This window comes from Patescibacteria group bacterium, assembly GCA_041662965.1.
In the GTDB taxonomy this organism is placed as follows: Bacteria; Patescibacteriota; Patescibacteriia; order Patescibacteriales; family GWC2-42-12; genus JACPHD01.
The window spans coordinates 1-42,347 of the sequence record JBAZRI010000009.1 but is presented as its reverse complement, the minus strand read 5'-3'; the positions used below and the strand labels follow the sequence as shown (position 1 = coordinate 42,347).

The window sequence follows — 42,347 nt, the reverse complement described above, 5'->3', positions numbered from 1 at the left end:
TAATCTCCTGGCTTATCTTTTTGGCCATATTTTTGGCAGGCTTTTAGTTTATTAATTCTATCCTCTTTATTTTAAACCATTACCGCTTTATGTGGAATATCGTGTCCGAATTTCGGGGTGCATGCCAGCTTGCCGCCGAAAGTTGTAAAAGAATATTACCAAATGAAAAACAGCAAGTCGCCTTAATATATCATTTACAATTTACAGATTCAATAACGAGGAATATCTATAATAGATTTTTTATTTTTCAATATGGCATCGGTACTGATAAATTTCAATCTCTTATAGGGGCTGATTATCAAAAAATCAGGGATAGAATAATAAAAAAATTAGAATTAGATAAAAGTGATGATTTGTTATTAAATTTTATTAAGAATAAAAAATAGAAGAAGTTTATTGGCTGTATGGTTTGATGAAGGAAATAGTAGTAATAGAAAAAATTTAATAATATTGACTTTCGTATTTTGTTCGTGTATAATATTTATATATGAATAATAAAGATTTTTGGGATATTACTAATAAACCACAAACAAAAACTAAATTAAAAATTTTGGAGGATTATTTGCATGCTTGGGCCAAGATATTGGCCAAACAGAGTTGGTGCCGTGAAATGTATTTTGTCGACTGTTTTGCCGGTCGAGGGAAATATCATAATGAGGGTAAGGAGGATTCCGTATTGGGCTCGCCGTTAGTAGCCTTAGAATTGGCGAAATTGGTTAAAGAGAAATATAATAAAGATATAAAGTGTATTTTTATTGAGGAAGATAAAAAAATATTTTCAGAATTGGAAAAATTTGTTAAGCCGTATATAGACGAGGGTCTTAATGTTGAAATATTTAATGATGACATTAATAAAAAAATAGATGACGTTTTGACGATTATTGCCGGCAGAGCTCCTGTATTCTTTTTTATTGATCCGGATGGAATAAGTATTTCCAGAGCTATGCTTGAAAAAGCGTTTAATATCCCAAATATTGCAAAGGAATTTTTAATAAATTATATCTGCAAAGGCGTAGAAAGGTGCTACGCTTTTGGAAAAAAATGTGATGAAGAATTACCGATTGACATAAAAAAGAAAGCGATTGGTAATCTAAGAAGAATCCAGGAATTTTTCGGAGATGATTGGAAAAATTTATCAAGTGAAGAAAAAGAAAATTTAAAACTTTATTTGAATATAGTAGCTGATCACAATGATAAGGTGATAGAAAAATATCAACTTGGAGCTAAAACTATTGATATTTGCTACAATAAAGGGAGAAATAAATATTATCTCATTTTTCTTTCTAGAAATACTGGTGCTAAAGGAATAATTGATGATATTTATAAAAAAATTAAGCTGGACGGGACATTGTTCCAAAGTTTATCTAAAAAAGAGAAAGATAAAATGTTCCAAGGCACATTCGATATTTAGTAAATTTTTTGCTATAATATAATTATAAAAAATCACCATGCAAAAAATTCAAAGAAAATCTTTATTATATAAAAGCAGCGTAGAATACGCTGATTATTGCATTAATCACGCGGAAGGATGTTCTCATGGCTGTCGGTTCCCTTGCTATGCCATGAATATGAAAAAAAGGTGCGGAGTTATCAAGGATTATAAAGATTGGATAAAACCAAAAATCGTTAGCAATGCTTTAGAAATATTAGATAAAGAAATACCCAGGCTGAAAAATAAAATAAAAGTGGTTCACCTTTGTTTTACTACTGATCCTTTTATGTTTAATCAGCCGGAAATTTCTAGCCTAACTTTAAAAATAATTGAAAAATTGAATAGCAACGGCATACGATGCACGGTTTTAACCAAAGGGATATTTCCGAAAGAATTAGCTGATAAGAAAAAATATAGTATTAACAACGAATATGCCATAACCCTAGTTTCATTGGATAAAAAATTTAAAGATACCTTTGAGCCCGGAGCGGCGCCTTACAATAAAAGAATTGAATCATTAAAATATTTGCACGAAAAAGGCCTAAAAACTTGGGTTAGCATGGAGCCATATCCGACGCCAAATTTAGTGCCGCAAAGCTTGGAACAAATTTTAAATAAGCTGGATTTTGTTGATAAGATAGTCTTTGGAAAGTTAAATTACAATGTAAAAGTTTCAGAATACCAGGATAATAAAGAATTTTATAATGATTGCGCTAATACTGTAGTTGATTTTTGTGATGAGAGAAATATTGAATATCATATTAAATATGGCACAGCCAAAAAGGATAATAAGGTAACGGAAAAAATATTTAAAAAAGTTGACATTAAAGAAGATTTGGATTATTGTGTTATAGCACAGCCAGCCTTTAATATTTAGCATTAGCTTCTAATAACAAAAAGAATTTGCCGCCAAACCGCACGAACGTGCGGAGCGGGCTTTCGCCCGCGGAAAAACTTGAAATCGCCTAAAGTCGGGCTTTGCCCGCAAAGGAATTTTGGCTTTTAAAAGCGGGGACTGGGGGCGCTTTTAAAAGCTGGCTTAAAACCTTTTTTTGAATTCTGTCCGAACTTCAATATAAAATCTGTGCCAGTAAATTTGATAAAGAAACATATTTTTACTAACAATCAGAAAAGGAGGTAAAGATGGGACCTTTAAATCAAATGAGAAAGTCGGAATATTATTGGGGGGCGTGGTCCAAGGAAACTGTGCAGTTAAATTCTTTTTGTAATTATTTATTGTTGACGATAAATAGAAAAGGATGGTTTGAAAAGGATAAAAAATTACCGCCCGGAGTGATAATTTCTAAAGAGAAGCTTCCGGATGGCAATACTCCGATTTTTTTTAGAATGAACTCAAGAGGAGGTGATTATTTTTTTATTGAATTCGGGCATAAACAGCATAATGTAAGGCATAATGCAAGTTTAATTTCCGAATTTATTTATTGTTCCCCGTGCGTAATTATAGCGGATCGCAAGCATATCTGGCTTGAGCCTGATCCGCCTAAAATAATATCCTATGCGGGCAATGAATGGGTAAAGGACGCGCCTAACTTTAGGGAATGGATAATAAAGTCTGGCAATCGAGGATTTGAGTTCGGGCATATGCTCGCGCCGGTAGATGGCTTAATCGGCGAGGCTATAAGCATTATGGAAAAAGCCGTTTGGAGGTGTGCCTCACAAGTAAAAAACTGGATTTAAATAATTTTATTCCAAGTTAAGGTACAATATGGCTTTTAGCGTATTGTGCCTTTTTTATTTAATCTTAGCTTAATTTTTATGTTATTATAATAAAACTCCTTATTTTATTGGCTTTTTTTTGATTATGGTGTATAATGTTCAATAGATATCGGGCTTATTAACAATTTTAAATATTCTCTCGCTTAACGAGAGGTAAAAGAAAAATTATGTCAAAAATGACCAAGTCTCAAATCATGGATGCCATGGCGGCTGAAGCCGGCATGAGCAAGAAAGACACCACCAGCTTTATGGAAAAGTTGGCCATCTTAGCCTTAAAAGAGGTTAAGAAGAACGGCGAGTTCGTCATTCCTGGCTTAGGCAAATTAGTTAAGATCAACCGCGCCGCTAGAATGGGCAGAAACCCGGCCACCGGCGAATCCATTCAGATTAAAGCTAAAACCGTTGTTAAATTCAAAGTCGCCAAAGCGGCCAAAGAAGCAGTGCTATAAAAATAATATCCCCCTTAACAAGGGGGATAAAGGGGGTTTAAGAACTCGGAAGATATGGCAAAAACATAAAATCCCCCTAGCCCCCTTTGTTAAAGGGGGTAAATAAAAACACCTTCTTTTAATAGAAGGTGTTTTTATTATTTATATTGTTTTTTTATCTTTTAGCTCCGGAATAAGCAATGGCTCTTACAATATCCCAAGCGGTTGCGCTAACCGGTGCATAGCCGTAAATTGCCTTAAAGCTTTTAATGGCGGCTTTTTCACTATTAGTGTTTCTATTAGCCGGCCTTAAGCCGTAGGCAATTACGGTAACTGCGGCATCATCGTTGGCATTAGCGCGGTTAGGCGAACGTTTATATATTTTTTTAAAAGCTTCTGTTGAGGCATTCTCTGATTTGTTATCTCTGGCCGTAGGCCATCTGCCATTGGCGATTTTTATGACATCAGACCATTCTTCCGCTGTAGCCGGCAGTTTGCCGAAAGTGGATTTATAAGAATTAATCACGCCGGCGCGTTCACCTTCGCCAAGTTTAACCGTGGTGTAAGTACCGTAAGCGATAAAGTTGCTTAAGGCGTTTTGTTTTTCCGCAGTTATGCCTTTAGCGCCCTTAATCAAGTCTTTAACATATTTTTTAACGGCTACATCTTCTTTAGCTAAATCGCGCTTAAAGCCGAATTTACCTAAGAAGCTATTAATATCTGATTTAATTATTTCAGCAGCTTCAGCCGCCATGGCCACGATTTTTTGCGCGGCAGTAGCGGTTAGTTCGGAGGCGGTTGTGGTTTTAGCGGGTGACTCTGCGGGGGACTCTAAAGCAGCGGCCGGCGTTTCTTCGGCTGCGGTATCGGCCGGAGTTTGATTACTGTTGCCAGATGGCATAATGCCACCACCACTGCTAGCCGCTACACAGGTTCCGCCGCTATTAGTATAGCCGGAATTACAGGTTAAAGTACAACCGGCGCCGGAAACTGTTCCGTTAGCTACAGTACTGCAAGTGGTGGCCGTGGCCGCGTCGGAAGCAGTTGATTCGCCGCTTGAGTTTGAGGCGCTTACTTTATAATAATAAGCGGTTCCGCCGGAAAGGCCGGTGCTGGAGTATGTCGTGCCGGTGCCGGAAGCCAAATAAGGAAAACTGCCGCTGGCGGATGTGTCTTTATAGATTAAATAGCTAGTGGCGCCGCTAACCGCGGTCCAAGATAAATCAATCGTGGTGTTGCCGCTTTTGGCCGCAGTTAGGCCGGTTGGCGTTTCCGGCGCGTTATCGGCAGTCGGGACAATCGGCGCGAAATCGGTTAAGTGGTCAACTTTAGCGGTTAAGGTATTGTTGGTAGTGTCAAGCGTGGCCGCTACCGGATCCCAGGTATTAGAAGAAGTGTTCCAAAATGCCAGCTGTAAATTATTTTCCGAGCCGGCCGGGATATCCGAATCGCTGTAAGTAATGGAAATTTCAATTGAATTGCTTAAGCTGGTAACCGCGGTGCCGTTAGAGTCGGTAACTAAAATCCTTTTAGTTGAGGTGCCGATCGGAGAAGCATTTAAGGTGGACGGAGGGATAATTGACGGTTTAGCCACGGTCATGGAAACATTGGAGCTGCCAGTGCCTAAAGCGTTGGGCGGAATGTTCACGGAGACATCGGACTGGGAAACGACTCCGCCGGTAGTCGGCGTCATACTGTTCATTTCTGGCGCGTTATAACTGCAGCCGCTAATTGCGGTTAAAGAAATATTTACCGTGCCCGCGCCTGTTTGGGCTGTGCCGCTGGAAGGAGTTTTGCATGGCGCGTCGGCATAAACCGTCCAACTGCCGGAATCAACGGCTAATGAATAAGTGCCGTCGCCGCTTAATTCTGAACCCATCCAGCCGGTGTTATTAGCTCTTACCGCCCAGACAAAACCTTCGCTTAGAGCTTCGCCGCCGGAAGTTACCGTGCCGGAAATAGTATCCGAAGAGGCGGTTAAAGTTAAATTTTGGGTAGTATCAACGGCAACCGCGGATAAAGTTACCGGCGCGCTGGTATAGCCGGTTAAATTCGCGCCTACCATATAATTATAGCCGGAAGGAATTTTCATTGAATAAGCGCCGGTGGTAGCGTCGGCCGTGGTGGTAAATTTTCCCGGGCCGTCGGTTCTTGACGCCCAAACCGTGGCGTTCGCTCTGGTAACGCCGCTTAAAGTTATTATTTCCGGTAAAGCAATGGTAATTTCGGAAGTCGCATCGGCTACAATGGTAGTGGTGGTAGCGTCAATATTAGCGGCTAGCGAAGTTAGATTGCCGAAAGCCGGCGTGCCAACGTCAAGGCGATAATCGCCGGCCGGCAAATTAAATTTTGTGACTAAGTCCGCATTGCTGGTAGTTGCCGTCCAGGTATCTGAACCATTGCCTTTACCGGTCGTTGGGTTGAAAGCCCAGGCAAAAATTTTGTCCAAGCCATAGGTATTGCCTCCGGTAATTTTAATTTGCAGATATCCCTGCGCTTGTGGCGTGAAATCTTTGCCGGTGACATTACCTGATACATCAACATTGGTTAAGCTACCGATGAAACCCATGCTTTCCGACCAGGCGTCAATCGTATAGCCGGTTCCGGCCGGCACTCTTAAAGTATAGGTGCCGTCGCTTCTGGTCATAGTGCTGTTTTGGCCGCTGGAACCGAAAGCATGCATATGCACGCCTTCATAATTGGTCGCTCCGGTATGTACCTGTCCTTTAATAGTCTTAAAATTTCCCGCGGAAATGGTAAAATCTTTGCCAGTGGCATTAGCTCCTAAGAGCACGCTTATATCCGTAATAGCGCCTAAGGGGCCATAACCTGGGGCAAAAGCTTCTACCCGGTAGGTGCCTACCGGCACATATAGCGTATAAACGCCGGAGGTATTGGTTAAGGTTTGGTTAAAACTGCCGTTTGAGCCTTGCGCCATTACCGAAGCTCCATTAATATGGAAACCTTCAGGGTCATGTATCGTGCCGGTAATGTAGGTAGTGGCTTGCTGAACCACCACGGTTTTATTAACCGTAGTATCAGTGCTTAAAATATTGACCGGATATTCTTTAAATCCGCCCGGCATCATCAATTGGATAGAAAAAGCGCCGGTCGGAACTTTGAGTTGATAGACTTTTACGCCGTTGACTAAAGTAGTACTGCAGACGCCTTGCCCGCCCGGCCCTTTCATGTCAGAGCCGGACCGCCGGATGCCTAAGCAAGGCATAGGCGGAGTGGTTTCGTCAATGACCGAATTATCAGAGCTGCGCCTTAAAGTTACGTTTAATGTTTTGTCGGCGACCGCGAAAGCGACCGGACTAAGCGTAGTAATGGCGGTGCCGGCTGATATAAAAACCGGATCAACCGCCGGCGTCCAATATTGGGTGCCGCCGCTGGAAATGGTTCCATTGTTGGCTTCAATGGCAATCTGCCAGGTATCGCCTGATTTAACCGGCAATTTAAAATAGCCGGTGCCGGTAGCGCTCAAGCCTTCAGTTAGATAGTCTGGACCGTTAAAAACCGGTGAAAATGATTGAACCGCGCCCGTATAGCCTCTGACGGAAATTTGTTCGGTGCCGTTTTCTATTCCTCCGGTAATTGTGCCGCGGATTTCCGCATCCGGCACTTCAAAGGTTGGGGTGACCGTAATGGTTTCAGCGCCGGTAGCATTTATTTGCAACTGGGAGGGCGGAATGTAGTTGGCAAAAAACTCGGAATTAGTACTAGAGAAAGGCATGACGAATAATATATAAGTGGCGCTGATTAAATTGCTATAAGTAAAAGTGCCGTTATCAGCTACTTTTACCGTTCCGGCGAAAAATTGCAGATCAGGGCAACCCATACCGACTTGCAGTTGCCTGGCTTCCGCTTGAGTAACTGTTTCTAAATCACCGTTAGCGCGTCTGACTTTTACCGTGCCGGTAACGGTATTATCGCCGCCGATCTGGATAGTTTCAACCGGCGGCGGCGAGTTATCGCCCATGGCCGGTTCGCCCCAATATGACCCGTCAACCAGGCCGCCGCCGGCAATGGTAGTATATACTTTAAAGCCTTGATAAGCTCCTTTAGTCGGATTGGTAATATTTCCGACTGTAAAAGTTACCGTGGAAGTGGCGGCCGGGTCAATCTCGCCGCCGCTTACGGTTAAAATTATTTGGTTAGTGCCATTAGCATTTGAAACTGCTATGGCGTCGGCAGCGATCTGCGCCGTACCGCCTTCAACAATCGTTTGCAATGAAGTCGTGGCGCCAGTTAAAGGTGAAGCATAGCCAACTGCTGGAAAATTAAAATGTATTTTATCGCCGACATTTAAAGTGGTGCTGGCGGTAAAAGTAACAGAATATTGCACCATGGTCGCGCTAGAGGAGAAACTCGTAGGAGTAATGGTCCAATCAGTAATCGCTCCGCCTCGTCTGGTTATGGTAGCGGCTCCGGTTGCGGCTGAATCCAAATCACTGGCGCAGCCGCCGGTATCACCATTGCCCGGAACACCCGGAACGGCTAAAACGCAAGTTCTGACCGACCAATTTTTACTTCCCATATCCGACGTGCCTATCATAGGATTGGTCAAGCCTTTTATGTCTATAATAAAATTATTGGCCGCGGTGGTTTGCGTGCTAGTGGCCACAAGAATTATTTTTCTTTGATTACCGTTGCGCCACATTTGCTGGCTACTGGTAGCAAACTGTAAAGCGTCTCCGCCTAAGGCCGTGCTAGAGGCGGTGACAAGACTAAAATCCCACATGGTTTGACCAATAGACGGAAAAGTAATTTCCACGGCATGCGTTAAAGCGGTTAGGGCGGTTACGTTGTTGATTGTAAATCGCCAGGTAGCATCAGCCTGACCGACCAAATTATCAACATTGTCGGTTTTAGGGGCTACGGTAACCGAAGTTAAAGCTTCGGCCCGTGCCGGATTGGCGGATAAAATTATAGCGCCAAAGCCAAATACGAATAGCATGATTGTTAAAAAGATGAAATATTTTTTCATAGTCGTTTGCTGCGCTCGTTTGCGGCGTAGCAGTTAATTTAAAAATAAAAAAATCGGCCAATTAAATTGGCCGATAAAATATATATAAAAATTTTATTATTTTTTGATATTAAAAAATTTTTCAGCTTAGGCTGTAAATAGAAAATAAAACATAACATAATATGGGGATAAGTTAGTTGTTTTATTATTTTTATTATAGCACAAAGTTGTCCGCAGAACAATTATTTCCACTTATCCACATACTGGCCCAGGCCGGATTGATTTAGCTTATTTTTGAGCTTGGTTTTAGTATTTAAGAAGATAATCAGAGATAATAGGTCAATTGAATAGCGGTTGCCGATTATCTTATATTTGACCTTATTATACTGTATGGCGCGGCGGATGGTTTTAGTCTGTACTCCGCCAATCTTAGCTGCTTCGGAAACGGAAAGCCAGATGGGAGTATTGATCTCATTATTTAAATTAGGTTGAATATTGTTATTTTTGGATTTTTTTTCGTCCATTTTTAGTATTTAAGTCTACAAGAATGTAGACTAAAGTCTATAAATTAGGCTTAAAAACATATAAATTTAACTATAATAAGACTTTAGTCTACACTAATGTAGACTAAAGTTTTATAGTTTATATTTGATTTTTGTTCAAAGTCCACGTTAGCCTAGACTAAAATAAGTTATTCATATTTTTGCATATTATTTTTAAGAATGCAAGAGGGGGCGTCGTCCTGGAGTTTAGCAATTTTATTTTGTCATCCTCGGGCTTGACCCGGGGATCCAGGATTTAATGGTACAGGCATCTTATTTTGCCATCATCTCAGTAAACCTGACTTCCTACGGGTTTAACCCTGCCTGCCGGCAGGCAGGCTGGATTCCGGCTCGTAGGCCGGAATGACAAATAGGAGGGGAGTTTAGCTTTTTATTTGCCTTTTACTTGCCTCTATGTTATTATACTGAATAATTACATTCTCTAGCTGGACGGAATCCCGCAATGAGAAAAAATTGCTAAAATTAGTCATTAATTTTCGTTTTTTACGATTATTTTTTTGTTTAGTTTTTTATATAGATATTTAACTGTAACAATACTTAATATTATCCGTATAATTAAATGAAAATAGGCAAAATAGAAGAAAAATTGCTATTATACAAAATCAAAAAAAACGACAAAGAGGCCTTTGTTAAAGCTTATGATTTATATGTAGATCAGCTTTACCGGTTTATTTATTTTAAAGTAGGCAGCCGGGAAGAAGCCGAAGATTTATGTTCAGCTGTTTTTTTGAAAACCTGGAATTATATCTTAGAGAATACTCTAAAAGACCATAAAACTTTAAAGGCTCTGCTCTATAAAATCGCCAGAAATTTAATCATTGACCATTACCGAAAAAATAAAGACAGAGAAAATATCAGCCTTGACGGCGATAGCGGAATTGAAGTTATTGACGAGAAGCAAAGCGCCTCTCGCGCCATGGAATTAAAAACCGACCTTTTGGTTTTAGAAACTAAATTGCCGGAATTAAAAGACGAATATCGCGAGGTAATAATTTTGCGCTTCGTTAATGAACTTTCAATCAAAGAAATCGCCGAGATTTTAGATAAGTCAAAAGGCAATACTCGCGTTCTGATCTTCCGCGCGCTAAAAGCTTTGAAAGAACTTTTAGAGAATGATGAAAAAATGAATAAATGACAATCTACAATCGTATGAACGACAAAGATCTGCTCAAAAAATTAAATAATTTAAAAACCATTAAACCCGATGATAATTTTAAAAAGAATTATCGGGAGCTTTTATATGCGCAAATTTCCGCCGGAGCGACTGTTAATAAATCAGAATCAAATTTAAGAATAATTTGGGAGAGCATTATGCCGGGCAAAGTTTTTATTAATATGGTTAAACCGGTCTGGATAACGTCTTTAGCCAGCGTCTTAATTTTAGTAATCGGCGTGGGCGGAGTTTATGCCTCAAAAAATTCCAAACCCGGCGATTCATTATATATCGCCAAGATCATCAGCGAGAAGGCCCAGTTCGTTATGACTTTTAATGAAAAAGATAAAGCTAAATTAGGTTTGGAGTTTGCCACCAACCGCGCTAAAGAAATAACTCAAGTTTTAGAAGAGTCTAAGGAGTCGGAAGATAAGAAGGGCGCGAAAGTAGAACAATTATCGCAAGATTTTAAAAAAGAAATCAGCCAAGTTAAAAACAGATTAACCACTATTAAAAAAGCTGAAAACAAAAATAATCAGAATAAAGAAGAAGAGCCGGAAGTCTTCGGCGCTAATTTAGGCAAGGACGATCAAAGAATGGAAATTTCCGAACCGGTAAAACCGGCGGCTAAACAAGAAATTTTACCGGAGGTTAAACTTGAGTTGGCGGCGCCGGTTATCGCCACGACGACTGAAGGAAGTTTAAACAGCCCGGATAAGGCCTTAGAAGAAGCGGAAAAGATGCTTGATGAAAAAAATTATGACGGCGCGATAGATAAAATAGAAGAAGCCAAACAAATAATTAATCAAGAATCTGAAAATCTTGAACCTGTTAAAGGCGAGGTTAAAGGCGTGAGCGAAACGGCAACGAGCACGAATTAATTATAAAAGTCCCCCTTAAAAAGGGGGATTAAGGGGGTTTAAAGATTCGGAAGATGTGGTAAAACTTAAAATCCCCCAACCCCCTTTGTTAAAGGGGGCAAAACTAAGCCTAGCGCGAATTAGATTGCTCGCCATAATGGCGAACAGTCTAATCCGCATTAAGCGGATTGCGATAAAGTTTAAAAGGTCGATCTATTTCGATAGAGGCTTTATCAAATTAATTAATCAACTTGCTTTTTAAATTTAGAAGGGACTGTCACCAAATGCCGTATTCGGCTTAAATTTCCAAATTTCGGTAAATTTTTATCTAAAATTTTCTCGCCGATATCTAAAATATCGCCTCAAAAATTTTATAAAAAATTTCCACGAAATTGTGAAAATTTATTTCCGAAAGAGCATTTGGCGACAGTCCCTAAGCTCCGCGATTGATCATCGCTAGCTACCAAGCAAATCAGCAAGCTAACCCCCCACACTTATGTTAATAAGTCGGGAGGTGAATTATCCATGCAATTTGCCAACCCCGCGCGCTTATTACTATAAGCGTGGGGGAGGCGGGATTCCGGTTGATTTGCTTGCCTCGCCGTAGCTTTTTACTCAGTAAAAAGCGTAGGCGGGATTAAAATTAATTTAAAAAGCGAGCAAGGACCCCAGTTAAATTTTTAAATTTAACGGGGTAAACAAAATTTCTATGGAAAGATTTAAGAAAATCTTTGCCGCTGGCGTAATTTTCGTCACCGTTTTATCAATGAGCGTAGTCATGGTCCCAGAGACCAAGGCCGCGGCTTCTGCCGGTGACTTAATCAAGATGGCCGGACTTTCGTCCGTCTATTACTTGGCTGCTGACGGTAAAAGATATGTTTTCCCTAATGAGTCAACTTATTTTTCTTGGTACAGTGATTTCTCCGGAGTTGTGACTATTCCTCAACTTGAGTTAGAGTCATATCCTCTAGGTAAGAATGTTACTGTTAGACCAGGCACTAAATTAGTTAAAATTACCACTAATCCGAAAGTTTACGCTGTTGTCGCCGGAGGCTCTTTAGTGGGCATCCCTGACGAAGCTACGGCCGTAACTTTATACGGAGCAAATTGGAATAAGAGAATTATTGACGTGTCTGACGCTTTCTTTACTAACTACAATACCCTTACCAGCGTAGTTAGCGCGACCTCTTATCCACAAGGCAGTTTAGTGAAGTTCGGCACTGAAGCTGATGTTTATTTCATCAATGCCGATACTACTGGCTCAAAAATCGCCAGTGAAGCGGCTTTTCTAGCCAACAGATTTAAATGGGCTGATGTTATCACCGCCACTATCGCTAAACCGGTTATTGGCGCTGATATCACGGGCGCTGTCGGAACTTTGACTGACACTTCGTCAGGCGCGGGCGGAACTATCGGAGCCGGCACGGGTTTAACCGTTGCTTTAGCTTCAGACACCGCGGCCGCTTCCTCAATTCCGGCCGGTTCTCCTACTAATTTCTTAAAGATTAATTTAACCGCTTCTAACGATGGCGCGGTAAGCGTTAATTCTATTAAGTTAAGAGCTTATGAATTAGGTATAGCTACCTATATTGATAGCGTTACTTTTTATGACAATGGCATAAAAGTAGGAACTTCCAGAGATGTAAATTCCGATAAAGAAGCTACCTTTAATTTCTCCACGCCGATTGTCGTAGCCGCCGGAACCACTAAGTCATTATTGGTTAGGGCGACTATACAGGCTAGCCAAACCGGAAATTTTGCTCTAGGTATTGCTGCTGCTTCTGACGTTACTACTAACGGAGCTTCGGTAAGCGGTTCTTTCCCGGTTAGAGGTAATCTTCAATCCATTGTAAGCGGAACCAATATTGGTACAATTACAATGACAGAAAATGGCGCGTCTAATACAACCAATGACTTCGGCGAAGACAATGTTCTATTAGCCAGCTTTAATTTAGCCGCGGCTAACGAACCGGTTATCTTCGGATCCATGAGAATGAAGACAGGCGGCACTAATGATGACGGAATTGTTGGTAACATGAGAGTATTGGTTGACGGCGACGAAGTTGTCAAAGGCGTTGCATTAGTTGATAAGTTCGCTAATTTTGATATGAAGAACACGGTTATCGCTAAAAACGACACTATCACCGTTGAAGTCTACGGAGATCTTGGCATTGGTAATGCTGCCAATACTATTAATCTTTATTTTGACGATGCTAACGACTTAGTTTTCACCGGTCAAGATTATGGTTATGGAATTCAAGTTGCCGCCGCAGGATTCGCCGGCTTAGATGCAGCTCTTGATGGTATTGTGGTTACCTTAGCCGCCGGAGATGTTACTATTGATATGGATAAAACCGCCACTCCGTCTAAAGACGTTAGGGCTGGTGATACCTCTGTTGTTTTAGCTACTATCAAGATGCTTTCATCCGGGGAAAATGCCACTATCGCCGATATTAGTAATACTTCCGACACAGCTGCAAGCAGAGATTTCTATATTACAGGAACCGGACTTTTGTTTGATGAAATTGATAATCTTTCATTAAAAGATGTCAGTTCCGGAGCTGTTTACGATATTACAACCGCTTCCGGTACAGCCGCTCAAGGAGCTAACACCATCCTTCTGTCTATGACTGATGACATCGGCTTAGTTAAGGGAGTTACTAAAACCTTCCAGCTAAGAGCTGATTTAGCCGGAGCAAACGATACTAATACAATTGATAGTACTGACACCTTGCAAGTTGTTTTAGAAGACGGAGCGTTTAATATTACCGGAGATGTTTCAGACGATGACTTAAGTGATAATATAACCCCAACGTCAGTATCAAGCTCTATCACTACCGTAAAAGCGGCTTCTTTAATCTGGCAAACGGTTCCTTTAACCAACAAGACAATCGTGCCGGGTGCTAAAGACCTTGTTATTTACGCCGCTGGCCTTGAAGCCGGAGCGTCTTCAGCCGTTACCTTAACTTCAATTAAGATTTCGGCCACCTCAACTTCACCTACCGCGTTTGATGATAACAACATTTCCCAGCTGAAGCTTTATATTGACGGCAAATTAGTTAAGACGGTTGCCGGCGGTATCGTAGAAGGCACAGGCTCGGCTGCGGGTTATATTAACTTTACTTCTTTAGACGCGACCAACAGGGTAATTCCTGCCGGAAAAACCGTTGTCTTAGAAGTTAAAGCCGATTTCTCCGCCAGCTTTAGTCCGGTCGGTTATATTCAATTGACCGTTACCGGCACCGCGGCTGACATAGTCGCGAAAGATATAGACAACAATAATGTGGACGAAAGCGTAGCTAATGCTAACACTATTTCCAGAACCGTTATCATTACTACTATCGGCACATTGAAAGTTGAATTAACCACTACGACCGACTTGAAAACTAACGCCAATACTATTGTTTTGGCCGGTGGAAAAGTAACTTCCGGCGATAAATATCTCGCCAAGTTAACCATGACTACCACTAATGAACCGATTAAGGTTAAAACATTAGTCTTAGGCAATTCAGGCACGGCTACGGCCAATGATATTTATACGGTAGATTTGTATGATAAAAACGAAGTATTAATAGCTTCAAAATCCGTCAGCTCTGCCGGTTACGCGAATTTCAGCGACTTGAATTTAACCTTGTCCGCGGATAACGCCCATGAATTCTATGTCGGCGTTACCATGAAGGGCATAAATGTTGAAAATGATCCTACCAGCACCGCTACTTTCGCCAGAACCGCCATCTTTACTTTGGCTTCAAGCACCCAGCTTACAGCTTTAGGGCTGGCCGCTAATAAAGCGGTTACTGCCATAGGCGTAGATTCAGGTTCTGATGTTGATAACGTTGAAGCCGCCACCGCTACAGTAGCCGCCGGTGAATACGCGAACTGGGGTTTAGCTACCTCAACCACCGCGACTGTTACCGGCTCTCTCTTAACTTCCATTACTAACCCGATGTCTAACACAACCTTGTCTGACGGCAATGATCAGACTATCGGCAAATACACCTTTATCTTTAATAATGGAAATAACAGAGTAAGCTCTACTAACGTTGAGTTAAAAGCGGCGTTAATAGAGTTGAAATTAACCATCGCCACATCAAGCGGAACAACCGTATCCGACATCCAGGCTTATATTGAAGGCGATAACGCTAATAAGACAAATGCAGTCCAGGCCATTGCCGGAGTAGCCACGATTAATCTGGCGGATTTGCCTGATGTTTCAGAGCTCGTTGACGGAACAGTTACCTTGATTATTGAAGGAAATATTGCAGGTACTACCAGCGCTGATTTTGTTCAAACCAAAATCAACAGCTTGGCTACCGACTTCACTTACAATGGTAACAACCGCAGCGGCGCTAACAACACGACAATCGTCCTATTGCCTTATACCGAGGTATTAGGCGCGAAATTATCTAACTAATTTAAACTAGCTAATAGTTTAATCAGAGATAATTCTAAACGCCCCTCCCGCTTCCGCGGGAGGGGCTTTAGTTTGCAAAAAATAGTTTTAATGGTAAAATATTGGTATTAATCATAATCTGAAATCATATGAAAAAAGTATCAATATTTTTATTAGGGTTATTGTTTTTAGTCGTCGGCGCAGCGCGGGCCGAAGAGCTGTCAACTCGGCTTAAAGGCCGGATTTTATTGCAGGTTGAGTCTAACGGCGAGGCCTGGTATGTTAATCCGGACACGGAAAAACGGTTTTATCTCGGCCGTCCGGCTGACGCTTTTAGCGTTATGCGCGAGCAAGGGCTAGGCATATCCAATAAAGATTTTGCTTCATTCTCCGGAGTTGCTCCTAAACGGCTGGCCGGAAAAATTCTTTTAAAGGTTGAAAGCAAGGGCGAAGCCTATTATATTAATCCGCTTGATTTAAAAATGCATTATCTCGGCCGTCCGGCCGATGCTTTTAGCGTTATGAGAAATTTGGGGCTCGGAATAACTAATAGCAATTTAGCTTTAATCGCGGTTGATGAAAAATCAAGCCCGGTTATTACCGCTCCTAAAAGCGAAGAAGTAATTATCGCGCCCGAGCCGGAAATAACCGCGACCACTACCGAAGAGGTGATTATTGAAACTCCGGCAGAAACCGCGACCGGAACGGAAGAAATGATTGTTGAAACTCCGGCCGAAACCGCGACGACTTCCTGCGTTTGGCTGGTTGAATATTTTGATAATAAAAGCCTTCTGGGAACTCCGGTCGCGACCGGCAGTGTTAACGCCATAGATTTTGACTGGGGGAGCGCCGGGCCGGAGCAGTTTTCTTTCTTTGACAGATTTTCTATCCGCTATACGGCTAATTGTGATTTTTTAGCCGGCAATTATGAATTCAGGACGGTTTTTGACGATGGCCTCAAAGTCTATCTTGATAATGAAAATTTTATGCAGTCATGGGCTGATAATGACAGAGAGATGACCTTTAATAGAGAACGCAATATAGAAGCCGGCAGCCATGAAGTAAAGGTTGAATATTATGAAGCCTCCAGAAACGCTAAAGTAAAAGTTTCTTGGGTGAAAATAAATTAAAATAAAATTATGCCTTTAAAAACTTATTTTATAATTCTAAAAACCGGAGTCTATTTAAGCTTTATTTCGGTTTTTTTGGTTTTTTCCAACCTGCTTTTTCCTTTCATAACTTCTAAACAGATTTATTTTAATATTCTGGTGGAAATTTTAATTATTTTCTGGCTGGCGCTCGTAATAAAATATCCGGCCGTTCGGCCGAAAAAATCTTGGATTAGTTTCGGTTTAGCCGCTTTTTTTAGCGCTCTGCTTATTTCTTCAATTTTCGGCGTTGATTTTAATTTAAGCTTTTGGGGGGACATTGAAAGGATGCTGGGTTGGTTTCATATTTTTCATTTTTTCTTGTTTTATCTTATTGTAATTACGGTTTTCCGCCGCTGGACCGATTGGCGCAATCTATATGTAATTTCCGTAATCGCGGCTACCATAGTCTGCCTGTACAGCCTTCTAAAAATTCCTTATTCAACTATCGGTAATACGGCCTACGTCTCCGGCTACGCCATTTTTAATATTTATTTCGCCTTGATTTTATTTTTCCGCCGCGGCGGCGAAGAGCGTTCCGGGCGGGAAGATTGGCTTTTAAAAGCTTTGTATTTAATACCGGTTTTTATAATGCTCTTAGTCATGAAAGCGACTAACACCAGAGGGGCTTACGTTGGGTTAGGCGCGAGCTTTATTTTGTTTTTTGTTTTAACCGCCGCTTACGGCCTAAGTAAAAAAGCAAAAATTTACGGCCTGGGCGCGGCCGCGGCTATTATAATTTTTATTTCTTTAATATTTTCATTTCCGCAAAGCAGTTTTGTAAGTAATACGCCGATTTTAAGGACTATAACGCAAATTTCCTCTAAAGCCGCGACTTTTCAAACCAGATTGATTTCCTGGAAAGCGGCCTTAAAAGATTTTCCCAGCCATCCGATTTTAGGCACGGGCTATGGCAATTTCGCCATAACTTTTGATAAATATTTTGATCCAGTGTTTTACAGCTATACCTCTTCGGAAACCTATTTTGATCGGGCGCATAATAATTTAGTGGACCTGGCGTCAACCGGAGGGCTCTTAAGCCTGTTAACGTATTTTTCTATTCTCGGGGCCGTATTTTATTATTTGTTAAAAGGCAAGCGGCAGGGTAGAATTTCCACCAATGAATTTATTCTGCTGATTTGTTTGTTCACGGCTTATTTTATCCAAAATTTAGCCGTGTTTGATTCTTTAGTCACTTATATTTCTTTAATGATGGCCTTAGGCTATGTTTATTGGCTGGCTAACGGCGACGAAGAAGAAGAGCTTTATTATCAAGAAGGTTTGACTAATAAGGAATTGGCGGTTTTAGCCGGCGCCGGCATAATTCTTCTGTCCGTGCTTTACCAATGCAATCTTAAGGTTTTATACATGCTTGACGGCACGATCAGCGGGCAGATGAAATTATCTCAAGGCGATATTGCCGGCGCGGCGGATGAATATAAAAAAGCTTTAAGCTATAATACGCCTTTAGACCGCGATAGCCGCGCCAGTTTAATTAACGCGATTAATGGCCGCCAGGAGGCGCTGGCGGCGCTGGGCGGGCAGCCGGCTAAGGAAATAGCCGATTATGTCGTAAGCTTGGCCGAGGCTAACGTGGCCCTAAATCCGGCGGATAGCATGATGCAGATGCAATTGGCGCAAACTTTAAGCACGGCCGCTTTTATTTATCAGGATGATAAAAGCAAACTGAATTTTTATTCTGACCGCGCTTTTAAGGCGATTGACGAATCCATAAAAAGCAGTCCGGGGCGCGTAACCATTTATTTTTCCAAAGCCCAGATGTACATAATCAGAAACGATAAAGATAAGGCCATAGAAACTTTAAAATACGCCATCAGCTTGAATGAAAAATATCCGGAATCATATTGCTATCTGGCTAAAGTCGGCATCTATTTTAAAGAAGAAGCCGTGGGCTACGAGGCTTTGGATAAATGCCTTGACCTTGGCGGCGCCGGCTACTTAAGCCCGGTTGATTTCATAAAAGCGGCGCTTAACCATTATATGGAAAAAAAGGATGAGCCGCGCCTAATGGTCTTGTATGAAAGATGGACCGGCTTGGAGCCGGCTAACGCGCAAGCCTGGGTTAACCTGTCGCTATTTTACGCCCAAGCCGGAAAAAAAGATAAAGCTATCAGCGCGGCCGAAAAGGCCGGCGAGCTTGATCCGTCGCTTAGGCCGGCGGCTGAGGAGTTCATCAGGAAGCTGCGGGCAGAATAAATTTAGAAAAATAGTATAAAAAGCCGCCATTGACAAAACGGCGGTTTTTTAGTAGAATAGAAAGTTAATTTGTGCTGTAAAAAAATAAAAATAAAACAATAAAATCAGGGAGGGGAAAATGGTGGAAAAGGGGGAGCAAAAATACAAAAAATATACTCATTCAGACATTGGATTATTGACGGCGCAAGAGGCAGTTGAGTTATTAAAAAATCCGGAAATGCGCCTAGAAACTACTTTCGCTAAGCAAGCTTTGTTATGTCATTTAGCTTCTTTAGATTTTAAAGGTGACGTTGATAATAAAAGAATTATTAACGAATTCGTCAAATTTGTCAAAAAAAATGGTAATAAAGAAGATAAAATGACAGTATCTTTTTTAGAAGGAAGGAGGAAATGGAGAGTTTAAAGAATTTTTTCTAACAACCCCCGGTTCTGGTAATTATAGGACCGGGTTTTTTTATTCTAAATAAACTTTTTTCGTTTCCGCGATCATTTTTTCCAAGCTAAAGTCGGCTTGGGCTTTTGCTTGCGCTTGCTGGCCTAAAATTTTAGCCAAGGTTTTATCAATGATTAATTTTTTCAAGGCATTGGCCAGTTGTTCCGCGTTAGCCGGTAGAACAATCAAACCGTCGGCTTGTTTTAAGTCTGTCGCGGGATCCATGATCATTTCCGGTATGCCGCCGACCCTAGTCGCTACAATCGGCAAACCGGCGGCCATAGCTTCTAAAATAGAGTAGGGCAGGCCTTCTTTGACCGAAGAGCAGGCATAGATGTCAAAAGCCGGCAATAATTTGGCCGCCTCGCTGATTTGCCCGGCTAAAATAAAATTATTTTCCAGATTATATTTTTTAATCAATTTTTCTAAATTTTTTCTTTCCGCGCCGTCGCCGATGATTAAAAAAGCAGCCGGTATTCTATCGCGGCTTTGCGGATTGTTAATCAAAATATTGGCGGCTTCAATTAAATATTCAAAGCCTTTGGTTTTGTATAAATTGCCGATAGAACCGATAAGTAAATCGGAAGTCGGATTGCCCCCTTTATTAAAGGGGATTTTTTTTCGCGCCTCCTCTTTGGAATAAAAATTTATCGGCGCCAGGCCGTTATGGATAGCAATTAATTTTTCCGCCGGCGTGATATTATATTTTAGGGCAGTTTGCTTATCATATTCGGAAACGCAGATTATTTTATTTTTAAATTTGGCCGTAAATTTTTCCGCGTATAAATAAATTTTTTTCAGCCAAGCCGGCAAAGGCTCGTTAAACACCCAGCCGTGAACCGTGTAAATGACTTTTGTTTTAGCGCGTAAAGAAGCCAGGGAGCCTAAAACAGAAATTTTTGAGCTGTTGAGATGGATTATGTCCGGTTGATAACTTTTTATTAATTTAATTATTTGCCATAAGGCTAAAAGGTCGTTAATCGGCGAAAGATTGCGTTTTAGATTGGGGATAATAAAACATTTAATATTGTTTTCTTGTAAAATTTTAGCTAATGTTCCATTATTTACCTGTTCGCCTAAGGCCACGGCTACCTGAAAATCATCTTTTAAATTATTGGCCAAATCAAACACATAGCGCTGGGCGCCGCCCCATTCCGATTGAGTGATGAAATAAAGGATTTTTGGCATAAATTAGGGTCAATTTATGTCATTGCGAGGAATGAAGCGTAGCGAAATGACGAAGCAATCTCTGGTTAAAATCCGACTACGTGAGATTGCTTCCCTGCCTGCCGGCAGGCAGGGCTCCCTCCGGTCGCTCGCAATGACAAAGCTTATTTTAGGGTTGACTTTAGGCTTATTTTATTTAATAATAACTTATAGTTGAGTAATAATCAACCCTTGACTAAGTAGCTAAAACTTAGCATTTTTAAGTTTAATCAAATCTATGAAAATTTTGTATTTTGGCGCCGGTTATGTGGGTTCCTGCTCGGCCGCGGTAAACGCTGACAGCGGGCATGAGGTTTTAATTTATGATATTAACCAAGAGCTGATTAATAATCTATCGTCTTTGGATAAGGACCGGATAGAGTTAAGCTTATTTGAGAAAGGCTTAGGCGATTTGATTATTAGAAATAAGGAAAGAATTAAATTTACTTCTGCTTTGGCCGATGTGGAAAAATCAGTTGACGCGGCCGAAGCGGTTTTTATGTGCTTGCCGACGCCGGAAAAAGACGGTAGCGGAGAGACTGATTTGTCTTTTTATGAAGCCGCGGCCGAAACTTTAGGCAAAATTTTAGCTAAAAGGAATAATGGCGCGCAAAGCCAGTATGTTTTATTGATTAATAAAAGCACGGTGCCGATTGATATGGTTGACCGCACTAAAGAAATCATGGAAAATCTTGGAGTTAAAAATTTTGGTGTTGGCTCCAATCCTGAATTTTTAATTGAAGGCAAAGCCGTGGAAGGCTCGCTCCGGCCGGAGCGCGTAGTCGTCGGAGCTTGGGCGGAAAAAGATTTTAAAATTTTCAGCGATATCTATGGCCGCTTTAAAGAAGCTTCTAATATCGGCTATTTTGAAGTAAGCCCTATGGAAGCCGCGGCCGGAAAATTGCTTGCCAACTATATTTTATTTAACCGCTTGGCCAATTGCTTTGATGTGGCCGGGCGGGTGTGCGAAAAGTTTGCCGGCCTGCATTTTGAAAATATCCGTAAAATTATAATAGCTGATAGCCGGATCGGCAGCTGGGGATTTTACGACAGCCTGTTCGCCGGCGGCAGCTGCCTGATTAAAGACGCCCGCTCGCTGTCTTATCAATTAAAAAGCCGCGGCGCCAATGCCGATGTGGTAGACGGCGTTTTAGCGGCCAACCAAAGGCAGTTAGATAATTTTTTAGCCAGAGCCGAAGCGGAATTGGCTTTTAGCTGGACGGGAAAAACTGTCGGCCTTTTAGGTTTGGCCTTTAAGCAGGAAACGAACGACACCCGCTACTCGGCGTCTTTAAGCGTAACGGAATTTTTATTTAATAAGAAGGCGGCGCTGGTTAAGGCTTATGATCCGGTCGCCGGCGGTAATTACTTAAAATATTTTTCCAACAATAAGGACAGCGGTAAAATCAGGCTGGCCGGTTCCGTGGCTGAAGCGATCGCCGGAACGGATATTTTAATAATCGCCACCGACTGGCAGCAATTCAGGGAAGCGGAAGAATTAATCAAAGAAAATTTGCCTAAAGGCGCGATTATTATGGATGGGCGCAGGATGCTAGCGCAAAAATATGAAGAATTGGCTAAGGCCGGCTATAATATTATCGCGGTCGGTTCGCCTTTAATAAAAGCGAGAAAATTATAAATTTAGCCCAAGTAAAAATATATTAAATTTATGCAAAAAATTGGTTTTATCGGCCAAGGCTGGATCGGAAAAAATTATGCTGATGATTTTGAAGCGCGCGGCTACGAAACGGTCCGCTACGGCCTTGAGCCGGAATACGCGGCCAATAAAGAAAAAATAAAAGATTGCGAGATTGTTTTTATCGCCGTACCAACGCCAACCACGCCCGAAGGCTTTAATTGCGATATTTTGCGCCAGGCCATAAAGCTAGTCGGAGCCGATAAAATAGCGGTTATAAAATCAACTGTATTGCCGGGAACGACAGAAGAAATTCAAAAAGAAAATCCTGGTATTTTTGTTTTACATTCTCCGGAATTTTTGTCGCGGGCCACGGCCGTCCACGACGCGGCTCATCCGGACAGAAATATTATCGGCCTGCCGCTTGAGTCTGACGAATACAGGCGGAAAGCCGAATTAGTCATGTCGGTTCTGCCCGCAGCGCCGTTTAAAATGATTTGCGCGGCTAAAGAAGCGGAAATGATTAAATATGTTAGAAATTGCCAGGGCTATTTTCGGGTGATTTTCGCCAATTTGGCTTATGATTTGACTAAATCTTTAGGCGCTGATTGGCAAAAAGTTGAAGAGGCGATGTCGGCCGATCCGGTAAACGGCGGCTATTATTACCGGCCGATTGATCGTAGCGGGCGGGGCGCCGGCGGACCCTGCTATATTAAAGATTTCGCGGCTTTCGCCGGATTATACAAAGAAAAAGTCGGAGATGATAGCGGCGTCGGAATAATTGAATTAATCCAAAAGAAAAATATTGAATTATTGGTCAAGAGCAAAAAGGATTTGGATTTATTGGAAAGTATTTTCGGAGAAGAAATTATTAAAAAATAAAACATATGCCAAAAATATTATTAACCGGCGGGGCGGGCTATATCGGCTCGCATCTAGCGGTCGAGCTTTTAGAAAATAATTATGAAGTGATAATTATTGATAATTTATCTAATTCCACCCCGGAAACGATAGATAGAATTAAAAAAATAACCGGTAAGCGCCCGGAATTTTATAAAATTGATTTATGCGATTTAAATAAATTAAAAAAATTTTTCGCCGGGCAAAATAAAATCGACGCCGTAGTTCATCTGGCCGGTTTTAAGGCGGTCGGCGAGTCGGTTAAAAAGCCTTTGGCTTATTATAGAAACAATCTGCTGTCTTTGGAAAATTTGCTTGTTTGTGTTTTAGAGAAAAAAATAAAAAATTTAATTTTTTCTTCCTCGGCCGCGGTCTACGGCGAGCCGGAAAAACTGCCCTTAAAAGAAACCTCGCCGATAAAACGGCCGTCTAATCCTTACGGCAATACCAAAAAAATAGCCGAAGAGATACTAAAAGATGTCGCCGGCGCCGACGATAAATTCAATTGCATCGCTTTAAGATACTTTAACGCCGCTGGTGCCCATGATTCGGGCTTAATCGGCGAATTGCCTAAAGGCGCTCCGGAGAATTTAGTTCCTTTTATAACGCAAACCGGCGCCGGCGTCAGGGGTGAATTAAAAGTTTTTGGCGATGACTATAATACGGCTGACGGCACTTGCGTCCGCGATTATATCCATGTCGTTGATTTGGCCAAAGCGCATCTAAAAGCGCTGGAAAGACTGATCGCCGGAAAAAATAAAAGCAATTTTGAAATATTTAATATCGGCACCGGCAAAGGCGCCTCGGTTAGGGAAGCGATAAAAGCTTTTGAAAAAGCCAGTGGGAAAAAATTAAAATATAAAATAGTCGGGCGGCGCCCGGGCGATCCGGCGGCGATTTTTACCGATACGAATTTAGCCAAAAAGGAATTAGGCTGGCGGGCGGAAAAAAGTTTTGACGAGATACTGGCCAGCGCCTGGCAATGGGAAAAAAATTTAAGAGGAATAAAATAATAAATAAATAAGCATATTTATGAAAGTATTAGTAACCGGCGCCGCCGGGTTTATCGGTTCTCATTTGGCGGAAAAACTGGCGGATCTCGGCCATGAAGTCATCGGAGTGGATTCGCTGGTGGATTATTATTCCGTTGATTTGAAAAAAATAAACATAAAAAACATTATCGCCAAGGGCGTAAAATTTTACGAGATTGATCTGCTTGACGATGAGCTCGGCGAGGTAATTAAGGGCGTTGAAATAGTCTATCACGCGGCCGCGCAGCCTGGTATTTCCGATCAGATCCCGCTAGGCGCGTATTCCAGAAATAATATTTTAGCCACTGATAAATTGCTGAAGGCGGCGGCCAATCTGCCCGCGCTCAAACTTTTCATTTACTTTTCAACCTCGTCGGTTTACGGTAAAATAGCTACTTTAACCGAACAGGCCGTCCCGGATCCGCAATCATATTACGCGATTACTAAATTAGCCGGAGAGCAATTGGCTTTGTTGTATTATAAATCTTCCGGCCTGCCGGCCTGCTCGGTCCGTTTATTCTCAACTTATGGGCCGAGGGAGCGGCCAGAGAAGCTGATTATCAGATTAATTATGAGTGTTTTTACCGGCCAGGCTGTGCCGATTTATGAAGGCAGCCTAGACCATTCCCGCTCCTATACTTATATCAGCGATATCATCGACGGGTTGATTTTATTTTTAGATAAGGCGGACATCTGCCGGGGCGGTATTTTTAATCTGGGCTCGGACCAGGAAGCTAAAACCGCGGAGGTGATTGAAATAATTGAAAAAATCGCCGGGAAAAACGCCAATAAGATCATCTTGCCGGCGCGCGGAGGCGATCAGTTGCGGACCAAAGCCAATATAGAAAAAATAAAAAATCTTTTATCATATCAGCCGAGAGTCAGCTTAAGGCAGGGCTTGGAAAAAACTTTCGCCTGGTATAAAGAATATTATAAAAAGTAGTATGGATAAAAAAAAATTACTGATTATTTCCGGCTGTTTTCCTCCGGATTCGGGCGGGCCGGCTTCGCTTTTGCCTAATTTAATTCCCATTTTAATGGAGCATGGCTACGAGGTAACGGTTTTGACTTATGGCGATCAAATTGATAATTTGCCTTATAAAGTCGTGAGAATCTCCAGAAAAACCAACAAAATTTTAACCATCATAAGATTGGTTTGGGCCGCGCTTAGATTAGCGAAAAACAGCGATAAAATTTACAGCCTGGATGTTTACTGGCCGGGCTTTGCCGCCATGATAGCCGGCAAAATTTTAAGGCGCAAGCAAATCGCGCGCTTTACCGGCGATTCGGCCTGGGAAACCGCCAATAACCAAGGTTTAACCGATAAAGATATTTTTGAATTTCAAAAAGATTATATAAATTTTCGCAACCAGGTTGTAAAATTTTTTCGCAATGCTATTTTGCGCAATTGCCGCTATGTGGTTACCGACAGTTATTTTTTTAAAAGATTGCTGATGAGCTTTGGCGTGAAAGAAGAGCGGATTTTAGTCGCCCATAATTCGGTTGAATATTTGCCATATCCCGAAAATTTCTCTAAAGAAAAATTCAAACGCGAAAACGGGCTTAAAGAGAAAGTTATTATAACGGTTTCGCGGCTGGTGCCGCGCAAAGCGGTTGACCGGGTGATAGCGCTTCTGCCGCGCCTTAAAGAAAGAGTCGGAGAAATTTCTTTCATTTGCATCGGCGCCGGCCCGGAATATGACAATTTAAAAAAGCAAGGCTCTCGGCTTGCCGAGAAATACGGTTTAGACATAAGATTGCCCGGTAATTTGCCGAGAAATCAGGTTTTACCATGGTTTCTGGCCGCGGACGCTTTTATAAATTATTCTCATTGGGACGGCATCGCCCATACTTTAGTGGAAGCGCTTTATTTTAAAACTCCGATTATAGCCAGCCGGGCCGGCGGCAATATAGAAATTATAGAGGACGGATTTAACGGTTTATTGGTTGATTTCGGCAACGAGGAACAGCTGTTTAACAGTCTGATTAGAATTTTAACCGATCAAGAATTGATAAAAAAATTTAAAAATAATTCCGGAGAAAAATTAAAAAATGATTTTATCTGGGAGCGGGTGGTAGAAATTAATCTTAAGGCTTTAGCCGCTTAATTTTTATTTATATGGATAAAAACAAGCAAAAAACAATTTTAATCACCGGCGGCGCCGGCTTTGTCGGTTCGCATCTTTGCGAGCGGTATCTTAGGGACGGGCATAAAATAATTTGTCTGGACAATCTGCAAACTACCGGTTCGGTTAAAAATATTGAGCGGCTATTAGATAAAAAGAATTTTAAATTTATTAAGCATGATATTATCCGGCCGATAAATTTTAAAGAAAAAATCGATTGGATTTTTAATTCAGCTTGTTCCGGTTCGCCGACAAGCTATCAATACGATCCGATCCACACCACTAAAACCAATACTGTCGGCGTGATTAACATGCTTGAGCTGGCGAAGAAAAATAGCGCCCGTATTATGCAATTTTCCACTTCGGAAGTTTACGGCGATCCGCTGGTTGAAGTGCAAAGCGAAGGTTATAACGGCAATGTCAATCCTTTAGGGCCGCGGGCTTGCTATGATGAAGGCAAGCGCTGCGCCGAGACTTTGTTTATGGACTATTACCGCGAATACGGCGTGGATATAAAAATCATCAGAATTTTTAATACTTACGGCCCTAAAATGGATGTTAACGACGGCCGGGCCATGACTAATTTCATAGTAAACGCTTTATCGGGAAAAGATATAATAATTTACGGCGACGGCTCTTACACCAGGAGTTTTCAATATATTGATGATTTAGCGGCCGGCATTGATTTAATGATGAATAAAAATGAATTTATCGGTCCGGTGAATCTCGGCAACCCGGGAGAAATATCAATTTTGTCTTTGGCTAAAAAAATAATTGAAGAAACCAAATCCAATTCAAAAATTGTCATGCAGGAAAAACCGACTGATGACCCGAAAAGAAGATGCCCGGATATCGGTTTGGCTAAAGAAAAATTAGGCTGGCAGCCGATAATACCTCTGGCTGACGGCCTGGCTAAAACCATTGAATATTTTAAAACGGTTGAATTGCCGGAAAAAAGAGTGCTGGCCTTCACTATAAAATATTATCCGGATTTGGGCCCGGCCGAGCAGGCTTTAGCCGATTTGGCGCGGGAGATGCCGGATACGGAATTTCATATCATTACCGCTAAATCAAGGAAAGGCTTGCCTAAGTTTGAAAAAATCAATAATACTTATATTTATCGCCTGGGCTATGGCTTAAAATTAGATAAATATATTTTAGCTTTCTGCGGCGCGTTTTTTGCCGGGCGGCTTGATAAAAAATATAAATTTAAATTTGTCTGGTCGGTTATGTCAAGCTACGGCGCTTTAGCCGCTCTAACCTTTAAACTGTTAGCCGAAAATGTTTTTCTCTTATTAATCTTTAGCCAGAGCGAAATTAAAAAGAGAGGCACGGTTAGGGCTAAATTAGCCGGTTTGATGTATCGGCTGTCGCTTAAAAGCGCTGATTCGGTTTTTTTGTCGGACGTGTCTTTGGAAAGGAATTTAAAATTAATTGAATCAAGGGCTGATTTTATCGTCAGGCAGGCCGACAGGAAAAGTTTCGTTAATCAAGTAAGATATACCTACGCTAAATTAATTAATAAGCAGGAAAAAAAATTAGAAAGATATAAATAGGCTATTTTCTATGCCAAAAAGAATTTTAATATTTTCCACCGCTTATTTCCCTTTGGTCGGCGGCGCTGAAATAGCGATTAAAGAAATTACCGATAGGATTAATGATATTCAGTTTGACATGATAACTTTGCGCTTTGACGGCGATCTGCCTGAATTTGAAAAAGTCGGGAATATTAATGTTCACCGGATTGGTTTTACCAAGAAAAATCCCGCCATGGCTGATTTAGTAAAATTTCCTTTAGCCTTTAATAAATTATTTTTTCCTTTTACTGCCTGCTTTAAGGCCTGCCGTTTGCACCGGCGGAATAAATACAGCGCTATCTGGGCCATGATGGCGGCTTATGCCGGTTTTGCCGCCATGTTTTTTAAAGCCGGCCATAAGCGCGTGCCCTATCTTCTGACTTTGCAGGAAGGCGATCCGCTTGAATATATAAAAAGAAAAGTTCGTTTTGTCGGCCCGCTGTTTAAAAGAATCTTCACCACGGCGGATTTTATCCAGGTTATATCAAATTATTTAGCCGGTTTGGCGCGCGAAATGGGCTATCAAGGCGGACTGGAAGTTATACCCAACGCGGTTGACATCGGGCATTTTACGCGAGAATACGCGGCCGATGATTTGGCGGCTTTAAAAAGAAAATTTGGCGGCTCGGCGGATGATAAATATCTTATCACCGCTTCGCGCTTAGTGCTGAAAAACGCGGTTGATGATGTTATTAAAGCTCTTGAATATCTGCCAGCCGGCGTGAAATTTTTAATTTTAGGCGCCGGTCCGGATGAAGATGATTTAAAATCGCTGGTTAAAAATTTAAAATTAGAAAGCCGGATTTTTTTTCTGGGGCAGATCGGCCATAAAGACTTGCCGAAGTATTTGAAAATTTCCGATATTTTTATCCGGCCGTCTCTTTCCGAAGGCTTGGGCAATTCGTTTTTGGAAGCCATGGCCGCCGGCTTGCCGGTTATCGCCACGCCGGTCGGCGGAATCGTTGATTTTTTGCGCGACCCTTCGGCAGGCTCAGGGCAGGCTACCGGTTTATTTTGTAAAGTCCGCGATCCTAAAAGCATCGCCGAAAAAGTAAAAGTATATTTGGAAAATAAGGAGCTAACCGAAATTATAAAAATAAACGCCAAAAGTATGGTGGAAAAAAATTATAATTGGAATTTAATTGCCGAAAAAATGAAGAATATTTTTAATAAATTAATTAAGTAATTATGAAATTATCAATCGTTATCCCGGTTTTTAATGAAAAAAACACGATTTTAGAAGTTCTTAAGCGCGTTGAGGCGGTTGTCTTGCCTTTAGGCAAAGAGATTATTTTAGTTGATGATTGCTCGACCGACGGCACGCGCGAAATGCTAAAAAGCCTGCCGGCCGAAAAATATAGAATTTTTTATCATGATATTAATCAGGGCAAAGGCGCGGCCGTGCGGCTTGGCTTTAATCAGGCTAGCGGCGATATTATTATTGTCCAGGACGCTGACTTAGAATATGATCCGGAAGAATATGGCAAATTGATTAAGCCGATAATGGACGGCAAGGCTGACGTAGTTTATGGCTCGCGATTGATCGGCGGCGGCGAAACGCGCCGGGTTTTATATTTCTGGCATTATCTGGGCAATAAACTGCTGACTATCTTATCCAACGCTTTAAGCAATCTTAATTTAAGCGACATGGAAACCTGCTATAAAGTTTTTTCCAAAGCTTCTTTGGAAAAAATCAGGCCGCGCCTAACTTCCAACCGCTTCGGCATTGAACCGGAGATTACCATGCTGATCGGCAGAAATAAATTCAAGGTTTACGAGGTCGGTATTTCTTACAGCGGCCGGACTTATAAGGAAGGTAAAAAAATCAATTGGAAAGACGGTTTGGCGGCTTTTTGGCATATCGTTAAATTCGGAGTGAGAAGATAGAGTTTTGGTATGTCATTTCGACCCCCGCGTTTCGCGGGGGAGAAATCTATAATAGATGATTAGCGCGATTGGCAAGAATTAAAGATCTCTTGTCGCTTCGCTATTTGAGATGACAAAGCAAGAAAATTCCCCGCAATGACAAATAAGAAATTTATGCTTAATTTATTGTTGAAATATAAACGAGCAGTAAAATTTTTTATCGCCGGCAGTGTCGGCGCTTTTACTAATTTAACTTTGCTTTATTTTTTTACGGATATTCTGGGCGTTTGGTATCTAGTCTCAAGCAGTTTGTCGTTTGCGGTATCATTTTTAGTCAGTTTTTTTCTGCAGAAATTTTGGACTTTTAGCGACGGCGACAAAGAGGCAATCTATAAGCAAATGGGAGTATACTTAGCCGTGGCCTTAACCAATTTGGGGCTAAACGGCTTATTGATGTATACCATGGTTGACGGCTTTGAAATTTGGTATCTGCCGGCGCAGATTATAGCCAGCGGCTTAATCGCCGTAGAAAGCTATTTTATTTATAAAAAATTTATATTTAATCAAGCGGCTAAGCCGGAAAAGGCCTATGAACCCCGTTAGAAATTGTATGTTAATTTAATATTCCTATGGAAAAATATATGAATGGTAAAAATGAAATTTCTAACGGGGTGAATAAAGTTTTATTAATCAATCCGCCGTTTAATATTGTTAAAGATAATTATGACAGCTCGGTTTCGGTCGGGCTTCTAAGCATCGCGACTTATTTGGATTTTAAAGGCGTAGAGGTAAAAATTCTTGACGGCGTCCGGCAAAAAAATTTTTGGGAAATTTTTACGCGCGAGGTTGTAAATTACGATTTGATATGCTTTTCGGTAATGACCATGCAGATACCGAAAGCGCTGGAATTATCCGAGCTGGCTAAAAAACTTAATCCGCGATGCGGAATTATCTGGGGCGGCGCTCATCCGACTTTTTTCCCCGAGCAAACGGTCGCGCATGATTTAATTGACGCGGTGGTAATCGGCGATGGCGAATATGCCATCTATGATTTAGCCATTGAGTCGGATTGGCAAAAGGTAAAAGGCATCGCTTATAAAAAAGGTAAAGACGTTATCGTAAATCAACCGCAACCGCCGCTCAATCCGACGGCCATGCCGCTTTTTAACTGGGAGCTTGAGCCGAGGGAGATTTTAGAAAATTTAAGCTTAATCCCGACGTTAACTTCGCGCGGCTGTCCGCACCGCTGCGCTTTTTGCATTAACGCGATATTGAAAAATAATTGGCGGCCGCGGAGCGTTGAGCAAGTTTTGGAAGATTTAAAAATTATAAACGATAAGCCGTATTTTAAAAATAAGAAATTGCGTTTTTGGGACGAGAATTTTTTTGTTGATATTAATCGGGCTAAAGCCATAGTTAACGGCATGGTTGAGCAGGGGTTTAAGCGCCCGTGGGAGACGACCGTGCGCGCCAATTATATCAGTACGGCTATGGTTGATGACGATTTTTTGGAGAAAATGAAGCGATCGGGCTGCTATCTTTTATCCTTCGGCGCCGAGTCAGGCTCGCAGATAGTTTTGGATAAAATTAAAAAAGATATTACGCCGGCGCAAATTATTTATGCCGCCAAGCAATGCCTAAAGCACGGCATTATTCCGCAATTTTCCTTTATGGTCGGTTTGCCCGGGGAATTAAAAAGCGACATGAAATTAACTTTAAAATTGATAGATCGGCTGATTAAACTAAGCGATAAGGTGCAAATTTTAGGCCCGCAGGCTTTCCGCCCTTATCCCGGGTCGGAATTATATTTGGAATGCGTAGCTAGCGGCTGGCGGGAGCCGGAGAGTTTGGAAGCCTGGAGCCGGCTGGTAAAAAATCAGCTTAATTATCTGCAGGTTAAAAATTTTAACTGGGTTAAGCATAAGGATTACGTGGAATCCATGGAAGCCTATGTCCGTTTCGGCGCGCATAGCCTTAAGAGCGCTATGGGGTCGTCGGTTAAAGCGCAAAGACTTGTTAAATTGGCTTTTGTTCTAATTTGCCAACTGCGCTGGAAATTAAAATTTTTCGCCTGGCCGATTGAGTTTAAGCTGGCTAAAAAATTTGTTGCAAAATAATTATGTTAAAAAATAACGAGGAATTAAAGAAAATCTTACTGGCTAAGGGCTTGGGTTCATCCGAGGGCAATCTTAGAATTTTTAATAAATTTTTTAAGGACCGCCAGACTGAAGAGCAATATATCCATCAAAGGTTTAAGATTGATCATGGCCTGAAAGTTCTGGATATCGGCTGCGGCTATGGCCATGATTTAATCCATTTTTCCGAAGATTCGGTTGGCTTGGAGGCGGCCGTTTATCAGGCCGATTACGCCCGGTCGCTTGGGCTTAAAGTTGTCTCCGGCAATGCCGAAGAAGATTTAAATAAAATCAGCGGGCAGTTTGACCTGATTTGGTGCGCTGATTTTTTGGTTCATATGATAAGCCCGTATAAATTTTTGTATGACTCGCGGCGATTATTGCCGGTGGGCGGAAAATTAGTGATTCAGATACCGCTGATGTCAATTTTTAATAAGCATCGCTCCGGCTGCCATTTCTATGCTTTTAATAAAAAATCTTTGGAGTATTTAATGGCAATGGCCGGTTATCGGGTTTTAAAAACTTCCGGCTTGATTAGAAAAAAACCAAATTGGTTCAATTTTATTTTTGAACCGCTCTTGCAAAACTGGGGCGGCAATATTTGGGTTTTAGCGGAGAAAGAAGAAACCGTGCCGGTGGATTTTTCTAAAGTTTATTTGCCGGCCTGGTTTAAAGGCGAAAATAAATGACTAAAATAATTTTAATCCAAATTAATCATTCGGAAGACCATTCGGAAAAAATATTGCCGATTGGCATATTATCGGTGGGCAGCGCCTTAAAAAAGCGCGGCTTTACGGTTGAGCTTGTTAATATTAATGAAGAAGAGATTGATCAAACCGTGGATTATGTAATTTCCGAGAAGCCGTTTTATGCCGGCTTTTCCGTAATGACCGGACGCCAGACTATGCATAGCGCCAGCATGTCCAGGAAATTAAAAGAGCGCGCCGATATAAAAATAATGTGGGGCGGAATTCATCCTTCGCTTCTGCCCGAGCAATGTTTGAGCGAAAGTTATATAGATTATATAATTATGGGCGAGGGCGAAGAAACCGCGGTTGAATTTTCCGGCAGACTGGAACGAGGCGAGCCGTTGGCTGATATTTTGGGGCTAGGCCATAAAGAGAGCGGCGCGGTAAAGATTAATCCGCCCAGGCCGATGATAAAAAATCTTGACGATTGGCCTTTGGATTTTAGCTTGATTGATCTTAATAAATATATTTTTAGATTGGATAAGTTTAAGCGGGTAATCGCCTATAAGGCTAGCCGCGGCTGCCCGTTTAATTGCGCTTTTTGCTATAACCGCGCCTTTAACCAAAGCCGCTGGCGCGCTTGGTCTATCGGCCGAGTAGTATCTGATATTGAATTTTTGAAAAAAAATTATCAGATTGACGCGGTAAAATTTTATGATGATAATTTTTTCGTGGATAAAGATCGGGCTTTAGAGATTCTGCGGCGGATTGACTTGCCGGCGCATCTTGAGGTTAGGATTGACATGATAGATAAAAATATCGCCCGGGCGCTTAAAAAATATCAGGCCTTTGATTTATTGATTGGCATTGAGTCGGGCAGCGACCGCTTGCTTAAGCTGATAAATAAGAATTTTACGGTTGAAAGATTGATTACCGGAGTAAAAATATTGGCCGAATATGATATCCCGGCCAGTTATTCGGTGATTGTCGGCCTGCCGACCGAAACTAAAGAAGAATTTGAAGCTACGATTGATTTATTGTATAAAATTTATAAAATTCACCCTCGGGCCGCGGCTTTTTCCTTAGGCGCTTATATGCCTTATCCCGGGTCGCTGATGTATGATTTCGCGGTAAAACAGGGCTTTAAGCCGCCGCTTAAAACCGAAGACTGGGGGAAAATTGACCGCTTTAGAAAAGATTTTTCCACGCCTTGGGCTGACGGCGAAAAAGTTTGGCGCATTCGCGAATATTTTAAGCTGTTAAAGTTAAAGCTTGGTCCGGTGAATAAATGGCTGGAATTTAGGATAAAGCATAGATGGTTCGCCATGCCCTATGATATTTATTTGATAGAATATTTAGCCGGCGTAGCTTTAGAGGAAAAAAGCTGGCCGGGTAAAGTTATGAGAAAGATTTATAATTTAATGAAAAAATAGGCCATTTAAAACAAAAGTAATGTTCTAAAATTAGATAATTTTTATCGCTGCGGAACTCGCCCGAGATTACTCGGGCTCAAACAGTCCTCGCTTCAAAAAATTACTAATTTTAGAACATTAATTAAGTTGAAACATGAATAATAAATCAATGAGATATGAATTTACTGGTAATCAATTTAGACAAAGCCATATTTTCCGAAAACTCGGCCAGTTTGGCGCGGCTAAAGGAGTATAGCCGGTTGGCTGATAAAATATCGGTAATTGTTTGGACGAAAAATAAATTCGCGCCTATAGTTTACGAAAACAAGCTGTTTGTTTATCCGACTAATTCTTGCTGCCGCTTATTTTATTTTTTTGATTCTTTCAGGTTGGCGAAAAAAATAATCGCGCGAGATAAAATTGATTTGCTATTTACGCAAGATCCGTTTGAAACCGGTTTAGCCGGTTGGCTGATCGCGAAAATCAATAAGATTAAATTGCAGCTGCAAATTCATACGGATTTGTTCAGCCCTTATTTTAGGCGCCAGTCTTTAGCGAATAGATTCAGGGTAATGCTCGCCGAATTTTTAATCAGCCGCGCCGACGGTTTTCGAGTAGTGAGCGGGCGAATAAAAAATTCGCTGATTCGGCGCGGAGTTAAAGAAGATAAAATTTTTGTTTTGCCGATATTCACCGAGGTTGAAAAGTTTATCGCGGCTCCGGCAGGGGATAATTTAAAGAATAAATATCCGCAATTTGAAAAAATAATTTTAATGGCGTCGCGCTTAAGCCGGGAAAAAAATATCGGCCTGGCCGTTAAAGCCATGGCCGAGGTGATTAAAAAATATCCGCGAGCCGGTTTGATTATCGCCGGCGCGGGGAAAGAGCGGAAATTTTTAAAAAAAATCGGCCGGAAATTTTTAGGCGGAAATATTGCTTTTGAGCCTTGGGCCGGCGATTTAGCTTCTTATTATAAAAGCGCGGATGTGTTTTTATTATCTTCTAATTACGAAGGCTGGGGCATGTCTATAGTTGAGGCTTTAGCGGCCGGCTGTCCGATAGTGATGACCGATGTGGGCTGCGCCGGCGAGCTGGTGCGCGACGGAGAAAACGGCTTGGTTGTCCCGGTTGGCGATAGCCAGGCTTTAGCGAACGCTATTAAAAAAATACTGTCTGATGAAAATTCTCGCCGGAATTTCAAAGCGGCCGGGCTTGCAGCCGTAAAAAGTTTGCCGGGCAAACAAGAATATTTAAATGGATATAAAAAATCGTGGGAGGCACTTTTATGAAATTATTAATTATAACCCAAAAAGTAGATATCAACGACGACTTACTCGGGTTTTTTCATGCCTGGATTGCTGAATTTGCCGGGCATTGCGAAAAAGTGGTCGTTATCGCTTTAGGGATCGGCGAATATGATTTGCCGGCCAATGTAAAAGTTTTATCGCTCGGCAAAGAGCGGGGCGCGCCAAAATTAGAATATTTAATTAATTTTTACCGCTATATTTGGAAATTACGCGATGATTACGATACGGTCTTTGTCCATATGAATAAAGAGTACGTGGTTATGGGAGGATTATTCTGGAAATTAACCGGTAAAAAAATAAGCCTGTGGTATCAGCATAAAAAAACTAGTTTAGGGCTTAAGTTAGCGGAAATATTAAGTAATAATATACTTACCGCCTCTGGCGAAAGCTTTAAATTAAAAAGCGAAAAAGTAAGATATGTCGGGCATGGCGTTGATATGAAAAAATTTTTTCCCCCGGCCGGCCGCCAAGCCGGAGGAAATTTTAAAATTATTTATTTGGGCAGGATAAGCGAAATTAAAAATCAAAAATTATTGATTGAGGCCTTTAATATTTTAATAAATAATAAAAATATAAATGGCCTCGCGGCGGAATTAATCGGCGCGCCGGCGACGAGCGCTGATAAAATATATTTAAATGGATTAAAGAGTTTAGTTGAAAAATATGGCTTAAGTAAAAATATAATTTTTACCGGCAGCGTGCCGCATAATAAAATTCCCGGTTATTTAAGCAGCGCTGATTTATCCGTAAACTTATGCCCGACCGGCGGCTTGGACAAGGCGGTTTTAGAATCATTAGCTTTAGGCGTTCCGGCTATCGCGCTTAATAAAATTTTTAGCGGTATTTTTAAGGATTATGAAAAATATTTTATTTTGGAAAAAGCCGAAGCGGGCGAGCTGGCGGAAAAGATATCAGCGTATAAAAATTTAAATGGCCAAGAAAAAATTCGCCTGGAATTATTAAATAGGGTTAAGGCGGATTATGGCTTGGGTAAATTAATAAAAAAAATCATAGACATTTTAAAAAAATGAAAATAATTTACATTGCCAATTCAAGGATACCGACCGAGCGAGCGCACGGCTATCAAATAACAAAAATGTGCGAACAATTTGCCGTTGCCGGCGCCGAGGTTGAATTATTGGCGCCAACCAAAGAAAATTCAATCAAGCAAGATTTGTTTGATTTTTACGGCTTAGAAAGAAATTTTAAATTCAGCTTGATAAATCTGCCTGATTTTTTACTTTATGAGAAATTTTTAGGCCGTTTTTCCATGTATTTGCAATGGCTGTTTTTTACCGTTAAAATGTTTTTTATTAAAATTGATAAAGATTCGCTGGTCTATACGAGAGATAGGGGCGCGGCCTGGGTTTTCGGCTTAAGAGGGTTTAAAACCTGCTACGAAAGCCATAATTGGCCGATTAAACAGGAAAAATTAGTTTTCTTTCTGCTTAAACGGGTGAATTATATTGTTGCCACGAATAGTTTTATTAAAAATGAATTTATAAAAAAAAGCTTTAATCAAGAAAAAATTTTAGTCGCGCCCAACGGCATTGATATGGATATTTTCGCCGTTAAAACGGCTAAGGACGAGGCGATTAAGCAGCTGAATTTAGAAAATTTAGCCGGCGCCAAGGATAAAAAAATATTGCTTTATACCGGAAGTTTTAGAACCTCGGGTTTTGAAAAGGGGATTATTGATATACTGAAAGCTTTGAAAATTTTAAACGATAAAAATATTGTTTTTTTGGCCGTCGGCGGCAATGATAAAGATATTGAATATTATAAAAATATTGCTTCTGAATTTAATATTATAGAGCAAACTTATTTTTTCGAGCGGCAAACCCAGAAAGAATTAGCCTTGTTTCAAAGGGCGTCCGACTTGCTTTTAATGCCTTTTCCGAAAACCGCTTATTATGAATTTTTTATGGCTCCTTTAAAAATGTTTGAATATTTAGCCGCCGGCCGGCCGATAATCGCTTCAGATTTGCCAAGCATTAAAGAAATTTTAAATGATAAAAATTGCCTTTTTTGCCGGCCCGGCGATTCGGAAGATTTGGCGGAAAAAATAAAACAGGCTCTAAACGACCCTGTTTTATCGGTTAAGCTGTCCGGGCAAGCCGTTTCTGACGCGGAGCAGTATGGCTGGGATAAGCGAGCGAAAAATATTTTGGAATTTATCTCAAATTAAATGAATATGACCGGCAGGAAAATTATCTTTCCGCTTAGATGAAATTTGGGCATTTTTTACAAAAATTATTTTGTTGGTATTTAAGCGGTAATAATTTTTGTAAAAAATCGCTACAATTTCATATGCGCGATAAAAATAATTTTCCTGCTGGTTTTTTAATTTAGCTTATATTTTATATATCTCTTAAAAAACGAGAGCCATCTACCGTGATTTCTTTTTAGTCCTTTATCGGTTAGTATATAATTCGCGTCTTCAATATTGTAGATGGCTGAAATGCTTTGGGAAAAACTGGAATTTTTTTTCGCTTCGGGATTGGTTTTTCTGGCCGCGCCTTTGTTAAAAGCCGGGTAATCGTGGTTTTGATGGATTACTTGGCTAAAAGCCGTAATATCAATTAAGGAGATTTTTTTTCTTTTAGCTTCATGTATGACCCAATTATCCCAGCCGACTCGGCCGACGGCGAAATCCGGCAAATTAGCCAAGAGATCGCGAGGGAAAATATAATAATCCATGCCGGCGGGCGAATGCAAGCGCCCGTCTTTTTTTATTTTAATTTTTAATTCCGCTTCCCATTTTGGATTGGAAAAATCAATAAATTCGCTAATGGCTAAATCCCATCTTCGCCCGGCGGCTAAAAAATTGTTCTGCGGCAGGTATTTAAATATTTCGGGAAGATTCTTCGGAAAAATAATGTCTGAATTGGCATAAATTAAAGTGCCGGTTTGGCTGGCGGCGCGGGTCAGAGAAAAAGCCGAGCTTAAGAGCGGCGTGCCGAATTGATTTTTTTTAACTTCTTTAATTTGCTGCAAATTGAGTTTTTGAGCGATTTCAGCCACGCCGTCTTCATCACCGATTAAAATTATTTTAAAATCGCCGCCCAATTTAGTCCAGCTGGTAATAGCGTTTGTTTGGATGATATTAATTTTTGGATCGATGAACGGCTTGGGGATGGTAAAAATTGTCGGCATGTTTATTGAGTTAAAGCGGTTTTATTTAACTTAAATTTTTCGTAAACCGTAGATAGGCCTAAGGCAAAAAAGATAATATAAAACGGGTAAATAGACACCGAATAGCGGGGTATGCCGAATATGGCGCTGTAGATTAAATTATAGTAAACAACTATTAGAATCAGCCAAATAAAACGACGCCAATCTTTTAGGGCTTTAATAAGGCCGTAGATTACCAAGCCGAAAAACAGCCAATAAACAATTCTTAAGCTAAGCAATATTATTACTTTAAGCGGTATGGGAATTTCCGGGTGAGAACCTTCAATAAATAAATTTTGCCCCGGCGCCGGGTCAAAAGAAGCGGGATTAGGCAGCATTAGGTTGTTAAATTGCAGGAAGTCAAGTAAAGTTACGGCGAAATAGCGCTGAATATTGCCCGTTATAATGGAAAGGCTATCCTGAAATAATATTTTACTCCGCTCTTGTGGGCTGTATCCCTCGGTCGCCAAGAGCGATATTTTAGCCGAAGTGCCGCGGTGGTTTAAGAAGGTTTGCACATTAAAACCCTCTTTTTCAAAAAAATAATAGCCAAAAAGCAAGCCGCCTAAATTTCTAAAGTAAGTTTCTCCTCGCATCGTCTGAATCATTTCCGCCTTACGGCCTAAAACGCCGGATTTTGAAGCCAGGGGATCGGCGCCCTTTTCCCAATGAAAGCGATAAAGAAAGCCAAGTACTAAAATTAGAAAACATAATAGAAATAAGCCGACCCTTAATAGCTGGCGTTTAGTGAAAAACTCGCGGCCGAAGATTAAAATAAAGCCGAAGATAACGAATAAAACAAACGGCTGGGCGATGGAGTTGGTTAAAGCCATAGCTCCGACGCTTAATCCCGACAGGGCGAACCACTTGAATTTTAACGTCTGCTGGGCTTTTAGCAGCAGCCAGATTGAGAGGACTATTAAAAAGGCCATCAAAGGCTCTCTTATTACGCGAATGGTAAATCCGGCCAAGGGGTAAAATATGGCGGACAGCCAGCCGGCTATAAGCGCTAATTTTTCGTCTTTAAAAATAAGTTTGGCGATGCCGTAAACCAAAAGAGCCGTAAGGGCGAATAATAAAATTTGAGCAATTCTGACCGCGTCATAATTTTCCCTGCCGAAAATTTTATAAATGCCGGCTAAAAACATCGGGTACATAGAATCGGCCATAACAACCGATTCGTTTTGATCGGAGAATAAGCTGCCTTTTTCCAATAAATTTTGCGCGGCATAATTATAATAATAATCGTCTCCGCCCGGTAAAGGCGGTTCGCCTAAAAATTTTAAATTTAACAAAAAAGCGAAAAGCGCGGCGGTAAAAAATAAAATTATGACAGCCTGATTTTTAAATTTTGGCATAAATCAAATTACTTAATTTTTGCATTAAGTTTAACTTAATAATATCATAATCAAAGCGAAAAGCCAATGTATTCATATAAAAATTGGTTTGACATGACGCTTAAGAAAATGATATGATTTGACTATATTTATTGGAAGTTTCAGCTATTTTTTACGGGTTTTCGCCCGTGTTTTATTGATATGGATGTGAAGTCTCGGTAACGCCATAATTTAAAATAATGGAAAATAAAGTTTTATTAATCCAGCCGAACTATAACACCCAAAGAAAAACCGGCGCTTGGGGAGTAAATCCTCCGATAGGCCTGGCTTATATCGCGGCGGTTTTAGAGCAGAATAAAATTAAAGTGGAAATATTGGACGCTAACGCTTTAAATTGGTCTGTTGAACAGGTGGCTGATTACGCGAAGAAGGCTAGGCCAGCGATTGTCGGCGTGAGTATTCTAACGCCGGCGCATCAATATTGCCTTGATATTATTAGGCAGCTGTCGCAAAATATTATAACTGTGGCCGGGGGTAATCAATCTACGGCCATGCCCGAAGAGCTGCTTAAGCAAGGATTTAAAATTGTTGTGTTGGGTGAGGGAGAATATACCATGCTAGAAATAGCCCAAGGCAAAAAATTAAGCGATATACAAGGCATCGCTTATTTGGAAAATGAAGACATTAAAATAACCTCAACCAGGCCGCCTCTAGATGTTAACGCCTTGCCTTTTCCGGCTAGGCATCTACTTCTCGGCAACGGAGTAAATTTACCCTATAAATCCGCTAATACCCAATATTTTCCTTGGACCGGAATTTTCACCAGCCGAGGCTGCCCCTATAATTGCTATTACTGTTTTAAAAAAACTTTCGGCCATGCCGTCCGCCAGCGCAGCGTTAAAAATGTTATTGATGAAATTTTATTTTTAAAAAATAATTACAATATTAAAGAAATTGATATTTATGACGACCTGTTTAATTTTGACTTGGATCGGGCGGAAAAAATATTAGATGAAATCATAGCCAAAAAATTAGATTTGTTCATTCGCTGTTCCAACGGCTTAAGGGTTGATAAAATAACGCCTCGGTTTATAGATAAGTTAAAAAAGGCCGGCTGCCATTATATCGCCTTCGGCATTGAGTCCGGCGATCAAGCGGTTTTAGATAAAATTCCTAAATGCGTAACCATCGCGCAAATTAAAGAAGCGGTTAAACTGACTAAGCAGGCGGGAATTACCACGATGGGTTTTTTTATTTTCGGGCTTTTAGGCGACGATAAAGCCAGCATGCAAAGGACGATAGATTTATCAAAAGAATTGGATCTGGATTTGGCGTCCTTCACTATCGCTACGCCTTATCCCGGCACTAGATTATGGGAAACCGTTAAGCAAAAAGGAGAGATTTTTTTTACTAACTGGGATGATTATCATCATTCCACCGGCAAAATGATGTTTACCCATCCGGAGGTAGCCGCGTCGGCTAAAGAGGTGGAAACTATGTATCGGAAAGCTTATTGGCAATTTTATTTTCGGCCGGGTTTTATTTTAAAGCATTTTTTAAAGATTCGTTCATTTACCCAAATTAAAAATATGTTTAATGGCTTAGTTAGTATTTTAAAGGCCATAAAAGTTAAGCGATATGAAAACATTGATAATTAATCCGCCGGCTGAAAGAGGCTTTGAGAGAAGCGGCCGCTGGCCGTCTAAGTCAACCGGCGGCGCCTGCCAGGAGCCTTTGTTTTTAGCTTACGCGGCGGCCGTGTTAGAAAAAAATAATTTGGCCGTGGAATTAATTGACTGCCGGCCTGATTATATCAGCCTGGAAGAGTTAGAAGAAAAAGCAACGGTTGACGTCGGATTAATAGTATTACAAACTTCAACGCCGTCAATAAATTTGGACTTAACCGTCGCTCGCGCTTTAAAACAAAAAAATAGTAAGGCAAAAATTGCTTTGGTCGGCTCTCATCCGACTATTTTTGACATTGAAATTTTAACCGACCACGCTTATGTTGATTTAATACTTAGGGGTGAATATGATTATACTATCCGCGATGTTGCTTTAGCCATTGAAAATAATCGTGATTTCCAAGAGATAAAAGGCATTACTTTTATATCCGGCGGCAAGATTATTAGAAATGAAAACGCTGATTATATAAAAAATTTAGACGATTTGCCTTATCCGGCCAGGCATTTTTTACCGGTTGATAAATATTTTGAGCCATTGTTCATCGGCCGGCCGACGCTTAGGCTAGTTACCAGCCGCGGCTGCCCCTTCCAATGCACTTTCTGCGTTTGGCCGCAGATGATGTACGGTAGATTTTTTCGCGAACGCGATCCGATTAAGGTGGTTGATGAAATAGAATTTTTGAAAAATGAATATAAGATAAAAGAATATTACTTTGACGACGATACTTTTACCATTAATCCGTCCAGAGTCGGAGAGATTTGCGACGAGATTATCAGCCGCAAAATTAATTTGCCGTTTGATTGCCTTGGCCGGGTTGATACGGTAACCGAAGAGATGCTTAGAAAAATGGCTAGGGCCGGCTGCCGCGTTATTAGGTATGGGGTAGAAAGTTCTTCGCCGGTTATTTTGGAAAATATCAGAAAAAAAATAAC

At 41.1% G+C, this 42,347-nt stretch carries 31 protein-coding genes and 1 pseudogene; 27 read left to right on the top strand and 5 right to left on the bottom strand.

What is annotated here, in order from left to right:
* The first annotated feature begins 487 nt into the window (after positions 1-487).
* The 4 genes from tcmP to WC639_04630 all read left to right on the top strand — a co-directional run bounded on the left by tcmP (position 488) and on the right by WC639_04630 (position 3,618).
* Positions 488-1,411 (top strand): three-Cys-motif partner protein TcmP, encoded by a 924-nt coding sequence (gene tcmP, locus WC639_04645; GenBank protein MFA6307064.1) that lies wholly within the window; start codon positions 488-490, stop codon positions 1,409-1,411.
* A gap of 37 nt (positions 1,412-1,448) precedes the next feature.
* Complete coding sequence (locus WC639_04640; protein MFA6307063.1) at positions 1,449-2,309, top strand: radical SAM protein; 861 nt, start codon at positions 1,449-1,451, stop codon at positions 2,307-2,309.
* 266 nt (positions 2,310-2,575) lie between these two features.
* Positions 2,576-3,130 carry a hypothetical protein gene (locus tag WC639_04635; protein ID MFA6307062.1) on the top strand — a complete coding sequence of 185 codons (555 nt, stop codon included), beginning with the start codon at positions 2,576-2,578 and terminating at the stop codon, positions 3,128-3,130.
* 206 nt (positions 3,131-3,336) lie between these two features.
* A complete protein-coding gene (locus WC639_04630) occupies positions 3,337-3,618 on the top strand; it encodes an HU family DNA-binding protein (protein MFA6307061.1) in 282 nt (93 codons plus the stop codon).
* A gap of 154 nt (positions 3,619-3,772) precedes the next feature.
* Here WC639_04630 and WC639_04625 read toward each other — a convergent pair whose 3' ends face one another.
* Both WC639_04625 and WC639_04620 read right to left on the bottom strand, forming a co-directional pair.
* Positions 3,773-8,557, bottom strand: a complete 4,785-nt coding sequence (locus WC639_04625; protein ID MFA6307060.1) for a carboxypeptidase regulatory-like domain-containing protein — start codon at positions 8,555-8,557, stop codon at positions 3,773-3,775.
* Between the two features lie 251 nt (positions 8,558-8,808).
* Positions 8,809-9,090 (bottom strand): hypothetical protein, encoded by a 282-nt coding sequence (locus WC639_04620; GenBank protein MFA6307059.1) that lies wholly within the window; start codon positions 9,088-9,090, stop codon positions 8,809-8,811.
* Positions 9,091-9,688: 598 nt separating this feature from the next.
* On the opposite strand from WC639_04620, the gene WC639_04615 reads away from it, so the two are divergent.
* The 6 genes from WC639_04615 to WC639_04590 all read left to right on the top strand — a co-directional run bounded on the left by WC639_04615 (position 9,689) and on the right by WC639_04590 (position 19,303).
* A complete protein-coding gene (locus WC639_04615) occupies positions 9,689-10,264 on the top strand; it encodes an RNA polymerase sigma factor (GenBank protein ID MFA6307058.1) in 576 nt (191 codons plus the stop codon).
* 14 nt (positions 10,265-10,278) lie between these two features.
* Complete coding sequence (locus WC639_04610) at positions 10,279-11,163, top strand: DUF5667 domain-containing protein (protein ID MFA6307057.1); 885 nt, start codon at positions 10,279-10,281, stop codon at positions 11,161-11,163.
* Between the two features lie 688 nt (positions 11,164-11,851).
* Positions 11,852-15,556, top strand: a complete 3,705-nt coding sequence (locus tag WC639_04605) for a hypothetical protein (GenBank protein MFA6307056.1) — start codon at positions 11,852-11,854, stop codon at positions 15,554-15,556.
* 128 nt (positions 15,557-15,684) lie between these two features.
* Positions 15,685-16,665, top strand: a complete 981-nt coding sequence (locus WC639_04600) for a PA14 domain-containing protein (protein MFA6307055.1) — start codon at positions 15,685-15,687, stop codon at positions 16,663-16,665.
* A 9-nt stretch (positions 16,666-16,674) separates the two neighbouring features.
* Positions 16,675-18,900, top strand: coding sequence for an O-antigen ligase family protein (locus WC639_04595; GenBank protein MFA6307054.1), 2,226 nt, complete (start codon positions 16,675-16,677; stop codon positions 18,898-18,900).
* Positions 18,901-19,018: 118 nt separating this feature from the next.
* Complete coding sequence (locus WC639_04590; GenBank protein MFA6307053.1) at positions 19,019-19,303, top strand: hypothetical protein; 285 nt, start codon at positions 19,019-19,021, stop codon at positions 19,301-19,303.
* Positions 19,304-19,354: 51 nt separating this feature from the next.
* Here the strand turns inward: WC639_04590 and WC639_04585 are convergent, their stop codons facing one another.
* Positions 19,355-20,521, bottom strand: a complete 1,167-nt coding sequence (locus WC639_04585; GenBank protein MFA6307052.1) for a glycosyltransferase family 4 protein — start codon at positions 20,519-20,521, stop codon at positions 19,355-19,357.
* 256 nt (positions 20,522-20,777) lie between these two features.
* On the opposite strand from WC639_04585, the gene WC639_04580 reads away from it, so the two are divergent.
* From WC639_04580 to WC639_04510, 15 genes and pseudogenes are all read left to right on the top strand, one after another.
* Positions 20,778-22,178, top strand: a complete 1,401-nt coding sequence (locus WC639_04580; GenBank protein ID MFA6307051.1) for a nucleotide sugar dehydrogenase — start codon at positions 20,778-20,780, stop codon at positions 22,176-22,178.
* 30 nt (positions 22,179-22,208) lie between these two features.
* Positions 22,209-23,057 carry a hypothetical protein gene (locus WC639_04575; GenBank protein ID MFA6307050.1) on the top strand — a complete coding sequence of 283 codons (849 nt, stop codon included), beginning with the start codon at positions 22,209-22,211 and terminating at the stop codon, positions 23,055-23,057.
* 5 nt (positions 23,058-23,062) lie between these two features.
* Positions 23,063-24,088: a UDP-glucose 4-epimerase GalE gene (gene galE, locus WC639_04570; protein MFA6307049.1), complete on the top strand. Its 1,026-nt coding sequence runs from the start codon at positions 23,063-23,065 to the stop codon at positions 24,086-24,088.
* A gap of 19 nt (positions 24,089-24,107) precedes the next feature.
* Positions 24,108-25,049, top strand: a complete 942-nt coding sequence (locus tag WC639_04565; GenBank protein MFA6307048.1) for an NAD-dependent epimerase/dehydratase family protein — start codon at positions 24,108-24,110, stop codon at positions 25,047-25,049.
* A 1-nt stretch (position 25,050) separates the two neighbouring features.
* On the top strand, positions 25,051-26,214 hold the full coding sequence (locus WC639_04560) for a glycosyltransferase family 4 protein (GenBank protein MFA6307047.1): 1,164 nt from the start codon (positions 25,051-25,053) through the stop codon (positions 26,212-26,214).
* Positions 26,215-26,225: 11 nt separating this feature from the next.
* Positions 26,226-27,173: pseudogene (locus tag WC639_04555) on the top strand (UDP-glucuronic acid decarboxylase family protein).
* A gap of 625 nt (positions 27,174-27,798) precedes the next feature.
* Entirely contained in the window at positions 27,799-28,995 is a 1,197-nt protein-coding gene (locus WC639_04550; protein ID MFA6307046.1) for a glycosyltransferase family 4 protein, read from the top strand.
* A 2-nt stretch (positions 28,996-28,997) separates the two neighbouring features.
* Positions 28,998-29,696: a glycosyltransferase family 2 protein gene (locus WC639_04545; protein MFA6307045.1), complete on the top strand. Its 699-nt coding sequence runs from the start codon at positions 28,998-29,000 to the stop codon at positions 29,694-29,696.
* A 153-nt stretch (positions 29,697-29,849) separates the two neighbouring features.
* On the top strand, positions 29,850-30,278 hold the full coding sequence (locus WC639_04540) for a GtrA family protein (GenBank protein ID MFA6307044.1): 429 nt from the start codon (positions 29,850-29,852) through the stop codon (positions 30,276-30,278).
* Positions 30,279-30,304: 26 nt separating this feature from the next.
* Positions 30,305-31,792 (top strand): radical SAM protein, encoded by a 1,488-nt coding sequence (locus WC639_04535; protein MFA6307043.1) that lies wholly within the window; start codon positions 30,305-30,307, stop codon positions 31,790-31,792.
* A gap of 2 nt (positions 31,793-31,794) precedes the next feature.
* Positions 31,795-32,499, top strand: coding sequence for a class I SAM-dependent methyltransferase (locus WC639_04530; GenBank protein MFA6307042.1), 705 nt, complete (start codon positions 31,795-31,797; stop codon positions 32,497-32,499).
* On the top strand, positions 32,496-33,932 hold the full coding sequence (locus tag WC639_04525) for a radical SAM protein (protein MFA6307041.1): 1,437 nt from the start codon (positions 32,496-32,498) through the stop codon (positions 33,930-33,932). The genes WC639_04530 and WC639_04525 overlap by 4 nt, the downstream gene beginning before the upstream one ends.
* A gap of 155 nt (positions 33,933-34,087) precedes the next feature.
* A complete protein-coding gene (locus tag WC639_04520) occupies positions 34,088-35,200 on the top strand; it encodes a glycosyltransferase family 4 protein (protein ID MFA6307040.1) in 1,113 nt (370 codons plus the stop codon).
* Positions 35,197-36,249, top strand: a complete 1,053-nt coding sequence (locus WC639_04515; GenBank protein ID MFA6307039.1) for a glycosyltransferase family 4 protein — start codon at positions 35,197-35,199, stop codon at positions 36,247-36,249. Before WC639_04520 ends, WC639_04515 begins: the two co-directional genes overlap by 4 nt.
* Positions 36,246-37,406: a glycosyltransferase gene (locus tag WC639_04510; GenBank protein ID MFA6307038.1), complete on the top strand. Its 1,161-nt coding sequence runs from the start codon at positions 36,246-36,248 to the stop codon at positions 37,404-37,406. Before WC639_04515 ends, WC639_04510 begins: the two co-directional genes overlap by 4 nt.
* A 155-nt stretch (positions 37,407-37,561) precedes the next feature.
* Here the strand turns inward: WC639_04510 and WC639_04505 are convergent, their stop codons facing one another.
* Both WC639_04505 and WC639_04500 read right to left on the bottom strand, forming a co-directional pair.
* Positions 37,562-38,374, bottom strand: a complete 813-nt coding sequence (locus WC639_04505) for a hypothetical protein (GenBank protein ID MFA6307037.1) — start codon at positions 38,372-38,374, stop codon at positions 37,562-37,564.
* 2 nt (positions 38,375-38,376) lie between these two features.
* Positions 38,377-39,750: a glycosyltransferase family 39 protein gene (locus tag WC639_04500; protein MFA6307036.1), complete on the bottom strand. Its 1,374-nt coding sequence runs from the start codon at positions 39,748-39,750 to the stop codon at positions 38,377-38,379.
* A 218-nt stretch (positions 39,751-39,968) separates the two neighbouring features.
* Between WC639_04500 and WC639_04495 the strand changes: the two genes are divergently transcribed.
* Complete coding sequence (locus WC639_04495; GenBank protein MFA6307035.1) at positions 39,969-41,387, top strand: radical SAM protein; 1,419 nt, start codon at positions 39,969-39,971, stop codon at positions 41,385-41,387.
* Positions 41,368-42,347 (top strand): radical SAM protein (locus WC639_04490; protein MFA6307034.1); only part of this gene is annotated, 980 nt, incomplete at its 3' end. The genes WC639_04495 and WC639_04490, both read left to right, overlap by 20 nt.

Bases quoted from the DNA above. Each gene is read 5' to 3' on its own strand.
- tcmP (MFA6307064.1), top strand. From the start codon at position 488: ATGAATAATAAAGATTTTTGGGATATTACTAATAAACCACAAACAAAA.
- WC639_04640 (MFA6307063.1), top strand. From the start codon at position 1,449: ATGCAAAAAATTCAAAGAAAATCTTTATTATATAAAAGCAGCGTAGAA.
- WC639_04635 (MFA6307062.1), top strand. From the start codon at position 2,576: ATGGGACCTTTAAATCAAATGAGAAAGTCGGAATATTATTGGGGGGCG.
- WC639_04630 (MFA6307061.1), top strand. From the start codon at position 3,337: ATGTCAAAAATGACCAAGTCTCAAATCATGGATGCCATGGCGGCTGAA.
- WC639_04625 (MFA6307060.1), bottom strand. From the start codon at position 8,557: ATGCTATTCGTATTTGGCTTTGGCGCTATAATTTTATCCGCCAATCCG.
- WC639_04620 (MFA6307059.1), bottom strand. From the start codon at position 9,090: ATGGACGAAAAAAAATCCAAAAATAACAATATTCAACCTAATTTAAAT.
- WC639_04615 (MFA6307058.1), top strand. From the start codon at position 9,689: ATGAAAATAGGCAAAATAGAAGAAAAATTGCTATTATACAAAATCAAA.
- WC639_04610 (MFA6307057.1), top strand. From the start codon at position 10,279: ATGAACGACAAAGATCTGCTCAAAAAATTAAATAATTTAAAAACCATT.
- WC639_04605 (MFA6307056.1), top strand. From the start codon at position 11,852: ATGGAAAGATTTAAGAAAATCTTTGCCGCTGGCGTAATTTTCGTCACC.
- WC639_04600 (MFA6307055.1), top strand. From the start codon at position 15,685: ATGAAAAAAGTATCAATATTTTTATTAGGGTTATTGTTTTTAGTCGTC.
- WC639_04595 (MFA6307054.1), top strand. From the start codon at position 16,675: ATGCCTTTAAAAACTTATTTTATAATTCTAAAAACCGGAGTCTATTTA.
- WC639_04590 (MFA6307053.1), top strand. From the start codon at position 19,019: ATGGTGGAAAAGGGGGAGCAAAAATACAAAAAATATACTCATTCAGAC.
- WC639_04585 (MFA6307052.1), bottom strand. From the start codon at position 20,521: ATGCCAAAAATCCTTTATTTCATCACTCAATCGGAATGGGGCGGCGCC.
- WC639_04580 (MFA6307051.1), top strand. From the start codon at position 20,778: ATGAAAATTTTGTATTTTGGCGCCGGTTATGTGGGTTCCTGCTCGGCC.
- WC639_04575 (MFA6307050.1), top strand. From the start codon at position 22,209: ATGCAAAAAATTGGTTTTATCGGCCAAGGCTGGATCGGAAAAAATTAT.
- galE (MFA6307049.1), top strand. From the start codon at position 23,063: ATGCCAAAAATATTATTAACCGGCGGGGCGGGCTATATCGGCTCGCAT.
- WC639_04565 (MFA6307048.1), top strand. From the start codon at position 24,108: ATGAAAGTATTAGTAACCGGCGCCGCCGGGTTTATCGGTTCTCATTTG.
- WC639_04560 (MFA6307047.1), top strand. From the start codon at position 25,051: ATGGATAAAAAAAAATTACTGATTATTTCCGGCTGTTTTCCTCCGGAT.
- WC639_04550 (MFA6307046.1), top strand. From the start codon at position 27,799: ATGCCAAAAAGAATTTTAATATTTTCCACCGCTTATTTCCCTTTGGTC.
- WC639_04545 (MFA6307045.1), top strand. From the start codon at position 28,998: ATGAAATTATCAATCGTTATCCCGGTTTTTAATGAAAAAAACACGATT.
- WC639_04540 (MFA6307044.1), top strand. From the start codon at position 29,850: ATGCTTAATTTATTGTTGAAATATAAACGAGCAGTAAAATTTTTTATC.
- WC639_04535 (MFA6307043.1), top strand. From the start codon at position 30,305: ATGGAAAAATATATGAATGGTAAAAATGAAATTTCTAACGGGGTGAAT.
- WC639_04530 (MFA6307042.1), top strand. From the start codon at position 31,795: ATGTTAAAAAATAACGAGGAATTAAAGAAAATCTTACTGGCTAAGGGC.
- WC639_04525 (MFA6307041.1), top strand. From the start codon at position 32,496: ATGACTAAAATAATTTTAATCCAAATTAATCATTCGGAAGACCATTCG.
- WC639_04520 (MFA6307040.1), top strand. From the start codon at position 34,088: ATGAATTTACTGGTAATCAATTTAGACAAAGCCATATTTTCCGAAAAC.
- WC639_04515 (MFA6307039.1), top strand. From the start codon at position 35,197: ATGAAATTATTAATTATAACCCAAAAAGTAGATATCAACGACGACTTA.
- WC639_04510 (MFA6307038.1), top strand. From the start codon at position 36,246: ATGAAAATAATTTACATTGCCAATTCAAGGATACCGACCGAGCGAGCG.
- WC639_04505 (MFA6307037.1), bottom strand. From the start codon at position 38,374: ATGCCGACAATTTTTACCATCCCCAAGCCGTTCATCGATCCAAAAATT.
- WC639_04500 (MFA6307036.1), bottom strand. From the start codon at position 39,750: ATGCCAAAATTTAAAAATCAGGCTGTCATAATTTTATTTTTTACCGCC.
- WC639_04495 (MFA6307035.1), top strand. From the start codon at position 39,969: ATGGAAAATAAAGTTTTATTAATCCAGCCGAACTATAACACCCAAAGA.